Raw genomic sequence first — 56495 nt, 5'->3', positions numbered from 1 at the left:
GTAGTTAGCCCGAGCAATGCGCTGCCTCAAGCAGGCTTGATCAGCGCCCGGTTGAGGGCTATCACATCCACATGCGCCTGGTGCGAGAAGTGCTCGATCACGTCTTGCAGGTGCACATGTTCCAGGCCATCGACCGCCATGTCAGTTGCAGCCTTGATCAGGAACTCACCCAGCGCCCTGAGCGTGTCCGGCTCGGCGAGAACGGTCAGCAGCCTCCCTCAGCCCTCTTTCTGCAACCGCGCAATCAAGGTGTCGATAAAGAACGCCAGGCTTTCCGGCAACACCCGCTTGGGCATGGTCAGCACCTGAATGTCACGGTCCCCCAAGCGCGGGTTGGACAGCGGCACCGACACCAGGCCATCCATGCCCTGCCCCTCACCACTGATGGCGCTGGCAAAGGCCACCGTATCGGACTGGCGCACAAACTCATGCAGGGCCCCGGAGAAGTTGCAGGTCATCACCTGCTCAAAGCTCAGGCCGTCCATCTGGCACACCAGATCCAGCAGTTGCCGCTGAGTCGTGCCCTTGGGCGTCAAGGCCACGGGAAACGCCTGCACCTGCTCCAGTGACAGCACCCGGGCACTGGCCAGGGGATGCCCCACGCGCATCAGGGCGCGAATCGGCGAGCGAATCGAGTAGCACACATTCACCCCCTCCACCGGCTCGGTGCTGAAGGTCAGCCCCACGTCCGCCTCGCCCCGGCGAATGCGCTGCACGCACTCATGGGGCGAGATCACGTCCAGGCGGTACTCGGCTCCGGGCCGCAGGCGGTAATGCTCCAGCAACACCCGGGGCAGGAAGTACCGCGACAGACCCTCGGTGGACACCAGGCGGATGACCTTGGCCCCCGGGTAACCCTCGCCCCGCAGTTCGGCGAGGATGTTCTCCTGCTCCAGCCAGGTGCGCCGGGCGTGTTCGGCCAGGGCTTCGCCGGCGGCGGTGAGTTGCATGCCCCGTGGGCGCCGCTCGAACAGCGCCACGCCAACGCTCTCTTCCAGCAGGGCAATCTGCCGGCTCACCGCGCTGGGGGCGATATGTAAACGCTCCCCGGCCGCCGCCAGGGAGCCGGCATCGATCACCGCCAGAAAATACCGATAGTCCATGTGCATCCCCTTGCCAGGCATCCAATTATTAGAATCATGCCTTCAAAAAACAGCAATATACAGATGCCTTGCCCGACTCCACCATGGGCCAGTTCCCTTGCCCGACCGGAGTTGCAATGACCAAGCAAGCTGCCCTCGCCGGCGTTCGCCAGTACCTGGACGACGGACACTTTGAACAGGACCTGCGACGCCGGGTGGCGTTTCGCAGCGACAGCCAGGACCCGGCCCACGCCCATGAACTGCCGCGCTACCTGCAGGAAGAAATCCAGCCGCTGCTGCAGCGCCTGGGCTTCGACTGCCACATGCTGGCCAACCCCGAGGCCGGTGGGCCGTTCCTGATTGCCACGCGCCTGGAAGACCCGGCCCTGCACACGGTGCTCAGCTACGGCCACGGCGACGTGGTGCCCGGTTATGCCGAACAGTGGCGCACGGGCCTGAATCCCTGGCAGCTGACCCTAGAGGGCGAACGCTGGTACGGCCGTGGCACCGCCGATAACAAGGGCCAGCACAGCATCAACCTGACCGCCCTGGAGCAAGTGCTCAAGGCCCGCGACGGGCGCCTGGGTTTCAACCTCAAGCTGCTGTTCGAGATGGGCGAGGAAGCCGGTTCCCCGGGGCTGCGCCAGCTGTGCCAGGAGCAGCGCGAACTGTTGCGGGCCGATGTGTTTATCGCCTCCGACGGCCCCCGGTTGAATCCGGCCCGACCGACACTGTTCCTTGGCTCCCGGGGCTCGGCGCAGTTCCGCCTGGAGGTCAACACCCGGGACAAGGGCCTGCACTCGGGCAACTGGGGCGGGGTGATGAGCAACCCCGGCGTGGTACTGGCCAACGCCCTGGCCAGCCTGGTGGACCAGCACGGCCGCATCCGCTGCCGCGAACTGCTGCCGGCGAACATTCCCGACAACGTGCGCGCCGCCATCGCCGACCTGGAGATTGACCGCGACTCCCTGGGCCGCCCGCTGGACGAACACTGGGGCGAACCAGGGCTGACCCTGGGCGAGCGCCTGTTCGCCTGGAACACCCTGGAAATCCTCGCCTTCAGCACCGGCAACCCGCAAAAACCGGTGAACGCGATTCCACCCCGGGCCGTGGCCTTCTGCCAATTGCGCTTTGTCCTCGGCACGCCCTGGCAGCAGCTGGAAAGCCTGCTGCGGGCGCACCTGGACCGCGAAGGTTTCAGCCAGGTGGAGATCGTCATGGAGCGCTGCTCCCCGGCCACCCGCCTGGACCCGGACAACCCCTGGGTCAAGTTCGCCAAGACCTCGATTGCAGGTAGCAGCGCACAGCGCCTGGCGCTGTTGCCGAACCTGGCGGGCACCCTGCCCAACGACATCTTCGCCGACGTGCTGGGGCTGCCGACCCTGTGGATTCCCCACTCCTACCCCGGCTGCTCGCAGCACGCCCCGGACGAACACCTGCTGCTGCCGGTGATTCGCGAGGGCCTGGAGATCATGACGGCCCTGTTCTGGGACCTGGGGGACCTGCCCCGAGCCTGAGACCGTCGCTTACCCCGCCCGACGCCGCTCGGGCACCTGTCGCTCAAAATCCAACAATAAGCAGGAGCGTCCTTCATGACCGAGTTAACCGCCACCGCGACCGCGATCCGGGTCGAACCCAAAGCCCTGTGGAAACCCATAGGCGCCGCCTTGATCGGCAACACCCTGGAGTGGTTCGACCTGTCGATCTACGCCTACTTCGCCCTGACCATCAGCCAGGTGTTCTTTCCCACGGCCGACCCGACCATCTCCCTGCTGCTGGCCTTTGCCACCTTCGGCATCTCGTTCCTGATCCGCCCCCTGGGCGCGGCGGTCCTGGGCTCCTACGCCGACCGCCGGGGCCGCAAGAAAGCCCTGACCCTGTCGATCCTGATCATGCTGGCGGGCACCCTGCTGATCGCCATCATGCCCAGCTACGCCACCCTGGGCCTCGCCGCGCCTATCGGCATCCTCCTGGCCCGACTGCTGCAAGGCTTCTCCGCCGGCGGCGAATTCGGCACCTCCACCGCCTTCATGCTGGAACACGCACCAGCGCGCACCCGGCACTTTGTCGCCAGCCTGCAATTCGCCAGCCAGGGCTTTGGCGTGGTCATCGCCTCGACCTTCGGCTACTTCCTGACCAAGCACCTCGATGCCCAGCAGATGCTCGACTGGGGCTGGCGCGTACCGTTCTTCTTCGGCCTGCTGCTGGGCCCGGTGGGCCTGTACATCCGCCGCACCGTCGACGAATCGCCGGACTTCAAGGCCAGCGAACCAGGGGAACGCCCATTGCGCGAAGTGCTGATCAGCCAAAAGACCCTGCTGCTGATCGCCATGGGCACCCTGGTGGTGTCCACCGCCTCGAACTACATGATCCAGTACATGCCCTCCTACGCCGCCACCCGCCTGGACATTTCCCAGTCCTCGGGCTTTTTGGCGACCCTCACCGGCGGCCTGATCCTGACCTTCGTCACGCCCATCGTCGGCTACCTGTCCGGCCATATCGGGCGCCTGAAAATCATGCTGACAGCGGCGGTGCTCTACGCCGTGGCGATCCTGCCGGCGTTCTTCTGGCTCAACAGCCGCCCCAGCGCCAGCTCCCTGCTGCTGGTGGTAGCGCTAATGGCCCTGATCAAGGCCGTGTACTTCGCCCCCCTGCCATCGCTGATGGCGGACATCTTCCCCGTGCGCACCCGCGTCACCGGCATGTCCTTAAGCTACAACCTGGGCGTCACGATCTTCGGCGGTTTCGCCCCGGTGATCGCCACCGGACTGATTGCGCTTACCGGCTCGCCACTGGCACCGAGTTTCTACCTGATGCTGGCAGCGGCGCTAAGCGTCGTAGCCCTGCTGATGGCCCGCAAGAAACTCGGAATGACCTGAAATGCGGCCGTTTTTTGTCGCGCGGGGTTAAAACGCCGCGTAGGAGCCGGCTTGCCGGCGAAAAGGCCCATAAGCCATGCAGCGCCTGGACTGACGCCTTCGCTGGCAAGCCAGCTCCTACACAAACGCACCCACCTTTAGCTTCAGGCCGGCCGGCAGGCCGCCGTCGCGCTCTTGATTTTGATCTTGATCTGAACGCCCCTTCAACCACGATGGCCGAACGCAGGCATTGAGCCGTGGGTAACCCGGCAGGGATGCCGGGTTAGCCGCCCCAGGCCATGGATGGCCTGTGGCGGCGGCCCACGGATCAATGCCGGAGTTCGGGCATGCCGAGCCTAGGCGAGGCACCGAGTGGAGGGGCAGAGCGTTTTGCTTACTTTTGCGCTTTTCAAAAGTGAGCCGCTGTAAGAGCGGAACCATAAGCGGCCGCACCCGCAGCAACGGATATCCCCCCATAACACCGCCCCCTCAGGTTTTACGGCCGCTACGCACCCAAGCGGGAACAAGCTCCCTCACCACAAAAAATGAGGCCTGTGCTCTGGCTACTGCACCGGCAAAAAATTCATCAACAACAAACTCTGCGCATAATTGAACCCCACCCGCCGATAGCGCTCATCCAGAATCTGCGTCAGCAAATCCAACCGCGCCACGATCTTGCCAAACTCCACCGCAAAACTCAGATTGCTGCCCTCCTCGGAAATCTCATTGGAAAACAGCAACAGCACCCCATTGGCATCCTGACGCTGGCTCAACAGCCAGGTGGCCTTTTCAATATTGCGCGCCGCATTACTGATGAACTGCGGATCGATGCTATCGGTCATGTAGAACTCGGTCCGCCCGCCATGGGCCGTCACCAACATGCTGCCAATGGCATAGATGAACGCGCCGACCCGATCCCCCTCAAACTCCGGGCTCAAGGAATAACTCAAGGCCGCCAAATCACGACGATCCCCCAGGGCCGGCAATGGCTGGCGTTTTTCGATGGCGTTGCGGATCTCGCGCTGGGCCGTGGTGCCATCGGGGAACCCCGACTTGCGCCACTGGCTGGGGTTGCGCAGATAGAGCTTGCCCATCAGCAGGTACAGGCTCTGCAGGTTGTCGCGCATGCCGATGGTGGCCATGCGATCGACGCTGGTCTGGAAGAATTCGTCAGGCTTGCCTTCACGAAACTGTTTGGCGAGATCGCGCCCTTGCTGCTGGGTGCAGGCCGTGGCGCCAAGCATCAGCAGCGCCACCAGGAACAGGCGCGCAAAGCAGGTTTGCATCATGCAAGAAGAGGGAGCGTAGGCCATCGGCACCGGGTCGACATTCACGGGCTGCGGCGGGGATCGGCGCGGCCAGGCCTGGTGATAGAACGCAAAACTGTAAAAAAGTGCGATGGCCGCTGCCGACCATCGCCAAATCGCTCGCTTACGAGCGTCGCAACTGACCGGGGGACACGATGATCTTGACGTTGTGCTCCTTGTTGTTGACCAGCTCCTCAAAGCCCTGGCCAACAATCTCTTCCAGCTGGATGCGCCCGGTCACCAGGGGCGAAATATCCAGCCGACCATCGGCGATAAAGGCGATCACATCGGCGAATTCACCGTTGTAGGCCAGGGCCCCGAGTACCTGTTTCTCGGTGGCCACCAGTTCGAAGAAGTTGAACTCGCTGGGCTCTTCGAAGATTCCCACCAGCACACATTTGCCGGCCTTGCGGATCAGGTCGATGGCCAGCTTGGCGGTGTGCTTGTTGCCGATGCACTCAAAACTGACATCGGCGCCCAGCCCGCCGGTGAGGCGCTTGACCTCGGCCAGGGCGTCGCACTCCTTGGGGTCGAGCACGTGGGTAGCACCCACCTCCAGGGCCTTGGCCTTGCGCGCGCCGGACATTTCCAGGGCGATCACCTGGGCCGCGCCGGCGGCCTTGGCGCACATGATGGTGCACAGGCCAATGGTGCCGGCGCCGACCACCACCACGTTCTGCCCCAGCAGGCTGCCGGCCTTTTTCACCGCGTGCATGCCCACCGCCAACGGCTCGATCAAGGCCCCGGCCTCGGCGGGAAAGTTGGCCGGCAAGGCGTACAGCAGGTTGGCCGGCACGTTGACCAATTCAGCGAAGGCGCCGTTGTTCATCAGCCCGGTAAAGGCCAGGTTTTCGCAGATGTTGTACAGACCGTGGGTGCAGTAGTAGCAGGTGCCGCAGTGCTGGCAGGCGTCGGCGGCCACCGGCTGGCCAACGCTGAAACCCTGGACCCCTTCGCCCAGGGCGACGATTTCGCCGCAGAACTCGTGGCCGAGGATGCACTGGCCCTTGATCCCGGTCAGCGGGTGCGGTGCGTCCACCGGAATGAACACCGGCCCGGCCACATATTCGTGCAGGTCGGAACCGCAGATCCCGCACCAGTCGACACGGATCTGTACCCAGCCGGCAGGCGGCGCGTCGGGCAGCGGTACGTCTTCGACGCGGATATCGTGGCGACCGTGCCAGACCGCGGCGCGCATGCTCGGAACGGATTTGAGGGCAACACTCATCTTGGCTTCTCCTTGTTTTTGTAGAGCTGCGACAGCCCCCTGGGCGCCGCAGCACAGCTCAGTGCTGCTGGATAAAGTCGAGGATCAGGCGGTTGACCTGCTCCGCCGCTTCCATCTGCAGCATGTGCCCCTGCCCCGGCAGCACCTCGATCTGCGCCTTGAGATCGGCGCTGTGGCTCACCGGAATGATCCGGTCGTCACTGCCCCAGATCACCAGCACCGGCTGCGGGCCGTCCTGCACCACCGAGCGCAGGTCGGCCTGCTGGCGACCATCGGCGAACAGCTTGCCAGCCAGTTGCCCGAGGGCCGCCTGCACCCCTTCCAGGCGCTTGTACTTGAGCATGTCGTCGAGCATCTGCCGGTTCACCAGGTCGGCATTGGAGAACAGCTGCACCAGTTGCGGCTTCAGCGCATTGCGGTTGCTGGCCTCGACAAAACCTTGCAGGTAGTCGCCGTTGATCTCAGCGCCCAGCCCGGCACTGCCGATCAGGGTCAGCGAGCGCACGCGGTCCGGCGCCAGCCGCGCGCTGTTGAGGGACACCGCGCCGCCCATGGAGTGGCCCACCAGATGGGCCACGGGAATCTCCAGGTGATCCAGCAGCGCCAGCAGCACTTCGCTCAATTCGTCGAGGTCGCCCCGCTGCAGGGCCTTGGCCGACTCACCATGACCCGGCAGGTCGAGGGCGATCACCCGGCGCCCGGCGGCCAGGGCTTCGTGGTTGAACAGCCAGTTGTTGAGGTCACCGCCAAAGCCGTGCACCAGCACCAACGGCGTACCGCCTTCACCGCGCTCGAAATAACGGATCAGGCGGCCGCCCAGCTCGACCTTCTGCGGCGCCGGGCCGCTGTCTTCGTCGGCGCTGTCGCCGGGCACGAAGCTGGCCTGGAACTGCTCGATCACCGCGTCGATCTCGGCGTCGCTGGCTTCGCCATCGACCACGATGCCCAGCAGCGCGCCCACCGCCAGGGTCTCGTCCTGGCGGGCGATCTGCCGGCGCAGGATGCCGGAGAACGGCGCCTCGACGCTGCTGGAGATCTTGTCGGTCTCCACGTCCAGCACTTCATCGCCCTTGCTGATGCTCTGGCCTTCTTCCTTGAGCCAGGCATCGACCCGGCCTTCGGTCATCGACAGGCCCCACTTGGGCATGGTCAGGGTATGGATCTGGCTCATCGGCGGCTCCACTCGATCACAGTGAGCACGGCTTTTTCGATCTTCGCCGCGTCGGGGATGTACAGGTCTTCCAGGGCGTCGGAGAACGGCACTGGGGTGTGGGGCGCGGTGACCATTTCGATCGGTGCCTTGAGGGAGGCGAAGGCTTTTTGCGCCACCAGCGCCGAGATATCGGTGGCCATGGAGCAGCGCGGGTTGGCTTCATCGATCACCACCAGGCGCCCGGTCTTCTCCACGCTCTCCAGGATGCTGTCTTCGTCCAGCGGGCTGGTGGTGCGCAGGTCGATCACCTCGCAGTCGATGCCGCGCCCGGCCAGGGCACGGGCCGCGTCCAGGGCGGTGTTCACCGTGCGCCCGTAGGACACCAGGGTCACGTCCTTGCCGTCACGCAGGAAGTTGGCCTCGCCGAAGGGAATCGCGTAGGACTCTTCCGGCACTTCGCCCTGCAGGCTGTAGAGCATTTTGTGCTCGCAGAAGATCACCGGGTCGTTGTCGCGGATCGCCTGGATCAACAGGCCCTTGGCGTCGTAGGGCGACGACGGGCAGACCACTTTCAGCCCGGGGATGTGGGTCCACAGCGAGGTGAGCATTTGCGAGTGCTGGGCCGCGGCGCGCAGGCCGGCGCCGACCATGGTGCGGATCACCAGCGGGGTCTGGGCCTTGCCGCCGAACATGTAGCGAAACTTCGCCGCCTGGTTGAGGATCTGGTCCAGGCAGCAGCCGGCGAAGTCGACGAACATCAGCTCGCACACCGGGCGCACGCCACGGGTGGCAGCCCCCACTGCGGCGCCGACGTAGCCGATCTCCGACAGCGGGGTGTCCAGCACCCGCCCGGGGAATTGATGGTAGAGGCCTTTGGTCACCCCGAGCACACCGCCCCAGGCGTCGTTGTCGCCGGGGGCGCCAGCGCCGCCCGCCACGTCTTCACCCATGATGAACACGCTGGGGTCGCGGCGCATTTCCTGGGCCAGGGCTTCGTTGATGGCCTGCTGGTAACTGATTTTTCTCGCCATGATGGTGATCTCTTGTTGTTCTATGGGGCGTTATGGGTAGGCGACGTAAACGTCGCTGAGCAGGTCGGCGGGGCTCGGCTTGGGATCGGACTTGGCCTTGCGCACCGCGTCTTCGATCAGCGCTTCCACGTCCGCATCGATCTGCTCCAGCTGGCTGGCCTGCACCAGGCCCGAACGGGTGGTGCGCTCGCGGAACTGCATCAGGCAGTCGTTGTGCTCGCGGTAATGCTTGACCTCGTCGGGGGCGCGGTAGGTCTGAGCGTCGCCCTCGAAGTGGCCGTAGTAGCGGGTCAGCTTGACCTCGATCAGCGACGGCCCCTCCCCGGCCCGGGCGCGCTCCACGGCGGCGCCGGCGGCTTCGTGCACGGCGAAGAAATCAAAGCCGTCCACCGTCACCCCGGGCATGCCGAAACCGGCGGCGCGGTCGGCGATGTGGTCGCAGGCCACCGACCAGTTGGAGGCCGTGGCTTCGGCGTAGCCGTTGTTCTCGGCGATGAACAGGCACGGCAGGTTCCACACCGAGGCCATGTTCATGGCCTCGAACACCGCGCCTTCGTTGGAGCCGCCGTCGCCGAAGAACACCACCGACACAGCGTCGGTGCCTTGCAGCCTGGCGGCCAGGGCCGCGCCCACCACCAGCGGCGCGCCGGCACCGACGATGCCGTTGGCGCCGAGCATGCCCTTCTCGAAATCGGCGATGTGCATGGAGCCGCCCTTGCCCTGGCAGACCCCGGTCTTCTTGCCGTAGATCTCCGCCATCATCCCGTAGACGTCCACGCCCTTGGCGATGCAATGGCCGTGGCCACGGTGGTTGGAGGCGATGCAGTCGTCGTCCCGCAGGTGGGCCATGACCCCGGCGGCCGAGGCTTCTTCCCCGGCGTAGAGGTGGACGAAACCGGGGATCTCGCCGGTGGCGAATTCCACGTGCAGGCGTTCTTCGAATGCGCGGATGGTGCGCATCACCCGGTAGGCGTGGAGCAACTGGTCAGTGGTCAGGGGTGTCGACATTTTTATTCTCCAGGGTGTCTTCGGACTGAAGGTTCACGGGGTGTTGCCGGTGATCGCGGTCGATGGCCAGCAGGCGCTGGCGCGCCGCGTGTGCCAGGACCGCGTTGACGTCGATGCTCAGCGGGCCGCCGGCATCCAGGGTGACCGTGGGCCGGTCGTGGGGGTTGAACTCGATCTCGCGCTCGCCATCCAGGGCCAGGGTGCCGGCGTTCAGGCACAGCGGCTGGGGCACGTCGGGTTGCAGGTAACCGGCCTCCAGCACCCCGCAGCCCTGCAACAGGCCGGGGGCCAGGGGCACCAGCAGCGCCTCGGGGGATTGCGGGTCCAGGCGCATCCAGGCGCCGTGGGGCTCCTGGCGGGTGACCGGCAGCCACAGCCCGCAGAGCGCGGAAATGCCGATGGACTGGGGCTCGGCGAAAGTCACGAAGACCTGGGCCAGATCGCTGGCGCGGCTGATGGCCCGGGCGCCGACAAAGGCCAGGGGCGACACCGCCACATCCACCAGGGCCACCTCCCGCAGGCCCCGGGACGGCTCGCGCACCAGCAGGCGCTTGTTGCGCCGCAGGGCGATCTCCGCGGGCACCCGGCCGCTGGCGTAGAGCCCGCCGGCCAGCCCGGCGCTGGTGGCTTCGCGCAGCTCCGGAAAGGCGTTGTTGGTGCCGGTGGACAGGGTCAGCAGCGGAATGTCGCCGACCTCGGCGGCCACCGCCTTGTGGGTGCCGTCGCCCCCGAGCACGGCGATCAGCGACACCTCGCGCTCGGCCATCCAGCGCGCCGCCTGGCGGGTGTCCTCGACGCTCTGGCGCAGGGTCAGGTCGAGAAATTCCAGCACCGGCCAGTGCTGCTCCCGGGCCTGGCGGCTACGGCTGTTCTTCTGCACCGCGGCGGCGATGCCGGTCATGTCGGTGGGCATCAGCACCTGCTCGATGCCGGTGGCGCCGAAGGCCGCCAGCAGGCGCTGGATCACCGAGACCTTGTCGGTGCTGGAGAACAGCCCGGCGTTGGCGGTGAGGCGGCGCACATCACGGCCCGAAGCCGGGTTGGCGATGATGCCGACGGTCAGGGGGCGGCGGTTCATGGGCTCACCGCGGGCGGAGCACAGGCAGGAGAAAACATCGGGCACCTCGTTCTTATTCTTCGATGGGCCAGTCGGCGCGGGTTACCGGAAACTGGTTGCCAAGGGCCAGAGCAAGGCCGGTGCCAGTTATCGGAAAACCTCTGCAGAAGGCCGTTCCAGAGCGGCTGACAGGCTTGCTGCGGCGCCTTGAAGCCAGCCTTCCGTGAGACGTCGCATGTCAGCCTGCACGGGGCCTGGGCGAGATCCTGAGACGTTGCGTCTCAGCGCCCCCACGGCGCCGCCCGGTGCTTGTCGAGGGCCACGGATCGGCGCTTAATGCGCCGACAACGATAAGAAGCTGCAACCGGAGGCCTTCATGCTTTCCGCACATTCCAAAGCCCATGTGGACTGCGTCAGCCGGGTCCTGAAAAACGCCGCGCACCTGCCCCAGGCGCCGGTGCCGAGCCTGATCCTCGATTCCTGGCGGCGCTCCATGGAGCAGCACCAGCTGGACCCCGGCTCGCTGCAAGGGCCGCGCATCCTTTCCGAGAACGTACTCAAGGAATGCCGCGAGCGCTCCGAGCTGTTCCTGCGTATCGCCAGCGAAGAAGTGGCGCGCCTGCATGGCCGGGTGCGCGACGCCGACTACTGCGTGCTGCTCACCGACGCCCAGGGCCAGACCATCGACTACCGGGTGGAATCCACCCTGCGCAACGACTGCCGCAAGGCCGGGCTGTACCTGGGCACCTGCTGGTCGGAGGGTGAAGAAGGCACCTGCGGCGTGGCAGCGGTGCTCACCGCGCGCACGCCGATCACCGTGCACAAGCGCGACCACTTTCGTGCCGCCTTCATCGGCCTGACCTGCTCCGCCGCCCCGGTGTTCGATCCCCAGGGCGAGCTGCTGGGGGTGCTGGACGTGTCGGCGGTGCGCTCCCCGGATGACCGCCGTTCGCAGCACCTGATCCGGCAGATGGTGGTGCAAAGCGCGCGGGAGATCGAACAGGCGTTCTTCATGAACAGCGCCCAGGGTTACTGGGTGCTGCGGGCCCATGCCAGCCCGGGCTATGTCGACAGCCAGCCGGATTACCTGCTGGCCTGGGACGACGACGGCTGCCTGCGCGCGCTCAACCCGGCGGCGCGCCATTACCTGCTGCGCCGCTATGGCCGCTTGCCGCAGCACATCACCCAGGTGTTCGACCCGCAGCTGTTGCAGCGCGCCCGCGACGAAGCCCTGTGCCCCCTTTCCGACAACCTCCACGGCCGCCTGCAAGCGCCAAGGCGCCCGGCACAGCGCCCGCGCCTGAGCCTGGCCGGCGAACCGCTGGACCCGCGAGTGGAACAGAGCCTGCGCCTGGCGGTGCGGGTCAAGGACCGCCACCTGCCGGTGCTGATCCAGGGCGAAACCGGCTCCGGCAAGGAAGTCTTCGCCCGCCAGCTGCACCAGGCCAGCCAACGTCGGGACCGGCCCTTTGTCGCGGTGAACTGCGCGGCGATTCCCGAGAACCTGATCGAGAGCGAGCTGTTCGGCTACGTCGCCGGGGCCTTTACCGGGGCCTCGAACAAGGGCATGCAAGGGCTGCTGCAACAGGCCGATGGCGGCACCCTGTTCCTCGATGAAATCGGCGACATGCCCCTGGCCTTGCAGACCCGCCTGCTGCGGGTGCTGGCCGAGGGTGAAGTGGCGCCGCTGGGGGCCGCGCAGCGCAAGGCGGTGGATATCCAGGTGATCTGCGCCACCCACCGCGACCTGGAAGCGCTGGTGGCCGAAGGCAGCTTTCGCGAGGACCTGTATTTCCGCCTCGGCGGCGCGCGTTTTCAGTTGCCGCCGCTGCGCGAACGCAGCGACCGACTGGCGCTGATCACCCGGATTGTCGAAGAGGAATCCAAGCGCTGCGGCGCGCCGGTGCAACTGGGCAATGCGGCGTTGGAATGCCTGCTGGGCTACCGCTGGCCGGGCAATGTGCGGCAATTGCGCCATGTGCTGCGCTACGCCTGCGCGGTGTGCGAAGGGCCGCTGATCCAACTGCATGACTTGCCCGAACAACTGCGCGGCACAGCAGCCGAAGGCGCCCTGCCCGCCCTGGAAACCGCCACCAGCCCCGAGCGCCAGGCCCTGCTGGATGCCCTGGTGCGCCACCGCTGGAAACCCGTGGCGGCGGCCAAGGCCCTGGGCATTTCCCGCGCCACCCTGTACCGCCGCGTGCAGCAGCACGGCATCCAGATGCCCGGCCGCAGCCCGGCCTAATCCACACCGACCGTAGACGCCGGCTTGCCGGCGAACAGGCCCTTGGATGGGGCGGTGATCTTGCGGGCGCCTTCGCTGGCAAGCCAGCTCCTACAAGGGACTGCGTGATGGGACGAAATCCGTAGGAGCCGGCTTGCCGGCGAACAGGCCCTTGGATCGGGCGGTGATCTTGCGGGCGCCTTCGCTGGCAAGCCAGCTCCTACAACGGACTGCGTGATGGGACGAAATCCGTAGGAGCCGGCTTCCCGGCGAACAGGCCCTCGGATCAGGCGGTGATCTTGCGGGCGCCTTCGCTGGCAAGCCAGCTCCTACAACGGACTGCGTGACGGGACGAAATCCGTAGGAGCCGGGATGTCGTGGAATCAGGCGGGGGCTGGCTGGAAACGGGCGCGGTAGCGCCCGGGGCTTTCGCCGGTCCATTTCTTGAACGCGCGGTGGAAGGCGCTGGGCTCCTGGAAGCCGGTGAGTTCGGCAATCTCGCTGATGCTGGCCGCCGAGCGGCGTAGCAGCTCGACGGCGACACCGCGGCGTACTTCGTCCTTGATCTCCTGGTACGAGCCGCCCTCGCGCTCCAGGCGCCGGCGCAGGGTGCTGGCGCTCATCTGCACTTCGCGGGCGAAGGCTTCCAGGGTCGGCCACTGGCTGTAGTGGCTGCCCCGCAGGCGCTGGTGCACCTGGGTGGTCAGGCCGTGCTGGTTGCGAAAGCGGATCACCAGCCATTGCGGCGCGCTGCGCAGGAACACCTTGAGCGAGGCCAGGTCCTGGACCACCGGCAAGCGCAAGAAACGGCTGGCGAATTCGATCTCGGTGCGCCCGGCGTTCCAGCTCAGGTTGCTGCCCCACAGCAGCGGATCGTCGCTGAGGCTCAGGCGCGAGTGGCGAAAGTCGGCGCGGTCGATGGGGATTCGCCGCCCGCCCAGCCAGCACAGCAGGCTGATGATCAGCACCAGCAGGGTTTCCTCGGCGTAGTGGCCGCGCAGCGGGTCGGCGCAGCGGCTTTCAAGGCTGATCACCGCGCGCTTGCCGCGCACGCTGAGGTGGGCGCCGACGTCCCGTAAAAACAGGCCAAAGTTGTTCAGGCACTGGCGCAGGGCTTTTTCCAGGTTGGGCTCCTGGATCAGTCCGCGGCAGATCAGGGCGAAAGCCCCCGGCGGCATGCCGCGGGAGTCGAGCTGGAAGAATTCGTCCTGCAACTCGCGGATCTGGATCAGCCACAGGGCGGCAAAGGCGCTGCCGGGCACCCGCGCCCGGGGCTGGTCGAGCAACGCCGGGTCGATGCCGGCCTCGCTCAGTACCGCCGCCAGCCGCGCCGGCTGCTGGCGCAGGGCGTGGGTCATCACCCGGACAAAGTAGACCGCGACCGAATCCGTTTCACGCATGTAGAGGCTGTGCTCCCGTAGCTGGACCTATGGCAAAAAACGCCAGCACCCTTGACCGCTTTCGGCATAGGCCGGGCACCGTGTGCGGCTCTAGACTCGCGCTGGATAACCCGCAGGGCAAGGCAACCGCGCCATGCTCCGCGAAGGCCATGAACAAAGGAAGAGCTGAAGATGAATCTTGCGACTATCGGGGTGATCGGTGCCGGCACCATGGGCAACGGCATCGCCCAGGTCTGCGCCCAGGCGGGCTTTGACGTGACCCTGCTGGACATCGCCCAGGGCGCCCTGGACAAGGCCCTGGCCACCATCGGCAAGAACCTCGACCGCCAGGTGAGCAAGGGCACCTTGAGTGAAGACGACAAGCTCGCCGCTCTGGACAAGATCCGCATCAGCACCGATTACAGCGTGCTCAAGGACGCCCAGCTGGTGATCGAAGCCGCCACCGAGAACCTCGACCTCAAGCTCAAGGTGCTGCAGCAGATCGCCGCCCAGGTCAGCGCCGAGTGCGTGATTGCCTCCAACACCTCGTCGCTGTCGATCACCCAACTGGCCGCCAGCGTCAGCGCCCCCGAGCGCTTTATCGGCCTGCATTTTTTCAACCCGGTGCCGGTGATGGGCCTGATCGAGGTGATCCGCGGCCTGCAGACCAGCGACGCGACCCACGCCCTGGCCATGCATATGGCCGAGCGCCTGGGCAAGACCGCGATCACCGCCGGCAACCGCCCGGGTTTTGTGGTCAACCGCATCCTGGTGCCGATGATCAACGAGGCGATCCTGGTGTTCCAGGAAGGCCTGGCCAGCGCCGAGGACATCGACGCCGGCATGCGCCTGGGCTGCAACCAGCCCATCGGCCCGCTGGCCCTGGCCGACCTGATTGGCCTGGACACCCTGCTGGCGATCCTTGCAGCCTTCTACGACGGCTTCAACGACAGCAAGTACCGCCCCGCGCCGCTGCTCAAGGAAATGGTTGCCGCCGGCTACCTGGGGCGCAAGACCGGTCGGGGTTTCCATACCTATGGCTGAGCGCTGCTCACGTTTTGCCGAAAGCCGCGACAAGGCCCTGGAGCTGTTCGCCAGCAAGGGCTTCGGCCAGGTCGGCATGCGTGAGCTGGCGAGCCATCTGGGGCTGACCCCGGGCTCGCTGTACCACCATTACCCGAGCAAGCAGCACCTGTTGCTGGACCTGATCGAAGAGTTCTTCGATGAGCTGCACAGCACCCTCAAGCGCCTGCAGCGACGCAAGCTACAGGGCGACTGCCTGCCGGCGCTGATCCGCGCCCACTTGAAGCTGCACCGGGAATTGCCGCGGCATTTCCGCCTGGTGGAGCGCGACAGCGGCTGCCTCAATCCCGACCAGCAGGTGCGGGTCGGGCAATTGCGCGAGCGTTACGAGCAACAGTTGCTGCAACTGCTGGGCACCCCGCCCGGCCTTGGCCCAGAGGCCCAGCGCGCCGCCGCCCATGCCCTGGCCAACCTGCTGAACAGCGCCCCCAGCTGGTTCAGCGAGCAAGCGCTGGCCGAGCGTGAACGCGAAGCCCTGCTGGAAAACCTGCTCAGCGGCGCCATCGAGCGCCTGCTGGGTGGCGCGCCGCTGCACAGCGCGGTGGCCTGAGCCTCAGCGCAGGTGCAGCGGGTCCACCAGCCCGGCAGCGATGGCCATGCCCACCAGCTGCGGCAGGTGCTCGGCCTGCATGCGCTTCATCACCCGTGAGCGGTACAGGTCGATGGTCTTGATGCTGACCCCCAACTGCTCGGCAATCTCGCGGTTGGTGTAGCCCTGCACCAGCGGCAGCAGCACGTCTTTCTCCCGTGGCGTCAGGCTCTCCAGCAAACCTTGCACCCGGGCCTGCCCGGCACTCTGGTGCTGATGGCGGTCGGCGCGGCTCAGGGCCTGCTGCACGCTGTCCAGCAGCAGCTGTTCGTTGTAGGGCTTTTCGATGAAGTCCACCGCACCGGCCTTGAACGCGCGGACCACAATCGGCACGTCGGCGTGGCCGCTGACAAAGATCAGCGGCAGGTGGATATCGCGCAGGCGCAGCTCTTCCTGGACATTCAGCCCGCCCATGCCGGGCATGCGCACATCCAGCAGCACGCAGGCGTTCAGGCTTGGGTCGCAGTGTTCGAGAAACTCGCGGCCACTGGTGAAGGGCACGGCCTTGAGCCCCACCGATTCCAGAAGCCAGACGGTGGAGTCGAGCATGCCCGGGTCGTCGTCGACCACGTACACCAACTGCTGCGCCTCGCTTGTCATTGCCTTGCTCCTGTTATCGGGTGGGAAGCTGAATCGGGATCGGCCGGGGCCGTGGCCGGCAACCGGCAGCACATCGTCAAGCCACGCTCCTGAAGCAGAGCCTGCAAGTCGCCACCAAAGCCTTCGACGATGCTGCGGCTCATGGACAATCCAAGCCCCAGGCCGTTGGCCTTGCTGGTGTAGAACGGGGTGAACAGCTGGGGCAACTGTTCGGCGGACACGCCGGGGCCCTGGTCGCTGACGCTGATCCGCACCCCGCCTTCGGCCGCCGCTTCGGCGCCCAGCACAATGTGCGAGCCTTGCTGTGGATGCACTTCGCGATTGGCTTCGATGGCGTTGCGCAGCAGGTTCAGCAGCACCTGTTCCAGCAGCACCCGGTCGGCGTACACCGGCGGCAGATTATCCGCCAGCTGCAAGTCGATCGTCACCTGGCTGACCTGGGCTTCCCAGGCACACAGGCGCACGGTTTCCCGGGCCACTTCGGCGAGGTCCAGGGCCTGCACCCGGCGCCCGCCCTTGCGCAAGAAGGCCCGCAGGCGCTTGATCACTTCGGCGGCGTGGGTCGCCTGTTCGGCGATCCGCTCCAGGCCCTGGGCGACCTTGCGGGCGGCCTCGGGCTGAGTGTCCAGGGCCTGCAAGTAGCGCTGGCTGGCATTGGCGTAATTGACCACTGCGGCCAGCGGCTGGTTGATCTCGTGGGCGATGCCCGAGGCCAGTTCGCCCAGGGTCACCAACCGCGCGCTGTGGGCCAGTTCGTCCTGGTGATGGCGCTGCTGGGCCTCGCGCAGTTCGCGCTCGCTCTGGTCGTGGGCCACCAGGGAATAGAAGCGCTCGCCGCTCGCTGCGCGATGGGCCAGGAGCATCAGCGACACCGGCACCGAGGCGCCGCCGGCCGGGGGTTGCAGGCGCGTCTCGATGCTCCAGCGGCCGCTGCGCTCGGCACAGCTCCAGCCTTCCTGTTGCAGGCTCTGCAGCACTTCCTGGCTGAGGATCGCCGCCAGCGCCGGCATCGCCTGCCCGGCGGCAAGATCCAGGGTGCGCCGGGCGGCCGGGTTGAGGTAGGTCACCGCGCCGCCGGGCTGGATGAACAGCACCGGGTCGGGGTTGGCCTCCACCACTTCCGCCAGGCGCCGCTTGTTCTCTTCGGCCTGGACCCGGGCGGTGATGTCCCGGGACACCGCCACCACTTCGACCACGGTGCCGGTGTAGGTGTCGCGGATGCCGCGGCAGGCGGTTTCGAACCACAGGTAATGGCCGTCGCGATGGCGGATGCGGTAGGTCATGGTGTGGTAGCCGTCCTGCTCCAGGGCGTCCTGGGTGCGCTGCATCAGCCCGGCCAGGTCCTGGCTGTGGAACAGGCTGCGGGCCAGCAGCCCGCGCAGTTGTTCCGGCCAGTAGCCGAGCAGGGTCCAGGAAGCTGGCGAGGCGTCGAGGAAGGTGCCGTCCGGGGTGTGCCGGGAAATCAGGTCGGTGGTGTTTTCGGTGATCAGCCGGTACAGGCGCCGGGCCCGGGCCGACTCGCGCTCGGCCTGGACCTGGGCAGTGGCCTCCTGGCAGCGGGCCAGCACCCGCTGGCGATGCGGATCGGGGATAAAGCTCCAGAGCAGGATGCGTTCGCCCCACTGGGCCTCCACCTGTTCGATGGCGCGCTGCTGCTCCAGGCAGGCCCGCACCAGGGCCGGGTGGTTGATCGGCAGCATGGCCGCGAGATCGTCAGTGGCCGCATCGTCCAGCCACTGGCGCAGCGCCGGGTTGAGGTCCAGCGGCTGCGCCCGGGCGTCCAGCAGCAGGCTCGGCTGCGGGTCGTGGCCCAGCCAGGGCGAGTCCGGCAAGCGGCCTGCGCGCTGGAGCTGCAGCCAGCGGCTCAGGTGGGTGGAGGTGGGCATGGTCGATCAACCTGTGGGTGGCAACAGCGGATATTTAATATAGTACAACTACTATACAACTCAGGTAGTACTTCCATATCAATCGACAAACAGTATATAAAAGACCCCGGATAAGTCACCGAGCGCCTGTAAAAAGCCTCGGCCAATAGAGCTAATAATCAGCCACCGGGTACCCGAACCATGTCCATCTACGAGCAAGGCCTCGCGCCGTCTGCCGTCAACCATATCGCCCTCTCCCCCTTGAGCTTCATCGAACGCACCGCTGCGGTTTACCCCGAGTATCCGGCGGTGATCCACGGTTCGATCCGCCGCACCTGGGCCCAGACCTACAGCCGCTGCCGGCGCCTGGCTTCGGCCCTGGCCGGCCGTGGCATCGGCCAGAACGACACGGTGGCGGTGATGCTGCCGAACATCCCGGCGATGCTCGAAGCGCATTTTGGCGTGCCGATGATCGGCGCCGTGCTCAATGCCCTCAACGTGCGCCTGGACGCCGAGGCCATCGCCTTCATGCTGGCCCACGGCGAAGCCAAGGTGCTGATCGCCGACCGCGAGTTCCACGAGGTGATCCACGCCGCCGTGGCCATGCTCGACCACCCGCCGCTGGTGATCGATGTCGACGATCCGGAATACGGCGAAGGCCAGGCGGTCAGCGACCTGGACTACGAGGCGTTTCTCGCCGAGGGCGACCCGGAGTATCCCTGGCAGTGGCCAGAAGACGAATGGCAGGCCATCGCCCTGAACTACACCTCGGGCACCACCGGCAACCCCAAGGGCGTGGTCTATCACCACCGCGGCGCCTACCTCAATTCCCTGGGCAACCAGATGATCTGGGCCATGGGCAACCACCCGGTGTACCTCTGGACCCTGCCGATGTTCCATTGCAACGGCTGGTGCTACCCGTGGATCGTCACCGCCCTGGGCGGGGTGCATGTGTTCCTGCGCCGGGTCGACCCGCAGAAGATCCTCAACCTGATCCGCGAGCATCAGGTCACCCACCTGTGCGGCGCGCCCATCGTGCTCAATGCCCTGGTGAACATGCCGGAATCGGCCAAGGCGGCCATCGACCACCCGGTCAACGCCATGGTCGCCGGGGCCGCACCACCGGCCAAGGTGATCGGCGCCGTGGAGCAGATGGGCATCAAGGTCACCCACGTCTACGGCCTGACCGAGGTCTACGGCCCGGTAACCCTGTGTGCCTGGCACGCGGCCTGGGACGAGTTGCCCCTGGAGCAGCGAGCGCAGATCAAGTCGCGCCAGGGGGTGCGCTACCCGACCCTGGAAGGGCTGATGGTGGCCGACCCGAAAACCCTCGAACCCACGCCCCGGGACGGCCAGACCATCGGCGAGATCTTCATGCGCGGCAACACCGTGATGAAGGGCTACCTGAAGAACCCCAGCGCCACCGCCGAAGCCTTCGAGGGCGGCTGGTTCCACACCGGCGACCTGGGGGTGACCCACCCGGACGGCTATATCGAAATCCGCGACCGGCTCAAGGACATCATCATTTCCGGCGGCGAGAACATCTCCACCATCGAACTGGAAGGCGTGCTCTATCGCCACCCGGGGGTGCTGGAAGCGGCGGTGGTGGCCCGGCCCGACGAAAAATGGGGCGAAACACCCTGCGCCTTCATCACCCTCAAGGCCGATCACCAGGACGTGGGCGAAGCCGAGATCATCGCCTTCTGCCGCGAACACCTGGCGGGCTTCAAGGTGCCGCGCACCGTGGTCTTCAGCACGCTGCCCAAGACCTCCACCGGCAAGATCCAGAAGTTCGTCCTGCGCGACCTGGCGAAAAACCTCTAGCCTGAATACACGTGCCCAGCCCCTGTAGGAGCTGGCTTGCCAGCGAAGGCGCTCTCACCGGCCCATCCCTCGTAGGAGCTGTCCGGGCGGCGCTCCGCTTGCCAGCGAAGGCCTCGGCGAGGGCGATGCATGGCTCGCGGGCCTCTTCGCCGGCAAGCCGGCTCCTACAAGATGGTGGGATTTTCGTTAGTGATTCATGCGGCCACGGCCGTTCAACCTCCCCTTTTGCCCGAGGTTCCTGTAATGCCCGAATTCAACGCTCCGCTGCGCGATATGCGCTTTGTCCTGCATGAAGTGTTCAACGCACCCAAGCTCTGGGCCCGTCTGCCGGCCCTGGCCGATACCGTGGACGCCGACACCGCCGACGCGATTCTCGAAGAAGCGGCCAAGGTCACCGGCCAGCTGATCGCCCCGCTCAACCGCAGCGGCGACGAGGAAGGCGCCAGCTGGCACGCCGGGCAGGTGCGCACCCCGGCCGGTTTCAAGGAGGCCTACAGCACCTATATCCAGGGTGGCTGGGTCGGCCTGAGCGGCAACCCGGCCTACGGCGGCATGGGCATGCCGAAGATGCTCGCGGTGCAGTTCGAAGAGATGCTCTACGCCGCCAACTCCAGTTTCGCCCTGTATTCGGCCCTGAGTTCCGGGGCCTGCCTGGCCATCGATGCCCACGCCAGCGAAGCGCTGAAACAGCTGTACCTGCCGCCGATGTACGAAGGCCGCTGGGCAGGTTCCATGTGCCTGACCGAGGCCCACGCCGGCACCGACCTGGGGATCATCCGCACCCGCGCCGAACCCCAGGCCGACGGCAGCTACAGGATCAGCGGCAGCAAGATCTTCATCACCGGCGGCGAGCAGGACCTGACCGAGAACATCATCCACCTGGTGCTGGCCAAGCTGCCGGACGCCCCGGCCGGCCCCAAGGGCATCTCGCTGTTCCTGGTGCCGAAGATCCATGTGGACGCCAACGGCAACCTCGGCGCGGCCAACGCGGTGAGATGTGGTTCCATCGAGCACAAGATGGGCATCAAGGCCTCGGCCACCTGCGTGCTGAACTTCGACGGCGCCAGCGGCTGGCTGATCGGCGAGGCCAACAAGGGCCTGGCGGCAATGTTCACCATGATGAACTACGAGCGCCTGTCGATCGGCATCCAGGGTATCGGCTGCGCCGAGAACTCCTACCAGAACGCCCGCACCTATGCCCGCGAACGGATCCAGAGCCGCTCCCCGGCCGGTCCGGTGGCCAAGGACAAGATCGCCGACCCGATCATTGTCCACCCCGATGTGCGGCGCATGCTGCTGAGCATGAAGGCCATGACCGAAGGCGGCCGGGCGTTTGCCAGCTACGTCGGCCAGCAGCTGGACCTGGCCAAGTTCGCCGACCAGCCCCATGAGCGGCACAACGCCGAAGCCCTGGTGGCGCTGCTGACCCCGGTGGCCAAGGCGTTCTTCACCGACACCGGCCTGGACAGCTGCGTGCTGGGCCAGCAGGTCTTCGGCGGCCACGGCTACATTCGCGAATGGGGCCAGGAGCAGCTGGTGCGCGATGTGCGCATCGCCCAGATCTACGAAGGCACCAACGGCATCCAGGCCCTGGACCTGCTGGGGCGCAAGGTGGTGGGCAACGGCGGCGTGGCCCTGCGCCTGTTCACCGGCGAGATCCGCGACTACGCCTACCTGCCCGGCGCCGCCTACGCCGCCGAGCTGCTGGACGCGGTGCAGCGCCTGGAAGACCTCAGCGACTGGCTGCGCGAACAGGCGGCGCAGAACCCCAACGCGGTGGGCAGCGCCTGCGTCGAATACCTGCAGCTGTTCGGCTACGTGGCCTATGCCTACCTGTGGGCGCGCATGGCCCAGGTGGCCGAGCACCGGCGTTCCGAGGACGACGGCTTCTATGGCGCCAAGCTGGCCACCGCGCGCTTCTACTTCAGCCGCCTGCTGCCGCGCATCCTCAGCCTGGAGCAGAGCATCCGCGCCGGCAGCTCCTCCTTGTTCGGCCTCGACGCCGAGCAGTTCTGAGTGCCCGGGCAGGGCGCCGGCCGCCCTGCCCCGACTCCAAGCTCCAAGCTCCAAGCTCCAAGCTCCAAGCTCCAAGCTCCAAGCTCCAAGCTCCAAGCTCAGGCAACACCCCACGGATGCAAAACCCCAGGCGGCCCGGCATACTTCGCACCCGGACACCGCCCAAGGAAGAAACGTGTTGGCCCCCGCCCTGATCATCGCCAGCTCAGCCATCGTGCTGCTGCTCGGCACCTTGCACCTGATCTACACCTTCGCCAGCGACAAGTTCCAGCCCCGTGACCCGGCCCTGGCCGAACGCATGCGCCAGGTGTCGCCGATGATCACCCGCCAGACCAGCCTGTGGCGCGCCTGGGTCGGCTTCAACGCCAGCCATAGCCTGGGGGCGATGCTGTTCGGCCTGATCTATGGCTACCTGGCCTGGCTGCACCCGGCCCTGCTGCTGGAGGCCCCAGGCCTGCTGCTGATCGGCCTGGGGTTTCTCGCCAGCCTGTGGCTGCTGGCGATCCGTTACTGGTTTCGTATTCCCCTGGTGGGCATCAGCCTCGCCCTGGCGCTGTTCGCCGCAGGCACTACGCTGCTTTGCAGCTGACGGGTACCCGTTGCCCCAGCGCCCCAGCCCTGTCCGACCTGAATAAATTCCGGAGTTCACATGGAACGTCAAACCCCCAACGACGGTGCCGCCGCCCTGCGTCAACCCGGCAAACGCCCCTGGTACATCTATCTGATGGCGATCTGGGCCCTGATCGGCATCGGCGGCCCTCTGAGCCAGCTAACGCGAAGGGTGTTCGCCGATGAGCCGCTGCTGTTGCAAGTCAGTTCGATGCTGATCCTCGGCGGCGTACTGCTGCTGATCATCAACCTGATCAAGCTGAAACCGCAGTACATCGTGGCCTTTGGCGTGCTCTGCTGCCTGGAAGTGGGCCTGCAGCTGTTCGGCATCATCGACCGCCTGTACAGCGGCGACACCCTGGCCCATGCCGCGCTGCTGCTGATCCATCTGGTTCCGGCACTGGCCTTTGCCCTGCTGGCCCTGCGCCCGAAACTGCTGAGCCGGGCCAGTGAGTACCGCCACTCGGTCGACCTGCAGAACCGGATCGCCTTTGCGATGAAACGCAACCAACGCTGAACCTGCCGGACCGGATACCCGCTGCCCAATCGAGTCCCTTCATGTCCCGTCTGTACACCCTCTGTTCCTGGCTCTACCTGCCGCTGTGCTGGATCGCCGTCGCCGCGCCCACGGCCAGCATGATCCGTTGCAACCTGCACCTGATCGTGCCCCGGGAGGTCGGCGGCACTCTGTTCGGCGGTTCCATGGGCTTTGTGATGTACCTGGGCGGCTGGGCCCTCAGCGTCCTGGGGCTGCTGCTGGCGCTGCTGACCCGGGTACCCGGCGCGCGCCTGGCCCTGATCGTCGCCGGGCTGGTGCAAGGGCTGCTGGGCCTGTGGTGGCGGATCAACTACCCGGATGATTTCGACGGCAACCTGATCTTCAGCATCCAGCCGCGGGAGCTGGACTATGTGATGGTCTTCGGCTTTGCCCTGGTCTGCGGCGGCGTCCACCTGTTGCGCCAGCAGCGGCTCCAGCCGCGTCCACCCGCCACGCGCAATGGGCTGTTGCTGCGCACCCTGTGGGCCCTGGTGCTGGCGACGACCTTCATCCTCCCGCCGCTGCTGGCCATCACCCGCAAGCCCCTGCCCTATTGCGCCTTCGACCGGGCCGGCAATCAGTTGAGCGTATGCCTGGGTCCTGGCACCCGGGTGATTGTCGACTGATCGCCCCCTGGCCTCTTTGTTTTCTCGACCTTGATGAGTGTGCCCATGTCTCGCCTGTTTACCCTGTGGTTGTGGCTGTACCGCCCCCTGTGCTGGATCGTCGTCGCTATCCCGCTGTCGGTGATGCTGCTGTGCGACGTGCAAATGATGCAACCGCGGGATGTCAGCGGCACGCTGTTCGGCGGCGCCATGGGTTTTCAGCTGTACCTGTTTGCCTGGGTGCTGTGCCTGATCGGCCTGGTCCTGGCCCTGCTGACCCGGATGCCCGGCGCGCGCATGGCGTGGCTGCTGGCCGGGCTGGTGCCGTTGCTGCTGGGGGTGTGGTGGCGGCTCACCTACCCGGATGATGAAGATGGCAGCCGTGCGTTCAGCCCCCAGGCCTGGGAGCTGGACTACATGATGGGTATCGCCGGCCTGTTCGTCGTCAGCGGCCTGTACCTGTACTGGCGTCGACGCCTGGCCCCACGGCCTGCCGCGCAAAGCGCCGATGTGCTGTTTCTGCGGACCTTCTGGGCGCTGATCCTGGCGGCCATCTTCATCCTTCCGCCGCTGAGCTTCATCAAGCAGCAATCCCTGCCCCGCTGCGCGTTCAACAAGGCCGGGGAGCAATTGACCGTGTGCCTGGGGGATGATCCGAACGAGCCGGTGATTGTCGACTGACCCGGCGCTTGCCCGACACTAAAAAGCCCCGAACCGATCGGGGCTTTTTAGTGTCGGGGGGGCTATCGCTGCTTGGTGGCCGGTGACGCCTTGCGCACCGGCAAGGCGGCGGCGAAAGCCATGGCTTCCTCCCGGGTGCCGAAAGTGGCGAGCCGGTCACCGGCCGTACAGACCTTCCAGGGGCCGTGGTTGACGCTCAATACCTGATAGCCGTTGAGCTGCAGCTTGTTCAGCAGCGGCGTACTCATGGACACCTCCCTTGTTCTCCGCGTGCCTGGGGCTTGGGGGATTTACCTTACACCCGCCAACCCGCGCGGCGAGTGCCGCGTGTCGGCGCGCCGGGGTCACTGTTTCAGCTTGACCAGGGGGTCGTAGGCCCGCGAACGCTGGCGCCAGTGGCCAGGGGCAAATTGCAATGCGCTGCTTCGCGTCGCAGGATGGCGCCTGGCCCACAACCGCAGAAAAGGAAGTGTTCATGACGATTCGTGCCGTGGTTTTCGATTTTGGTGGCGTGCTGTTCGACTGGAGCCCGCACCACCTGTACCGCCAGCTGATCCCCGACGATGAACGTCGCCAGTGGTTCCTCGACAGCGTCTGCACCCAGGCCTGGAACACCCTGCAAGACGCCGGCCGGCCCCTGGCCGAAGCCACCCGCAGCCTGGTGGCCGAGCACCCGGAACATGCGCCGCTGATCGAGGCCTATTACGGGCGCTGGCCGGAAATGCTCAAGGGGCCACTGGAGGACGGCGTGGCCCTGCTGGAGGACCTGCACCGGGCGCAGGTGCCGTTGTTCGGGTTGACCAACTGGTCCCAGGAAACCTTTCCCTATGCCTGGGAGCACTACCCGTTTTTGCAGAAGTTTCGCGACATCGTGGTGTCGGGGCAGGAGCGGCAGATCAAGCCGGATGCCGAGATCTATCACACAGCCCTGGGGCGGATTCGTGTGCATGTGCCGGGGGTGGCGCCTGAGGAATTGGTGTTCATTGATGACCATGCACCGAATATCGTCGCGGCCAGGGCGTTGGGGTGGCGGGCGATTCATCATGTGGCCGGTGGGGAAACGCGGCGGCAGTTGAGGGAGTTGGGGGTGGTTTGAGGTTTTTTTTGGGGGGTGGAGTGTGCGTATCCGTTGTTGCGGTGGGATGTGTACATATCCGTTGCTGCGGTCACGGCCGCTGGCGGTTTCGCTCTTACAGCGACTCACTTTTGAAAAGCGCAAAAGTGAGCAAAACGCTTCTGCCCCTCCACTCGGTGCCTCGCCTAGGCTCGGCATGCCCGAACTCCGGCATTGATCCGTGGGCCGCCGCAATGGGCCATCCCTGGCCCAGTGCGGCTAACCCGGCGTCCTGCCGGGTTACCCACGGCTCAATGCCTGCGTTCGGCCATCGTGTCTAAAGGGGCAGGAAGATCAAAAGCCAGATCAAAAGCAAAAGCAAAATCTGACGGCGGCCTTGCGGCCGGCCTGAAGATGGCGCGGTGTGTACCGCCCCCATGTAGGAGCTGGCTTGCCAGCGAAGGCGTCAGCTCAGGCGCTGCATGTCTCGCGGGCCCCTTCGCCGGCAAGCCGGCTCCTACAGATAGCGCGTAAAACGCGCTTGGCTTTGGCTTTTGATCTTCAGGCCCCTTCCCAGCAGGCCGAGCGTAGGCGTTGCGTAGGGGGCAGCTCGGCATGGATGCCGAGCTAGCCGCCACCCGGCCATGGATGGCCGGTTGGCGGCGGGCCCCCGGAGCAATGCCGGAGCTCGGGCACCCCGAGCCCCAGCGAGGGGCCGTATGGAGGGGCATGAACGGGACAACCACATAGGTAACAGAAAAGTTCAGGCACATCGGTAACACCAAATCAGGCCTGCACCGCCGTATTGAGCCTGATGTAACCATCCTTGGCGTCTTTCAGATCAAAGCGGCCCAGCTTGATTGGGCCAAATATGACCTCCCAAACTCCCTCGCTAATGCGTTCCAAGCCAACCGTTTCGCGCTTGAGAACATTGCCGACATAGATCCTGAGACGACCTCTGTTGACCACACCACAAGAGTCAACAACATAGACTTCTATATGACTCGGGTACCTCATAACGGGTAACCGAGCCGGATAAGTACGCTGCGAACTGTAATAACAAGAGGCTGGTGTTTTCTGTCCAAGTGCTTCATGCAGTCGTTCATGATTGTAGTGCTGCATGAACAGATCAAAGTGTTTTTGCTGAGCACCCCATTCGATTTCCGGAGGGCTGGCCAGAGTACTTTTCAGTGTGCGATGCATCCGTTCATGGCGACCATTTTGCTCGGGACGACCCGGCTGGATTCGTTCGGGAATAATACCCAAACGTAGCCACCAGATAGACAGCAACGACAATCCAGCACGCCCTGCACTGGCAAAAGGAACTCCATTGTCAGTACGTATCCGCTCAGGCATCCCATAGGTTCTAAACAATCGCTCGAAGGCAGTCTTGGCGTCTTTGAAGTTGGTGCTGGGCATGCTCTCGCAGGCCAATAAGAAACGGCTCGCATGGTCCATAACCGTCAACGGGTAACACCAAACACCTTCTCCCGTCAGGTACTGCCCCTTGTAGTCAGCACTCCATAACTGATTGGGAACATCTGCTTTTTTCAAAGGACTTGGATAAATCGCAACACGCTGACGCAGCCGCCTAGGCGTCACCAGGCCTGCTTGTTTGAGGATGTTGTAGATACTGGTTTTAGAGGGCGGTTCCTGTCCCGGAAAACGTTCGGCCAAAGAAGCCTGGATCTTCTTGGGCCCCGGCGTTGTAGGACCTTTTGAGCGCAACTCGATAATCGCGGCCTTGATTTCAAAGGGAATGAGATGCGCCTGACAATGTCGACTTCGACTCCTCTCATCAAGGCCGCGCACACCGTCTGCGTTGTAACGGGCTACCCATTTGTAACCCGTTTTTCGGCTGATGCTGTGTGCCGCACACAGTTCGCTGAAGTTAAAGCGTCCTAATAAATAGTCCGCAATGAACATCACTTTAAGGTCCATAGGGTTCAGCTCTCGCCACGGCATGGTCAGATCCTCGGAATCGACCCTGCCAGTTAAAAACTGTTACCTATGTGCTTGAACTGGTTTGTTACCTATGTGGGTGAGTCATACCGGCAAGCCCTTTTGGTTCCTTTTGTGGCGTTTGACAAAAGGGACTCGCCGTAAGGGCGAAACCCTAAGTGGCCGTGACCGCAGCAACGGATATGTACTCCATCCCACTCGCCGCAAGATCGAACCCCTAAGCCACCGCACCCGCAGCAACGGATATGTACCCCATCCCACTCGCCGCAAGATCGAGCCCCTAAGCCACCACACCCGCAGCAACGGATATGTACCCCATCCCACTCGCCGCAAGATCGCCCCCCAAAGCAACCGCACCCGCCGCAACGGACATGTACCCCGCCCCACTCACCGCAAGAGCGAACCCCCAAGCCACCGTGACCGCAGCAACGGACATGTCCCCCACCCACCGCTGCAAAAGCGAAACCACCAGCCCCCCTCTATCGCCATCCGCAATCACCTCCCCCCTTGCATATCGCCCTTTGGAATTTCCACAAAATCAACCCCTTACCCCCGTGAATCCACCTGTCGGAAACCCACAAAATCAATGTGCCATTACCCCGCCAATTCCCCCCGCGCTGCTTAACTGCAAAAGCTGCCAAGTACCGCAGCCCCCCTAAACCCCACGGAAGGCACACACCATGAGCCCCACCTCGCAACACACGGTTGTCCCCTACGGCGTCGCGATCCAGTCGGCCATCGCCGAAGGCCAGCTCCCCCAGATGAAAGCCCTGCTGGCCAAGCGCGATCCGAAGGGCGGCGAGCCCAAGGATCTGAAAAACGCCTACGAACAGCTGGCCAAGGAAGTCGCCCGGCTGGAGCAGCACTGATCGCTGTTTCCCCGTCATTGAATGGAGGCAAAGCATATGTCCGGTTCCAATTCCCACGCCGAAGGTCTGTTCCCCCTGAGCTATCGCATCGGCACCGATAAGCCCGGGGCGCCCAGTCTGATTCTCAACCTGCTGGTCTACACCCCCGACCACAGTGTCCGCGGCGGTTCGACCATCACCCAGGCGCTCAACCCGCCCCTGGACCTGCACAGCGATGTCTGGGGTCAGTACACCTACCTCACGGTCATGCACCCCAGCACCAGCAAGATCCTCATCACCGCCCAGGGCAATCAGGGCGGCCCCGGCTCCAACGCCATCATCACCTTCAAGCTGCACCTGGTGGTCGGCGACAACTGGAAGGAAGGCATCGCCAACTACCAGTACTTCAACGGCCACGACTGGGTTTCGGTCAATCAGGTGCCGGCCCATCTGCAGGAGACGGTGCAGTCCAGCACCCTGTCGACACCAGAGCACCAGGGCCATTACAGCGCCGTGAACAGCACCAGCGCCGCGCTGTACGGCGGGCCGATCCACGGCGCCATCGCCAGTGGCGATCTGGCCCAGATGAAGAGCCTGCATCGGGTGGCCACCCAGCAATTGGAGCAGCTGCCGCTGATCCGCACCGCGCTGGACGCAGCCAAGGCCGAGATCAAGAAGCAGGAACGCCGCTGATCAAGGCCCTCCATCGAACCTGATGCCTTCTATCCAGATAAGGAGTTGCAGCATGACAATCGGACTGTTCCATACCCGCATCATCGTCGCCAATCCTGTGATCGGAGCGCCGGTGCTGACCCTCGACCTGCTGGTCAACACCCCGCAGAAAAGGGTCAGCGGCGTGGCCCGGATCACCCAGAGCACCTCGCCGCCGTTGCAGTTCCGCGCGGACGTGTGGGGCGACTACTCCCAGGTCAAGCTCGATCCGTCCAGCGAGGGCCACATCATCCTCAGCCTGGCCGGCAACCCCAGCGGCCCGACCAGCCAGATCGCCGAGACGTTTCATCTGCAGGGCATTCTCGGCCTCGACTGGGCCAGCGGCTTCGCCAGCTACAAGTACCAGTACCAGGGTCATTGGCACGTGGTGCAACACGCCGCCGTGAGCCAGGCACCGGTGGAGCAGAAGCCCGGCGAACGCGCAGTCCAGGCCGGCCAGCCGTCTATGCATCCCCACCCGCTGTACGCGGTGGCGCTGCAGGAGGCCCAGACCAGCGGCGACCTGGCGCGGCTCAAGACGCTGGTGGCCCAGGGCGAGCAGCAACTGGCCAACAGTGAAAACCTGAGCCAGGCGGTGCAGCAGTTGCAGGCGGAAATCAGCCGCCTGGAGCGCCGCTGAGTCCAGGCCAGCGGGGCCGGCCGTCAGCGGGCGGCCCCGACTTGGGCCAAACCGATCGCGCCATCACCGCCCACGGAAGGCGCGCCTGTTTCGATGGGTTGCTGCCGCGCACCGCTGGGTGCGCAAGGATCTTTCATGTCAGACCGTCTCCCCGCCCGCTACCTCAGCGAAAACGACCTCAAGCGCTATGTGCCGGTGCACGTGGTCTGGGAAATCACCCTCGCCTGCGACCTCAAGTGCCTGCACTGCGGCTCCCGCGCCGGGCACCGGCGTCCCGGTGAGCTGAGCACCGAGGAGTGCCTGGCGGTGATCGATTCACTGGCCGCGCTGGGCACCCGGGAAATCACCCTGATCGGTGGCGAAGCCTATTTGCGCAAGGACTGGACGCGACTGATCCAGGCCATTCACGACCACGGCATGTACGTGGCGATCCAGACCGGCGGACGCAACCTGACCCCGGCCAAGATGCAGGCCGCGGTGGACGCCGGGCTCGATGGCGTCGGCGTGTCCCTGGACGGCCTGGCGCCGCTGCACGACGCGGTGCGCAATGTGCCGGGCTCGTTCGACAAGGCCCTGGACACCCTGCGCCGGGCCAGGCAGGCCGGGCTGAAGATCAGCGTCAACACGCAGATCGGCGCCGCCACCCTGCCCGACCTGCCGGCCCTGATGGACTTGATCATCGACGCCGGCGCCAAGCACTGGCAGATCCAGCTGACGGTGGCCATGGGCAACGCCGTGGATCACCCGGAACTGCTGATGCAGCCCTATCAATTGCTGGAGGTCATGCCGCTGCTGGCGCGTCTGTACCGCGAAGGCAACGAGCGCGGCCTGCTGATGAACATCGGCAACAACATCGGCTACTACGGCCCCTACGAACACATGTGGCGCGGCTTCGGCGACGACCGGGTGCACTGGACCGGCTGCGCCGCCGGGCAGACGGTGCTGGCCCTGGAGGCCGACGGCACGGTCAAGGGCTGCCCGTCCCTGGCCACCGTCGGGTTCTCCGGCGGCAACGTGCGCAACATGAGCCTGCACGACATCTGGCACTACAGCGAAGGCATGCATTTCGGCCGCCTGCGCTCGGTGGACGACCTGTGGGGCTATTGCCGCAGCTGCTACTACAACGACGTCTGCCGCGGCGGCTGCACCTGGACCTCGCACTCGCTGCTGGGCAAACCGGGCAACAACCCCTATTGCCACTACCGGGCCCTGGACCTGCAGAAAAAAGGCCTGCGCGAGCGCATCGTCAAGCTTGAGGATGCGGGCCCGGCGTCCTTCTCCGTGGGCCGCTTCGACCTGATCACCGAGCGCATCGACACCGGCGAAGCCGTGGCCAGCGTCAGCGACAGCGGCCAGGTGATCAAGCTGGCCTGGGTCAACCAGGGCCAGGCCTCCCCCGCCGAAGGCCGCATCCCGCCGCGCCTGGCCCTGTGTCGCAATTGCCTGGAGTACATCCACGCCGTTGAGAGCACCTGCCCGCACTGCCACGCCGATGTCGCCGCCGCCGAAGCCCGGCATCAGGAGGACCGGCTGCGCCAGCAGGCCCTGATCAACACCCTGCACCAGTTGCTGGGCCTGCCGCCGGAGCAGCCGCGCCTGTAATCGCCGCCAGTCCCGCCGCCGCGCCCGCTCCAGGCGCGGCGACGGTTATAGCGGCCCGGGCAAGCATGGAAAAACCATCTATAAAAAACCTCCGGACCAGGCGGATAAGGGCTTTGCTAAGGAAGTTCGTCCACAGGCCCGCGCGCCCCCTGCGACTGGAGCACAACATGAGAATAAATCCCTACCTGGTGTTCAACGGCGACTGCAAGGCCGCCTTCACCTTCTATGCGAAATGCCTGAACGGCACCCTGGAAATGATGATGACCTTCGGCGAAAGCCCGGCTCGCGAGCACATCAGTGCCGACTGTCACGAACGCATCATGCACACCCGCCTGAGCGTCGGCGATCAGGTGCTGATGGGCTCGGACAGCACCCCGGAACGGCCCTACCTGGGCATCCACGGCTGTTCGATCTCGTTGAACATCGACAATCCTGCCGAAGCCGAACGGGTGTTCGCCGCCTTGGCCGAGGAAGGCAAGGTGCAGATGCCGCTGGAAGCCACCTTCTGGGCCGAGCGCTTCGGCATGCTGGTAGACCGTTTTGGCGTGCCATGGATGGTCAACTGCGAGAAGCGCCAATAGCCCGGCCCACTGCGTCCCACTCCTCGGGTGCCGTGCCCTGCGGCACCCACCGCCGCGCCAGCTGTGAAAGATTTTGCGCACTTCATCAAACAGCCATCAGCACCCTGTACTAGGATACGAGGCGACCCTTCGTCGCTCAGCGTAAACAGGAGCTAAATCAACCGCCATCCAAACTCGTTGCTATAAGGCAGCCCTTCCACACCTCCTCATTCATGGATGAAATGATGAACTCACAAATACTGTTTCCACACATTGGCAAGGTCATCGCCAGCACCGGAAGCCGCAGTTTTCCGCGCATGCTGCACGACCTGATACTCACCCAACTGGCTGTAGACGCCACCCATATCACCCAACTGCGGGCCGACCCGCAGGCGGGCGCCGGCAGACCCGGCAAGCCCCTGATGCAGACCCGCCATCCGCTGTGCGGCGACGTTCATGCCAGTAACGATCCGCTGCTGTGCGCCGCTTTTCCCGAGCAGCCCGAGCAGCCGGTCCAGGGCCAGCTGCTGCATCGCCAACGCGGCAACCTGAATCCGGCGCAACTGCACCTGACCGGCCGCAAGGACTCGTACCACTACGTGCTCTCGGTGTACCGCAGCAGCCAGGCCCAGAGCTTCTCCCCCCAGGAGCGGCTGTTGCTGGAGGACATCTCGCCGCTGCTGCTGCCCATGGTGGAAAAGCACATCAGCGCCCTGCAGCCGCACGGCGACAGCGCCGAGCAGAACGGTGCCGCCATCGAGGGCCTGACGACCCTGCGCCTGCGTTTTGCCGAGCGCCTGGAGCAGTCCGGGCTGCACCTGTCCAACCGCGAGCTGGAGGTCTGTGTCGGGCTGCTGGCCGGGCGTACCGCGCCGCAGTTGGCCGAGCAGCTCAAGCTCAAGGTCAATACCGTGGAGAGCTACCTCAAGCGCGCCGCCATCAAGCTCGGGATCAGTGGCCGCCACTCGCTGCTGCGCTGGATGTACTCGCCCCAGGAAGACGCGCCGGGCAGCAACGATGGTGCACCGGCCTGATCCGACACCGGTCCTGACCCGCTGACCCGACCCCGCCGGCCCCAGCGCCGGCGGGGTTGTCCGGGCGCGGATCAGTCCCGGGCCAACGCTTCGATCGGCTCCAGGCGCGCTGCATCAGCCCGGGCCGGAACGGCCGCTTGAGCACCGCATAGCCACCGATGGTATACAGCGGCGAGTCGCCCTGGCACAGCCTTGCGGATCGGCTGATTCAGCTGTAGGAAATTGGCTATCCGTCGACGACGCTCATGGCCTGGCGCGGGTCTTCGCACCCTTGCCCCGGACGAGCCACCCGGGCCCGCGCGAACCTGCCGAAAACCCCACCGGCTGGCGCCAAAGGGTTGTTACAGAGGCTTGGCGCAATGCCTGGACAAGGCTCTGGCATGGCTTGCCTGTCCCCGTTTCCCCTTACAGACGCCGGGCAAAGCCATAGGCTTAAATTCAGTTCCGAAGAGCGGTTCAGGCTCATCGGGAATCTGCCACGCACAGCGTGGCAAGCGCGCTTAGATCAGCGATTTGTCTCAATCAAGGATGATTAAGGATATGAGTCTGACCAGCAGTATTGCGAACATGGAAATGCCGCACTTCTACTTCGAACTGGGACAATTGATTTCCCACACCGGCCACCCACAGTTCGCCAGCGAGATGCTGCAACTGGTGGACAAGCGGGTGCCGGCGGGCCAGTTGGTGCTCAGTGAATGGACCCTGGACGAGCACCAGGCCAGTTCCCTGTCCATTACCCTCTTGGGGCGTGCCGGGCTGCAGAAGGATCTGCCGCTGCCGGAGCCGCCGCGACGTCATGACCCGCTGCTGCACAAGATGCTGGAAATGGACGACTCGCTGCTGATTCAAATGAATGCCCAGGCCCGCAGTGGCCACTCCCGTACCACCGCGCATCAATGCCATCTGGTCTCGCGCAAAGCCAATCGCCGCTGTGTCATCGGCCTCTACCGCGACGCCGAGCAGGGCGGCTTTTCCCTCTCCGAGCTGTCGTTCCTCAAGAGCCTGTCGCAAACCCTGCTGCCGCTGCTGGAGCGCCACGCTCAACTGCACCGGCAACAGGCCCTGAAGAACCTGTCCAGCTGGAGTCCCAGGCCCGTCACTGCGGCGCAGCAGAACCCGTTGCAACGGGAGTTCGACGAGCGTCTGTCGCTGGGCGACATCAGCCTCTCGGCCCGGGAAAAAGAGGTGTGCCTGGGGCTGCTCACTGGCGGCACCGTGCCGGAAATGGCTCAGCGCCTGAGCGTCAAGAACAGCTCCGTGGAAACCTATCTCAAGCGCGCCGCCGCCAAGCTCGGGGTTAGCGGTCGTCACGGATTGGCCAAGTGGATGGTCGGCGCCTGAAGTCGCCCCGTCCGCATCAGGATCTGCTGTCACGAAGCTGATCAATGCGTAGCTCCCCACGGACCCTGGCGGCGGACCAACAGAGCATGCGCAATGGCAGCGCCGGCAAGGTGTCGGCGCTGGACGTGGCCCAGGTCCGCACCAGCGTCGACAGCGCCCGTGCCAGCCTGGCCCACTACCAGCGCCAGGTGCCCAGGCCCCGAACAACCTGACCTGCTGGTGGGCGCGTCGCTGCCCACCGGGTTGCCGTCGGGCCGATTGCCGCAGAGCGCGCCTCATGGCTTGTGTGGCTGCGCTTGCGCGCGGTCCTGCGCGGTGACCGAGGTCAGGCGCGCCAGGCGCGGCGCCAGCCATTGCCTGAGGTCGTCCATGCAGCTGAAGACCACCGGCACCAGCACCAGGCTCAGCAGGGTCGAGGTGATCAGCCCGCCGATCACCGCCACCGCCATCGGCGCGCGGAACCCGGCGTCGGCGCCACTGCTGAGCAACGCCGGGACCATGCCCGCGACCATGGCGATGGTGGTCATGATGATCGGCCGGGCCCGCTCGGCCCCCGACTGGATCAGGGCCTGGTGCCGGGGCATGCCGAGGCGACGCTTCTCAAGGGTGAACTCCACCATCAGGATCGAGTTCTTGGTGACGATGCCCATCAGCATCAACAGGCCGATGACCACCGGCATGTCAATGGCCGCGCCATACAGCAACAGGCCGCCAATCGCCCCGCCGACGGACAACGGCAGCGCGGTGAGGATGGTCAAGGGTTGCAGGAAGTCGCGGAACAGCAGCACCAGCACGGCGAACACCATCATGATGCCCAGCCCCATGGCCACGCCGAACTTGTCGAACATCTCGTTCATGTATTCGGCATCGCCGTACTCGACGCTGCGCACGCCGTCCGGCAGCTGCTGCAGCGCCGGCAACTGGCCGATGGCTTCCAGGGCCGCGCCCAGGGTGATCCCGGCCAGATCGGCATCCACCGACACCCGACGCAAGCGTGAGAAGCGCTCGATCCGCGCCGGCCCGCTGCCATAGCCGATATCGGCCACGGCGCTGAGGGGCAGCACCGTGCCCCGGTCGGTGCTGACGCCGAGGTTGCCCAGGGCATTCAGGTCGCCCTGCTCGATGGCCGGCAACAGTACGCGGATCGGCACCTGGCGATCAGGGAAATTGAAGCGCGCCGAACTGGCGTTGATTTCGCCCACGGTGGCGATCCGCGCCACGCTGCCGATGGCCTGGGCACTGACCCCGGCCCGGGCCGCTTCGTCCAGCCGCGGCTGGATCAGCAGTTCCGGACGCGGCAGCGGTTCGTTGACCTGGACGTTGGCGATGCCCGGCAGCGCCCGCATGTCGCGTTGCACGGCATGGGCGGCGCGGCTCAATGCCGGCCCGTCGGGCCCCACCAGGATGATCGAGATGTCCCGCGCCGCGGTTTCGCCACGAAAGGCGTAGCGCAGGTCGGCAAAGCCGTTGAGCAGCGGCCGCAAGGACTGCTCGAAGGCCTTCTGGCTGAGCTCGCGCTGGTCCGCCGGGAGCAAGCGCACCAGCAGTTGACCGGTGGCCACGTCCGTGGCCCCGGAGGCATCCTCGCCGCCGGCGGTGACGAACACCGAGCGCACCTCGGGCCGCTGGCGAATCTGCCGGGCCATGTCGGCCAGCACCTTGTCGGTCCGCGCCAAGGGCGTGCCGGGCGGCAGGGCGACGTCGATGCGCGACAGGCTGAGGTCATTCACCGGCATGAACCCCGACGGCAAGAGCGGCACCAGGGCGAACGAGCCGACCAGGAACAGCCCGGCCAGGCCCAGGCTCTGGCGCCGGTGCCGCAGCGCCCACTCCAGCAGCTTCAGGTAGCCTCCCAGCAGGCCACCGGGGGCCACCGGCGATTGCCCGTGGCCAGCGCCCGGGGCCTTGGGCTTGAGCAGGTAGGCGGCCATCAGCGGCGTGACCAGGCGCGCCACCAGCAGCGACGCCAACACCGCCGCCGAAACGGTGATGCCGAACGGGGTGAAGTACTGGCCGACGAAACCGCCGATGAAACTCACCGGCAGGAACACCGCGACCAGGGTCGCGGTGATCGCCACCACGGCAAAGCCGATGGCGTCGCTGGCATCGATGGCCGCCTGATAGGGGCGCTTGCCCTGGTCCAGATGCCGTTCGATGTTCTCGATCTCGACGATGGCATCGTCCACCAGGATGCCGATCACCAGGGTCAGGGCCAGCAGGGTGATGCTGTTCAGCGAATAGCCGAACCCGGCCATGACGGCGAAAGTCGGCAGGATCGACAGCGGCAGGGCGATGGCCGCCACCAGGGTGGCGCGCCAGCTTCTGAGGAACACCAGGACCACCAGGACGGTCAGCAGCGCGCCTTCGACCAGGGTCATGATCGCCGCGTCGTAACTGGCCAGGGTGTAGTCCACCGAGGACCAGACCTGACGGATCTCCAGGTCCGGGTGCTGTTGCTGCAGGCGCTGGATAACCGCTTCGACGCCGGCCGCCACCCGGGTGTCGCTGGAGCCCTTGGCGCGAAACACCGCGAACCCCACCACTTCCTCGCCGTCCAGGCGCGCCTGGGAACGGGCCTGGCTGGCGCCGTCATGCACCCGGGCCAGCTCTCCCAGACGCGCCCAGCGCCCCTCGCCCAGGGCAATCGGGGTCTGGCTCAGGGCCTGCACCGTCAGCGCGCTGCCCAGGGTGCGGATCGACTGTTCGCTGTGGCCCAGCCGGGTGCGCCCGCCGGGCACGTTGATATTGCTCTGCACCAGTTGGCCGTTGACCTGCTCGGCGGTGATGCCCAGGGCTTGCAGGCGCTCGGCCATGAGTTCGACCTTGACCTCGCGCTCGACCCCGCCCAGGCGCTGCACCTTCTGTACCCCGGGCACCGCCAGCAGTTCGCGGCTGAGCTGGTCGTCGACGAACCAGGAGAGCTCCACCAGGCTTCGCGCGCCGCCCTTCACCGCGTAGTTGAGGATCGCCCCGCCCTCGACGTCGATGCGGGTGATCATCGGTTCCTCGATGGTCTGCGGCAGGTCGGCGCGGATCAGCGCGATGGCGTCACGGATGTCGTTGGCGGCGCGCCCGGGATCGACACCGAGCTGGAACTCCACGGTGGTCACCGAGATCCCGTCGGCCACCGTGGAGGTGATATGGCGGATGCCGGCCAGGCCGGACACCGCGCGTTCGACCCGCAGGGTCACCGAGTGTTCAAGCTCGGTGGGCGCCGCACCGACCTGGGACACCAGCACGGTGATCACCGGGAACTCGACCCGCGGGTTGGCGTTGATCGGCAGTTGCAGGAAGGACAGCCAGCCGCCCACGCTGAGCACCAGGAACAGCACCAGGGTCGGAATCGGCCGGCGGATCGCCCAGGAGGAAAGGCGCAGGCTCATGGTTCCAGCTCCTCGTCGTCGGCCGGCCGGACCTGATCGCCGTCACGCACGAAGGCCGAGGCCCGGGCCACCACCCGCTCGCCCTCCACCAGCCCGGACAGCACCTGCACCTGGATGCCGTCACGCCGGCCAACGCGGATCTGCCGCAGACTGGCCCTGCCCTCCTGGTCCAGCACCACCACCGAGGCCTGTTCGTCACTGGTAAAGGTCAGGGCGCGCTGCGGCAGCACCAGGCTCTGGGCCGGCCGTTCAGGGCCCTGGGCCGGCAGCTCCAGGCTGCTGGTGGCAAAGCTGCCGGCGCGCAGCTCGGGCTCGGCGGCCAGGGTGATGCGCACCCGACCGCGACGGCTTGTCGGGTCGACTTTCGCCGCCAGCAGGCGCACCTGGCCTTCCACCGGGGTGGACAGCCCCGTCACCTGGACCGCCACCCGGGTGCCGACCTGCAAGGCGCGCAAGGCGCTTTCAGTGACCTCGCCATCCAGCTCCAGGCGGTTGTCGCGGATCAGCCGGAACAAGGGCTCGGAGCCGCTGAGGGCGCCGACCCGGGCATGCCGTTCGGACACCACGCCGGCCACCGGGGCGCGCAGCGTGGCTTTCTGGCGTTGCGCCCGGGCGTCCGCCAGTTGCGCCCGGGCCTGGGCCTGCTCGGCCCGGGCCGCCGCCAGGGCGGCCTGGGTGGCGCGGGCCTGGGCCCGTTGCTGATCGACTTGCTGAGCGCTGGCGGCACCGAAGCCGCCCAGTTGTTCCAGGCGCTGATGGCTGCTCCGGGCCTCGACGCTCAACGCCTGCTGCTGGCGAATCAACGCCGTCGCCCGCTCCAGCGCGGCCTCGGCCTGGTGCACCTGGGCATCCAGGGTGGTGGTTTCCAGCTCGGCGAGGACCTGCCCGGCGCTGACCCGGTCGCCCTCCTCCACCAGGATCGAAGCCAGGCGCTGATCCTGCAGAGCGGTGCCGACGGCAATCTCTTCCTGGGGCACCAGGGTGCCGCTGATGAAGATGCGCTGCCCGACGCTGCCGGTACGGACCTGCACGCTGCTGACTTTCAGTGCCGAGGGCTGTTCCTGGCTGCGGCTGGCCGGCAACTGGGTCTGCGGCAACCACAGGGCCAGCAGCGTGCCCACCAGGGTCAGCAGCGCCACCAGCAACAGCCTGGGGGTGTGTTTGGCCAGGCGCCGCAAGCGCCGGTTGCGACATGGTTCGGGAGACGGATCGATCGGCTGCATGTATCGGGTACTCAAGGATTCATTTGCGCCCGGAACACGGGCACGCTGCCCCGTGACCTGAAACCGGCCCGAGACGCCATTAAGCAAGCTGGGCAACGGCCGACAGGGCCGCTGCAAGGTGGCAGTCAGCCGGGTTCGGGCTGCTGGGGACGCAGGAAGCGGCGAATGATCAAACGCAGCAGCGGCTGGTGGGCCCGGGCCTGGAAATCCGCGTCCATCACCACCCGGGCGATGGCGCCTTCGGTCAGCGCCAGCAGCCACACCGCGGCCATGTCCGGGTCCAGCTGCGGGTCGATCTGGCCGGCGGCCATGCCGCGCCGGAGCAAGGCTGCCAGGTCGGCCTTGACCCGCGCTTCGTTGGCGGCGAACAACGCCCCCATCTGCCGATTGCGGCTGGCCTCGGCCGCCACCTCGATACTGATCCGCGCGTGCAACGGATCGCTGCAGGCCTGCATCATCGCCAGGGCGATGTGCTCGACCGCGTCCAGGGCGTCCTCGGCGGCGCCCCACTGGGCAAACAGGCGCGCCATGGCCTGGCAGTCTTCCTCGGCGATCGCCGCGATGATCGCCGCCTTGCTCGGAAAGTAATGGAACAGGTTGCCCGGGCTCATGCCGGCGGCCGCGCAGATCTGCGCGGTCCGGGTGCCGTGGAAGCCGTACTGGGCGAAGCAGGTCAGCGCCGCGCCGAGGATCTGCTGGCGCCGCGCGTGCATCTTGCTGGGGTCTACCGTTCTCATTGCCCACCCTGGCGCCACAGGCCTTGCCGGCGCGATTCATCGACTGACTGATCGATCTAGTATTGAGCCGCAGTCCGGTCACTGTGCGAAGCCGTCAAAGCGCCCCGGTGCCGGTACATGCCGCGATCACAGGCTAGCGCGAGGGTTTTCCGAGCGCTGTAAATCTGTGTGAAAAATAGTGCAGGAATGCATAAGGGAAGGTACGGGGGGGGAAGCGTGGCGGATGCCGGAGGGGATAGGAGCCAACCCGGCCAGCCAGGGGCAGTAGGCAGTACAACGAGGCCGGGCGGGCGGGTGCCGCGATGTTGCAGCCCGCCCTGACCAGGCACCGCCATGTTGCGGTTCACTGTGATACCTGGCCGGGCGAACGGAGGCCATTCTAGGCATCGGTCCGCGCAGCGTATGTAAGAAAATTCTTATTCCTTAACGGCCTGAATCCTCTGCCCCACCAAGACGAAACAGGCCATTTCCAAGAACGCCGTGGTCAACGGGTGCCCGGCACCAGGTCGAGAATCTCGTCGATGCCCAGGCAACGGGGTTCCACCTCCAGGGTGCGGCCGTGTTCGAGGATGCCCACCGCCACGTCGCGCATGGCCATGTAGGCACTGCGCAACATGTGGTTGGCGTAGATCACCGCGTTGAAGCCTGCGCCCTCCAGCTCGTCGAAACTCAGGTGGGCATAGCTGGTGGGCACGCAGATCAGCGGCACCCGCGGGCAGTGACGGCGGAACAGCTTGGCGAACTCGAGGATCTCCAGGCCGTCCTTTTTCCGGCTGTGGATCATGATCCCGTCGGCGCCGGCCGCCACATAGGCCAGGCAGCGCTCGATGGCGTCGTCCATGCCCTTGTCGAGGATCAGGCTTTCACAGCGGGCGATGATCAGCAGGTCCTCGTGGCTGCGACTGCTGCAGCCGACGCGGATCTTGTCGCAGAACTCCTCGATGGAGTCCTGAAGCTGGTTCACGGCGTTGCCGAACAGCGAGTTCTTCTTCAGCCCGCACTTGTCTTCGATGACCACCGCCGACACCCCGGCCCGATCGAGCATCTTCACGTGGATCGCGAAATGCTCGGCCTTGCCGCCGGTGTCGCCGTCGAAAATCATCGGCAGCGAACAGACATCGAAGATCTCGCGGATGCCGTGCAAGCGGTTGCTCGGCGAGAGGATCTCGATGTCCGGCAGGCCCTTGTGGGTCGAGTCGGTCAGGGAGCTGGACCAGATGGCGTCGTAGCTCAGGCTGGGCCCGGCCCCGCGCTCCAGTCGGGACTGTTGGGCCAGCAGCGCCGAGATCGGGCTGTGGGCTTCAAGCACCCGCAGACAGCGCTTGCGGCGCAGCAACTGGCTGAGGTTGGTTCGGCGAATATCAGCGTCCTGCATGGGATTCACACGCCTCTTGTGGTTGGAGAACTGCGGGGTCGCGGCGGCCGGGCCGCCTCAGGGGTGGGTCATGTCGAGTGCCACCACGTAACGGTCGAAATCCGCGGCCGAGACGTAGCCCAGCTGTTGCGCCACTTCCCGCAGGGACTTGCCCTGATGGTGGGCGGTCTTGGCGATGATCGCCGCCTTGTCGTAGCCGATGTGGCGGTTGAGGGCGGTCACCAGCATCAGGTTCTTCTCGATGTTGGCCTCGATCCGCGCCCGGTTCGGCTCGATGCCCAGCGCGCAGTGGTCGTTGAAGGCGCGGCAGGATTCGGCCAGCAAGGTGATGCTTTCCAGCACGTTGTGCACCATCACCGGCTTGTAGACGTTGAGCTGGAAGTTGCCCTGGCTGCCGGCGAAGGCCACGCAGGCGTCGTTGCCGAAGACCTGGGTGCAGACCATGGTCAGGGCCTCGCACTGGGTCGGGTTGACCTTGCCCGGCATGATCGAGGAGCCCGGCTCGTTCTCGGGAATGTCGATCTCGCCGATGCCGCAGCGCGGGCCGCTGGCCAGCCAGCGCACATCGTTGGCGATCTTCATCAGGGCCATGGCCAGGGTGCGGATCGCCGCCGAGGTGTTGACCAGCGCGTCATGGGCCGAGAGCGCGAAGAACTTGTTGCTGCAGGACTTGAACGGGTAGCCGGTGAGCTCGGCGATGACCTTGGCGCACTCGTCGCCGAACTGCGGATGGGAGTTGAGCCCGGTGCCCACCGCGGTGCCGCCGATGGCCAGGTCGTAGAGGCCGCTCATGTTCTGTTGGATGGCCATCAGCGCGTAGTCGATCTGCTCGACCCAGCCGCCGATCTCCTGGCCAAGGGTGATCGGCGTGGCGTCCTGCAGGTGGGTGCGGCCGACCTTGACCACGTCGCGAAACTGCTCGGCCTTGTCGGCCAGGGTGTCGCGCAGCAGCGACACGCCCGGCAGCAGGGTTTCGTGGATCTCGCTGACCACCACCATGTACATGGCCGTGGGAAAGGTGTCGTTGGACGACTGGCCACGGTTGACGTGGTCGTTGGGGTGGATGGGTTTCTTGCTGCCCAGCTCGCCGCCGAGCATCTCGATCGCTCGGTTGGCGATCACTTCGTTGGCGTTCATGTTGGACTGGGTGCCGGAGCCGGTCTGGAACACCACCAGCGGGAAGTGCTCGTCCAGTTGCCCGCTGATGACTTCGTCCGCGGCCTTGACGATCGGCAAGGCGATGGCTTCCGGCAGTTCGCCGAGCTTGAGGTTGGCCAGGGCCGCGGCCTTCTTCAGCAGGCCCAGGGAGCGGATCATCGGCGCGCCCCACTGGAAGCGCGAACGGCCGATGGGGAAGTTGTGGATGGAACGCTCGGTCTGAGCGCCCCAGTAGCGGTTGGACGGTACGGCGATGGTCCCCATCGAGTCGGATTCATGACGCATGTTCAAGGTGCTCCAGTGGTAGGCGCAAAGCGCAATCAGGTCGGGGTTGCCGGGCAGGCGCTCGGCCCGGCGAGATGCACGGGCGCCCTACTCCTTGAGGACGGAGGCCATTTTTTCCAGGTGCGCGCAGGCCCGCACCACGTATTCGTCGGACAGCGCGGCAATGCGCCGGTAGTTGATCTGCTGGCCGGTGGCCTGGGTGTAGAGCCGCAGGGCCTCGGTGGCGTGGCGGAAATGCCGGGCCTCGACGGCGCCGCAGTGCACGCTGAGGAAGCCGGCGATGCGGTTGGCCTCCCCCGCCGGATACCCGCAAGACTCGCGCAGCCAGTGCTTCCACAGTGGGGTCATGAGGTTGTACTCGCCGGTATTGAACAGCTCGGTCAGGGCCATCATTTCCAGGGCTTCCACCAGGTTCGGCGCCAGCGGGCGCTTCTCTCCGACCCAGGTGGAGAACTCCTTGGTGATGGGGTTCAGGTACTTGTCCTGCAGGCGCCAGTTGTCCGAGCCGCAGATGGCCGAGGCCATGCGGTGATAGAGCTTGGAATGATGGGGATGGCCGTGCATTTCACCCAGGCCGACGTCTTCGACGATGATCTCGCCGCAATGCCGGGCGGCCGCCAGCAGCTTGAGCTGGTTGTCCTCGCCGGGCAGGTCCGCGGACTCCTGCAGCAGCCGCACGATGATGCTGGACACCGCATGGGCCGCGCCGTCGGGGCTGCGCCAGCCGCAGAAAAAGGTGCACAGCGAATCTTCGGACCAGCGACGGGAGGTCATGCGCTGGTAGGTCAGGCAGTAACCGTCCAGCAGGCCGGGGTGGTTTTCAAAACCGCTGAGCAGGGCCTCCTGCAGATTCCGATCCTCGACATCCACCAGTGCCTGATGCACATAGCCGATGAACGCCTCGCGGGAACTCTCCATGTTTCTCTCCTGTATTGACTCTTGGGTTCACGGACAACAAGCCAGGCGTCGCCGCCCCGGGCCTCTGGACGGGCTCGGAAACCAGGACAACGCAGCGGCAGATACGGGTGACGGCAGCGCTCAATCCATGACGATCGCCGACATGAACTGGGCGAAGCGGCTCAGGCCTTCGATCAGCTCCTGGTACTCGACGGCGTAGGAAATGCGAATGCAGTGGGGGTCGCCACAACCGGACCCGGGGACCACGGCAATGTGCGCCTCGGTCAGCAGCAGGTCGGCGAGGTGGTCGACGTCGCGGATCGGCTGGCCACGGTAGTAGCCGCCCAGGCGCGAAGCGATGTCGATGTACAGGTAGAACGCCCCTTCCGGCGGCGCATAGCGGATACCTTCCAGGCGATCCAGGTAGGTGCGCGCGGCGTGCAGTTGCCGCTGCAGGAACGGATTGACCTGGGCGGCGAACTGCGCCGAGTCGGCATTCAGGGTATTGAGCGCGGCGTACTGCGACAGGCTGCTGGGGTTGGAGGTGGTGTGGCCCTGCAGGTTGTGCATGGCCGCGATCACCGGCGCCGGGGCACAAGCGTAGCCGATCCGCCAGCCGGTCACCGCCTGGCTCTTGGAGAAGGAATCGATCAGCACGGTCTGGGCCTTGAGCGCCGGGAACAGCGCCAGGATGTTGTGGTGCTGGTGGGGTTCGCGCACCAGGCCGCGATAGCACTCGTCGAACATCACCCACAGCCCGCGCTCGAAGGCCAGCTGGGCGATCGCCAGCAGTTGCTGCCGTTGATAGACGGTGCCGGTGGGGTTGTTCGGGGTGTTGATGACGATCATCCGCGTGCGTTCGCTCAGCGCACCCTGCACCGCTTCCAGGGTCAGCCGGTAGTCGTCGTCGCGGGTCGGCACCAGTACCGGGGTGGCGCCCGCCAGACGGATCTGGGTGGGAAAGGTTTCCCAGTAGGGGCTCGGCACTATTACCTCGTCGCCGGGGTTGAGCAGCACCATGCAGGCGTTGTACAGGGCCTGCTTGGCCCCGGCGGTCACCGCCACTTCATTGGCGGCGAAGGTCACGCCGGTGCGCTGGCTGACCCGCTGGGCGAGCTTCTCCCGCAGGGCCGGCAGGCCAATCGGCGGGGTGTAGCGGTTGCGCGCGCTTTCAATGGCTTCGATGGCCCCGGCGCGCATGTCCTGGCAGGCATCGAAGGACAGTTCACCGGCGGCGAAATTGATCACCTTGACCCCGCTTTCCTTCAGGGCGTTGGCTTTGCTGCGCATGCTGGACGTGCCCGGCGCGCTGAGGCCCAGGGCACGGTTGGACAAAGACAATCGGCTTGCAGTGGCTTCGCTGTTATTCATGTTGTTACCTGCGAAAACGATCTGGAAGCAAGGCGCCCCGGACTCGGGAAAACACCCTGCGCAGCCCACCTGGCCAAGGCCCCCAGCCAGGTCTTCTTACATTCTGATGACAGTCGCAAACACCGGCCAATACCGTTTGCGTCGTGATTGATACTGGAAAAGTAAGAACTATCTGAAGGTGCCGCTGGCCGCGCGCAGAATGCATCAGGCCCGGGCAGAACAGCCCCGGGCCTGATGGTTTGTGGCTTGACAGCGGTCTTCAGGCGCGGCCGGAGACGGACCTCGCGTCGGCGTCCATGCCCCGCTGCACGTACCAGGATAGAGGCAGGGTCAGCAGCAGCGTGGCGGACAGGGCCATCACCGCCAGGGGAATCCCGGTGACGTCACCCAGGCTGCCGAACAGCACCGGAGCCAGGGCCCCGCCGCCGATGGTGCCGGTGTAGAACAGCGAGAACGCCTGCTCGCGCTTGCCGGCACCGGCCAGGTCCGGCACCGCGCCGTAGAGCACCGACGAGGTGCCGTTCAACGCCAGCCCCAGCAGCGGCAGCATCACCATCAAGCCGCCATAGGGCAGGAACACCGCCAGCACGATCAGGCTGGCGGTGGTGAACTCGGTGATCCACACGGTTTTCATCATGCCGATGCGCGCGCCGAGGTAGCCGCACAGCAGCTTGCCAAAGGCGCCACCGACGAACAGCAGGGTCAGGGCCAGGCCGATACCGGCGGTGCCGGCACCCTTGGCCTTGAGCAGGAACGGCAGGAAGGTCAGAAAACCCATGCGCACCGCGCTGTCCAGGGTGCCGGTGAGGATCAGCGCGCGCATCCCGCTGGCCGAGCCCTGGCCCTTGGCCGTCTTCGGCGCTTTCTCGCTGATGGCCGTGGTGATCGCCCGGGAGGGAATCAGCCACCACAGCAGCAGCGCGGCGGCCAGTCCCAGAAGGCCGATCAGGGTGACGCTGGCGCGCCAGCTGATCAGCGTCAGCAACAGGCCCACCAGGCCCGGGACCAGGGTCTTGCCGATATCCCCGGCGAAGTTGTACTGGGACAGGGCCTCCTTGACCCCGCCGCCGGCTTCATGGGTATCGGTGATCAGGGAGGACGCCAGCGGGTGCTGGGTACTGGCCCCCAGGCCGCCGAGCAGCAGGGCCAGGAGCAAAACGCCCAAGCCGCCGGCCTGCCCCGCCAGCAGGTAGGCCAACCCGGCCAGGGCGGTGCCGCCCACCAGCAGGCGCTCGCGCCCCCAGCGCTTGGCCGCGCGACTGGCCAGTAACTGGAAGCCGGCCATCATTCCGGAATAGACCCCGCGCAGCAGGCCGATCTGGGCGTAGCTCATGGCGAACTGCGCCTGCCAGATCGGCAGCAGCACGTAGATCACGTCCGTCAGGCCGTCATGCACCGCATGGGCGCTGCAACCGGCGAACAGGGAGCGACGACGCACGCTGGCATCGCTCATCGGCGCGGCCTCCAGGGAGCCGCTGTGTTTCAGATCATTCATCGTCGGCCAGGCTGCGAGGGGGGAAAGGAAGCGGATCAGTCACAGAATAGGCAAGCCGGTGCCGGCCACAAGCCCCGCTTGCGGGGCCGGGCCGGCGACCCTCAGCGCAGTGCTTGGGCGCAGTCGCGCATCACCCGCGCCTTGCGCTGCAGGTATTCGGCGAAAATGTCCCGCGCGGCCTGCGGGTCGACCTGCACCTGCATGGCCTCGACGAACTCGTTGACCGCCGCCACGGCATGGGCGAAGTGGTTGCTCTCGGTGCCGCCGGTGTGCACGGTGACCCAGGCCACGGTGGTCCGGGCCTTTTCCGCCGGCACGCCCATGTCGCGGACGAACCACTGCTTGTACAGCGGGTGGATGTACTCCACTTCACCGTGGGTGTAGACCTCGTGGACCAGGGTGGTCAGCAGGCCTTGCAGCAGGTCACGGTCGCGCAGGCGGCGAAAGTCGGTCCAGTCCTTGAACGCCTGCGCCGAAGGCAGGCAGTTTTCCTTGAGCAGCCACTGATCGTCACCGCAGATCGGCGTGGCCATGTTGTAGAACAGGTCCGAGTGCAAGGTGTTGCCCAGGGCGCCCAGGTCTTCGTCGGTGATCCGCTGCAGGCTGCCGCAGGCCCGATAGAGGCCCTCGGCGGCGGCCGAGCCCTGCTCGGAACGGGCCAGCAAGGTGATGCGGTTGGCCAGGCCGGAGACGCTGGTGGCGGAGTTGTTGGTCTTCGACCAGCTGGCGAAGAACTTGCGCAACACCGCAGGCGCGTGGCGGCGCGAGGTGAGCTTCTCGAAGGCATTCTCGATGTCCACCAGAGCGTTTTCCTCGCTCCAGAAGGCTTCGAACAGCGCATGCTTCAAGACACTGGCCGGCATGTCGTTCAACACAGGTTCGACGATCTTCAGCAACTGGCTCTGCCGGGTCAGTACGTTATTCATGGTCACCTCACGTATTCCTTGTTGGATGATGAATCAAGCGGGTTGCGGCCGACTGGCGGCCGGCGTTTCGGGTTTGAGGGGCTTCCAGCCGCCCCAGGCGATCAACAGCGACAGCAGCTGGAAGACCACGATCAACGCCACGCAGCCCTGCCAGCCCCAGTGACTCCAGAGCAAGGCCGGGATCACGGCGCCGAAACTGCCTCCCAGGTAATAGAACGTCAGGTACAGCCCCACCGCGCCGGCCTTGTTGTGGCGAGCGGTGGCGGTGGTAAAGGAGTTGGCCGCGGCCTGGGCCAGGAACACCCCGGTGGAGCTCAGGGCAAGGCCCAGCACGATCAGCCCTAGCGAGGGCAACAGGGTCAGGGCCGAACCGCTGACCCCGAGCAGGGCCGCGGCGATCAGCAGCTCGGCCTGGGGCCGGGACTTGCTCAGGCGGCCGGCGATGGGGATCACCACCAGCGCCAGGAGGAATACGCTGTAGATCGCCCCCAGGGCGGCGGCGCCCAGGTCGAACGGCGGCAGGCTGAGGTACAGCCCGGCGTAGGTGAAGGTGGCCACTTGCGAGAACAGTACGCAAAAGCCCACGCCGTAAGCCGCCAGCAGCGGCCGGCTGCACAGTTCGCGCAGGGCGCCCAGGCGGCTCGGCCGGCTTCTGGCCACCGGCGGCGGATTGGCCGGCAGCAGCAAGTGAATGGCCAAGCCGATCAGCAGGCTCAGGCCCGCCAACAGGGCGAAGGCCTCGCGCCAGCCGACGTATTCGGTCATGAAGCCGGTGACAAAACGTCCGGCGAACCCGCCCAGCACGGTGCCGGCCACATACAGGCTGGTGACTTCGGTGACCGTGCCGCCACTCCAGCGATCACCGATGTAGGCCACGCTGGTGGCGAACACCACCGGAATCAGCATGCCTTCGATGAAGCGCCAGACCAGCAACTGGGCAAAGCTGCCGGCACAGGCCGCGAGCAACGCCGGCAGCGCCAGCAACAGCGACGCCAGGACAATCACCGAGCGCTGCTGGAAGCGACCGGTGAAACGACTGACGAAGGGCGCGGTGATGGCCACCGCCAGGGTGGTCACGGTGATGCTCCAGCCAGCGTCCCTGATGCTCACGGCAAAACTCTGGGAGAACTCCTGGAGAATGCCCTGGGTTGCATACAGGTTGAGAAAAGCCGCACAGCCACACAAAAACAGGGCAATGCGAGCACAATGCTGGCGCGCGTTCATGAAACCTCTCGTTTTCTGACGAAAGGCCTTTATAAAATACGCCGCCGATCCAAGACCAATACCGATTTACGACCGATCAATACCCAGGGAACCGGATGCTCGATCTACGCAGATTGCGTTACTTTTTGACCGTCGCCGAAGAGCTGCACTTTGGCCGCGCCGCCCTGCGCCTGCACCTTGCGCAGCCCCCGCTGACGCGGCAGATTTCGGCACTGGAAGCCGAGCTCGGGTTTCGCCTGTTCGATCGCACCAGCCGCACCGTCAGCCTTACCCCTCAGGGTCGGCACTTCCTGCCTTATGCCCGGGCGGTGCTGGAGCAGGTGGACCTGACCCAGGTCATGGCCGGCAAGCTGGCCAAGGGTTGCGCCGGACAGCTGGCCCTGGGCTACGCCAGCTCCATCGCCCTGTCGGACCTGTTCAGCCAGGCGATCCAGGCCTTCGCCCAGCGTTTCCCGGACGTGCAACTGACCCTAGTCGAAGGCGCGTCGGTCAGCCAGTGGTCGCAGATTGTCGACGGGCGGATCGATATCGGCATGGGCCGGATGCGGCCGCCCTGCGAGCAGAGCGAAATCCAGGCCCTGTCCCTGGGAGACGAACCCCTGGTGGCGGCCATCTCCAGCGACAGCCCCCTGGCCGCCCAGGATCAGGTGACCCTGGCCGAGCTCAGCGAGCATCCGTTGATTCTGTTTCCCGCCGACTACGGCTCGGGGCTCAACGAAGCGATCGAACAACTCTACCGGCGCAACAGCCTGCCCCTGCGCCCCGGCCCCAGTGGTCGGCAGATCACCTCGATCATCGCCCTGGTGGCGGCCGGCCAGGGCATTGCCCTGGTGCCGCGCTGCACCCAGACCCTGGCGAAAAAGGGCGTGACCTACCGCCCGCTGACGGACCCCGGCGCCACCGCGCAACTGCTGGTACTGACCCGCAGGCAGGGGCGCAGCCAACTGGTGGAAGCCTTTATGGGGGTGCTCGATGAACTGCTGCAGGCGCAGCCGGAGACGGCCGGACGCTAGTCCGGACGCGCCGAGCCCCGGGCGCCTCTTCAGCCTCTCGGCCGAATGACTGGTGCTGGGCGCCGGCCAATACGCCACAGGCCAGCGGGCCGCTAGCGGCTGCTGCGGGCAAGTCAGCCGGGCCGCGAGGCTTCACCGTCGAGTGTGCGAGCCAGGTCCAGGTGCATGGCCCAGAGTTCTCCGACCTCGATCATCGCGCGGTGGCTGTGCTGGACCGAGCCCTCCCGGGTCCAGAGAAACGGGTAGAAGGAAAAACACTGATCGGCACTCAGTGCCTGTACATCAAGGTGCCAGTCCTCCCAGCGAAGGTCCTGGTAGAAAACGGCCAACTGGTCGCTCAAGGCCCAGGCGAGAAAGTCGCTGTAGTCGATCTCCAACGGCTCCCACAGCAGCGTATCGGGCGCCCAGTAGTACATCACCCCCACATCAGAGCCCAGACCGCCACCGTTGATGGCAAAGAACCCTCCTGCGGCGTCATCAGCCACCAGCAAGGCCCCCTGGACGCGGCCGTCATTCCAATCGACAAGATTGCGCGACAAGTGCCGATGCCCCGACCCCAGCACCCGCAACCAGCCGTGGTCGATGAGCAACCCACCGGTTTCGTAAGCCATCGCTCCCAAGGTTGAGTGAGTCGTGACTTGCAGCGCGGACAGCAACCTGGCGTTGTCGCTGGATGGGGGCAGTAGCTGATAGTTGCGACGGGTTTCTTCCAGCAGGGTCATGATCAAAGGCAACGCCGAATCGCCGCTGTTTATCAGATCTTGCAAGCTTCTCATCGACCGTTCCCTGGAAAAAGGAACGGATTATATCCACCTGGTCGTCAGTGCGGAGCGGGTCATATCGATGGGGTCTCAGCGCATCACCAGCGTCCTGTGCCGCGCTGCCAGTTGTCTTGAGCCGGCAGCCATGGGGGGACTTTCTAGAGTGCCTTTCATCACTGCCGTAAAGTGCCTGAAACATTTTCAGGCGCTTTTGCAGCAGCCGCCGCGGGTTCTACGCCGACAGCCTCTGGAGATGTTGGTGATTGCACAGGCGCTTGCTCCTGCAACTGCCTGGCGCTCTTACGCTGCTCCTGGGCTTCAATCCAGTTAGGCACCGTCGCCATCATGATCTTGATGGCCTCAAACACAGCCATCCCGCCCACCCAGCGGACGAGTTGCTTGTCGACATCGTTAAACGCGAGTTTTTGCTGCTGGCGCTCTTGTTCCCTCACCTGCCGCAGATTCTCCCGATAGTCCTTGTAGTCATGCGCATAAGGCAACGTTGCCCATAGAACGTTTGCAGAAGGCCAACCCGCAATCACAAGCATCGAGGCGTAGGCGACAAACAATGGAATACGCCCACGAAAACGCAGGATCAACATTGAGATCGACATGAAGCACAAGCTATAGAGCTGGAACGGAACAAGGAGAATGGCTAGGGACTCCCAATTTTCCCAATGGCGCAAGACCCACAACGTCGTTAACACTGATCACTCTCCATCATTTACAGACCACGGAAATCCAGGGACTGCGGGGCTGGCTGTTCCACCCAGCAGCAAACGTCAGCACGCGTTTCACAGGGCACGTACTGGATTCTGAACTTTGCGCATAAACGGCCGATCATTCCTTTTGATCTCTTGCCAATGGGGCGCGGATCGTAGCGCATCTTCAAAGCAGGCATCAGCTGCTTCCTCACATCCATCACATCGACCTGGATGCGGGTCGGGATCAGCGGCTCGTCGTCCGGCTCTTCCTTGCGGGCCCGGTTGACGTACCTATCCCCGCACTCCTTGGTGGCCTGCTCATAAAGCTGGGCAGTCAGGGCCAGGTTGCGCATGCTCTCGGCCTTTTCGGCCATCCTGGCCGGGCCGCGGAGGCGAAATGCGCGGTTGGCGCCGTGTCCTCTCGAAAGCGCTTGCGGGCCTCCTCGAACAGCTGCTTCCACTTAGCCGAGAGCCCTTTCCCGGACATCTTCGTCGGGTCATGCGATTCAATCTGCTGGCGGGTGATGATGAAGGCCGGCACATCACCGAACCAATCACACATCTGTTGCCCCATCCGGGCCTTTTGCCATCCACCGACCCGAAACGCTACCTGCTCGGCCTGCCCCAGGACTATGCGGTCCTCGATGCCCACATGACACGGATGTCTGCATCCAGTAGGTGGGCGTGGTCTTCGTTGTGGATGCTGCCAGTGTCGGTAAGGATCTCGGCCTGAAGCCGTTCCCATACCTCTGGTGCTAGAGCCAGGCGGATAAGCGCTTACCAGTCCAGTCAGGTCCTGGGCGCAGACAGCACCCGAGAAGATGAAGACGGCCCAGGCCTTACGGCCGCCCAAGCCGTAGCGGTGCCGCCAGCTCGCGGCGAACGCGCCAACCAATCCCACGGTCAACCACGTATCAAGCCTGTCGAACAGGCGGTACAGAAACTCCGTTCTCCCGACTCCGTGGGCTTAATCAAAAAGGCTTTTTCCGGTTTGGGCGAAGCCCAAAGATTAAAATCACTAGATAGAAGACCCGGCACATGGCCGGGTCAGTGGCTACAGATAGCCTTTATGCAACCAGGTCCCAGGTAATGGCCAGAGATCCAGTCGCGGTAGTACCTGGGAGCCAGGAACCAGCGGTCACCCATAGCCCCATACCAGCAGGTACGAACAGTGGAGCCGGGAGGAGGACCTGGGAATGGCTGTTCGCGACAGCCGGACCATTGCCATTGAAAATGCAACGAGTACTAGCATCACCGGTAATGGTAGGCGCTGTCTCCGAGGCATACAGATTGACGTACCCACTGGTTGGATCGATGGAAGCTGTCTGAATGGTCAGACCGTTCACGTTCTCGGCTGGCGAGACGATCTGTACAACCCCCTTCGGGAACAAATTGCCGAAGTGTTTACCAATTTTTACTGCGCTCATTTTTAACACCTTTGAGTCGAATGATTGTTCACGGAGGATTCCGCTTTCATGTCGCTCAGAGGCGATGTGTTCGAAGCTCTTGGCTTTCAACAAGCAGGCCACTAAAGCCCGATACAGCTGAGCACCATCCTTTACTTGGTAATGAGCATGTCGATGGTGCTGGTGTCGCAGACGTAGTTGGCCTTCTTGTCGAGGACCACGTAGAGAGCAGAACCTTTGGTGACAGGCACTTTGCTGGCCGAAAAGACAGCACCGTTACCTCTGCCCAAGCTACCAGACTGAAGAACCGTGTCCCCCTGATTCAAAGACCAGGCAACGCCATCACCGCAACTACTGTGAATACTGCTTACTCGCCCGAGAATGTTGACCTCGCCCACCACAGGACTGGTCCAACGGATGACGGTCTGGCTGTTCTGGCCTGGGTGAAATGCCACGTCACCAGCTGCAATGGTAAAGCTGCCGTTTGCCGTGTAGGTGTAAGGTTTCAGGTGAACCGACACGTGTGCCCCAGATACTTGATCCATCCAGCATGTGGCCGGGAGGTTGTTACATGAGTCGGCTTTGAAGTACGGCAGTGGGACGTAGTTTTCGGCCTTGTTCACACCAGACGAGTTCTGCATAAACGACCAAGGAGAACCTTGTGGGGTACTCTCCTTTGCCAGAATTACATCCCTTGCCAAGTTCCAAGACATTGCTGTGTCAGCAAAGGCACTCATGCTGGCACCAAAAAGCGCCAACAAACCAAGCATGGAAACACTAATAGTCTTTTTCATTTGGATTGCCTATTGAGTCGAATGATTTGTCGCGGATGATTCCGCTTTCATGTCGCTCAAGGGCGATAGCTCGAGGCTCAAAGCCTTCACTCGGTCACATGCAGATCAGCACCTTCATCAAGCTGATACTCGCATCCTATGTGCTCGAGGAGTGGAATGACTATCTCAGCAAAATACTGTCTATTCAACCAGTATTTTGCGAGATACGTTTCATCCCTATAAATCTCATTCTTTCGATAAAATTCCCGGCGTCGACACCTCAGCGCATCGATCTCGCAACTCCAGTCTCGCGCCGCCCTGTAGCATTGATGGAGCAGAATGCGTGGGCTGCTGGTGTTGATTCGGTACGTCGTACTATCCGGCTATCAACGTCCAGGCATTCCCGGGGACTGTCCTGGCTACAGGTGAAATCGAAGCAATAAAAAACCGGCGCAGTGGCCGGGTTCAGGATTTTGTGTGCGTTTCGCGTTACTTGTGCACCGCGAGAAAAGTACGCGTAAAAGCCTGTCATATCAATATTATTATGCTGCCTTTTTGTCACTTCCCGCGCAGATCATCTGCCATACCGGTTTCTGATCCTGAATATCCACTTCCTTGATCAGTTCTGTCAGGACTCCCACAATCCCAGCCAATCACGCGTCCAGCTCTTCGGATCGATCGTGACCCCGAAGAACTCTTTCATCTCCGCGGCGACCCGGGCCGGCCCGCACTCCGCAGCGCCGTGAGCCTCCTCCTTGTAGAACTGAAGGGCCAGGGTTACCAAGTATTGGCCTTCACACGCTTGACCGATGTCAGGTCTGGCAACGCGACCTCGGCGGTGATCAGCAGCACTGCGCTCAGCAGGTCGCGCATGTTCATCGCTGGGTGGTACAGGTAATGCCCGAACTGCTGCACATGGAACGGCAGCGTGTCGATAGCGCGCAGAACCTTGCCGGTCGTGGCCAGTTGCGCAGCGCGCGCAGTGGACCAACCTATCAGCGTGCGCCGCGTCTCGCTGATGCTGATGCACTGCCCAGGTACAGCAAAACGCGCCGCCCCTCCCCTTTCTCACAACCCAGCGCCGGGAACTGCACCTCGCGCTTGCCTATACGGCCGCCAATCTTCACCGGTGCCGACTCCGCCTGCTCAATTGCCACAGTGCTGATCGAGGCGTTCGATTCGTGCTGAGCCTCTGTCCATATTCGCCTCGCACCTTGAACAGCTTGACCCGCACATCGGTGATCTGCCGATCACGCATATCGATGACGGAGCTCTGGCGCCGTTTGTGCGTGACCGCCAGAAGCCGACCAAGACGGCGCAGGGCAAGGTTAAGCCGGGGGTATCGAACAGGACGGTGAACATTGCCCTGCAACGAGTCGTCAGAATCTTGAACCTTTGCCATCGCAAGTGGCGGGATGCAGAAAAGCGGCCGTGGCTTGATAGCGTGCCGATGATATCGATGATGGAGGAAAAGAAGTCCAGCCGGAAACCTTACCCGCTGTCCTGGGAAGAGCAATCCATGCTGTTTGCCGAACTGCCGGATCACCTGTTGAGGATGGCCCTCTACAAGGTCAATACCGGATGCCGGGAACAGGTGGTTTGCAAGTTGCGCTGGGATTGGGAGATACGTGTGCCTGAGCTCAGTACCAGCGTGTTTCTGATACCAGCCGGGTTTGGTGGACGAAGCGCCAAGGCTGGAGTGAAGAACGGCGATGAACGCCTGGTGATTCTGAACAAAGTAGCGATGTCCATCATTGATGGTCAGCGCGGCCTACATAGGGAGCTGGTGTTCCCCTATGGACAGCCAGATCAATTCGGGCCCACAGCCATGCATCGGATGAATGATTCAGCATGGAAGAAAGCCAGAGTGCGCACAGCAGACAAGCGGGAGAAGGACCACCGGACACCCGCGCACCCCGGGTTCAGATCGATCAGGATTCACGACTTAAAGCACACCTTTGGCAGAAGGCTACGTGCAGCAAGCGTGACAGAAGAAGATCGGAAGGCATTGTTGGGACATAAGAACGGCAGCATTACGAGCCACTATTCTACCCCGGAGCTGCAGCAGCTGATTGAGGCAGCGAACAAAGTATCAGCGACCGATTCGCGAGGGCCGGCACTGACCATCTTGAGGAGGAAAACGGGTTGCCACCCCGCAAAAGTCCCTGTGCATGAAAAAGCCCAACCTGTGAAGATTGGGCTAAGTCATTGAAAAATATGGTCGGGACGGAGTGATTCGAACACTCGACCCCTAGCACCCCATGCTAGTGCGCTACCGGACTGCGCTACGCCCCGACTAGGCGTGAAACCTGTTTCACTTCTCAGGAAACGTTGATGAATATACCGCAAGCTTTTGAAAAGTGGAAGTATTTAAAACAGAGAATTACTTCTTGAGCACCACAAGCACATCTTCCAGCTCAGAAATCATCTGACGGATCAGTTGCTTGTACTGGGTGGTGTCGTCTTTGGCCTCATCACCGGAAAGGCGCAGACGTGCGCCACCGATGGTGAACCCCTGATCATAGAGCAACGCGCGGATCTGCCGGATCATCAGCACATCCTGGCGCTGATAATACCGGCGATTTCCGCGGCGCTTGACAGGGTTGAGCTGAGGAAACTCTTGCTCCCAATAACGCAGCACATGCGGCTTGACCGCACAGAGCTCACTGACCTCACCAATGGTGAAGTAGCGTTTACCCGGAATCACCGGGAGCTCGTCGTTATGACTTGGTTCCAGCATATGCCTCAACTCGGGCCTTCAACTTCTGCCCTGGACGAAAGGTGACCACACGGCGAGCCGTGATCGGGATTTCTTCACCCGTTTTCGGGTTGCGGCCAGGACGCTGGCGTTTATCCCGAAGGTCGAAGTTACCGAAACCAGACAATTTGACCTGTTCGTTATCTTCGAGAGCATGCCTGATTTCTTCAAAGAACAGCTCGACCAATTCCTTGGCCTCGCGTTTATTCAGGCCTAGCTCTTCGTAGAGACGTTCGGCCATTTCAGCTTTCGTCAGAGCCCCCATACGTCACTTCCTTAACGTGGCGTTCAACCTTTGTTCGAGCGAGGTGAGGATATTTTGCGTCGTGGAGTTCACCTCATCGTCATTAAGAGTGCGCGATGGATGCTGCCAGGTCAAGCCGACGGCAAGGCTTTTTCTATGCGGATCAATGCCTTTACCCTGGTACACGTCAAATAGCCTGAGGTCTGTCAGCCACTCACCTGCATTTTCACGGATTACGTCCAGAACAGCGCTTGCCGCAACATCACGATCGGC

The 56495-nt window shown here is 64.6% G+C and carries 50 protein-coding genes, 1 tRNA gene and 3 pseudogenes (2 of these 54 only partly in view); 23 read left to right on the top strand and 31 right to left on the bottom strand.

The genetic code is table 11. The features are described from left to right. A protein-coding gene (locus tag GWQ44_RS29540) for a DUF6572 domain-containing protein (protein ID WP_047303259.1) crosses the window boundary here: on the top strand, positions 1–4 show its final stretch. Its footprint begins 353 nt before the window's first position; 4 of the gene's 357 nt are visible here — the last part of the coding sequence; its start codon lies beyond the left edge, outside the window; the stop codon is at positions 2–4. Positions 5–218: 214 nt separating this feature from the next. Here the strand turns inward: GWQ44_RS29540 and GWQ44_RS29535 are convergent, their stop codons facing one another. Next, positions 219–1103: a LysR family transcriptional regulator gene (locus GWQ44_RS29535; RefSeq protein ID WP_275928953.1), complete on the bottom strand. Its 885-nt coding sequence runs from the start codon at positions 1101–1103 to the stop codon at positions 219–221. Between the two features lie 116 nt (positions 1104–1219). Between GWQ44_RS29535 and GWQ44_RS29530 the strand changes: the two genes are divergently transcribed. After that, positions 1220–2599 carry a M20 family metallopeptidase gene (locus GWQ44_RS29530; RefSeq protein WP_275928952.1) on the top strand — a complete coding sequence of 460 codons (1380 nt, stop codon included), beginning with the start codon at positions 1220–1222 and terminating at the stop codon, positions 2597–2599. 75 nt (positions 2600–2674) lie between these two features. Continuing rightward, positions 2675–3961 (top strand): MFS transporter, encoded by a 1287-nt coding sequence (locus tag GWQ44_RS29525; RefSeq protein ID WP_275928951.1) that lies wholly within the window; start codon positions 2675–2677, stop codon positions 3959–3961. A 542-nt stretch (positions 3962–4503) separates the two neighbouring features. Here GWQ44_RS29525 and GWQ44_RS29520 read toward each other — a convergent pair. The 6 genes from GWQ44_RS29520 to GWQ44_RS29495 all read right to left on the bottom strand — a co-directional run bounded on the left by GWQ44_RS29520 (position 4504) and on the right by GWQ44_RS29495 (position 10745). Next, a complete protein-coding gene (locus tag GWQ44_RS29520; protein WP_275928959.1) occupies positions 4504–5226 on the bottom strand; it encodes a hypothetical protein in 723 nt (240 codons plus the stop codon). Between the two features lie 145 nt (positions 5227–5371). Further along, the gene (locus GWQ44_RS29515; protein ID WP_256244682.1) at positions 5372–6445 is read right to left on the bottom strand and encodes a 2,3-butanediol dehydrogenase; all 1074 of its coding nucleotides are present in this window, start codon (positions 6443–6445) and stop codon (positions 5372–5374) included. 88 nt (positions 6446–6533) lie between these two features. Next, entirely contained in the window at positions 6534–7646 is a 1113-nt protein-coding gene (locus tag GWQ44_RS29510) for an acetoin dehydrogenase dihydrolipoyllysine-residue acetyltransferase subunit (RefSeq protein ID WP_275928950.1), read from the bottom strand. Beyond that, the gene (locus tag GWQ44_RS29505; protein WP_047303226.1) at positions 7643–8659 is read right to left on the bottom strand and encodes an alpha-ketoacid dehydrogenase subunit beta; all 1017 of its coding nucleotides are present in this window, start codon (positions 8657–8659) and stop codon (positions 7643–7645) included. Before GWQ44_RS29505 ends, GWQ44_RS29510 begins: the two co-directional genes overlap by 4 nt. 30 nt (positions 8660–8689) lie before the next feature. Then, positions 8690–9667, bottom strand: a complete 978-nt coding sequence (locus GWQ44_RS29500) for a thiamine pyrophosphate-dependent dehydrogenase E1 component subunit alpha (RefSeq protein ID WP_275928949.1) — start codon at positions 9665–9667, stop codon at positions 8690–8692. After that, positions 9645–10745 carry an NAD(+)/NADH kinase gene (locus GWQ44_RS29495; RefSeq protein WP_275928948.1) on the bottom strand — a complete coding sequence of 367 codons (1101 nt, stop codon included), beginning with the start codon at positions 10743–10745 and terminating at the stop codon, positions 9645–9647. Before GWQ44_RS29495 ends, GWQ44_RS29500 begins: the two co-directional genes overlap by 23 nt. A 355-nt stretch (positions 10746–11100) precedes the next feature. Here GWQ44_RS29495 and GWQ44_RS29490 point away from each other — a divergent pair, with 355 nt between their 5' ends. After that, positions 11101–12969 (top strand): sigma-54-dependent Fis family transcriptional regulator, encoded by a 1869-nt coding sequence (locus GWQ44_RS29490; RefSeq protein WP_275928947.1) that lies wholly within the window; start codon positions 11101–11103, stop codon positions 12967–12969. A gap of 362 nt (positions 12970–13331) precedes the next feature. On the opposite strand, the gene GWQ44_RS29485 is transcribed toward GWQ44_RS29490, so the two are convergent. Beyond that, positions 13332–14348, bottom strand: a complete 1017-nt coding sequence (locus GWQ44_RS29485; RefSeq protein WP_275928946.1) for an AraC family transcriptional regulator — start codon at positions 14346–14348, stop codon at positions 13332–13334. 171 nt (positions 14349–14519) lie between these two features. Here GWQ44_RS29485 and GWQ44_RS29480 point away from each other — a divergent pair, with 171 nt between their 5' ends. Both GWQ44_RS29480 and GWQ44_RS29475 read left to right on the top strand, forming a co-directional pair. Continuing rightward, entirely contained in the window at positions 14520–15371 is an 852-nt protein-coding gene (locus GWQ44_RS29480; protein ID WP_275928945.1) for a 3-hydroxybutyryl-CoA dehydrogenase, read from the top strand. Beyond that, the gene (locus GWQ44_RS29475) at positions 15364–15960 is read left to right on the top strand and encodes a TetR/AcrR family transcriptional regulator (RefSeq protein WP_275928944.1); all 597 of its coding nucleotides are present in this window, start codon (positions 15364–15366) and stop codon (positions 15958–15960) included. The genes GWQ44_RS29480 and GWQ44_RS29475 overlap by 8 nt, the downstream gene beginning before the upstream one ends. 3 nt (positions 15961–15963) lie before the next feature. On the opposite strand, the gene GWQ44_RS29470 is transcribed toward GWQ44_RS29475, so the two are convergent. Together GWQ44_RS29470 and GWQ44_RS29465 are read right to left on the bottom strand one after the other, a co-directional pair. Beyond that, positions 15964–16599 carry a response regulator gene (locus tag GWQ44_RS29470; protein WP_275928943.1) on the bottom strand — a complete coding sequence of 212 codons (636 nt, stop codon included), beginning with the start codon at positions 16597–16599 and terminating at the stop codon, positions 15964–15966. Continuing rightward, complete coding sequence (locus GWQ44_RS29465) at positions 16596–18485, bottom strand: PAS domain S-box protein (protein WP_275928942.1); 1890 nt, start codon at positions 18483–18485, stop codon at positions 16596–16598. Before GWQ44_RS29465 ends, GWQ44_RS29470 begins: the two co-directional genes overlap by 4 nt. Positions 18486–18665: 180 nt before the next feature. Between GWQ44_RS29465 and GWQ44_RS29460 the strand changes: the two genes are divergently transcribed. From GWQ44_RS29460 to GWQ44_RS29435, 6 genes are all read left to right on the top strand, one after another. Then, positions 18666–20288, top strand: coding sequence for an acyl-CoA synthetase (locus tag GWQ44_RS29460; protein WP_275928941.1), 1623 nt, complete (start codon positions 18666–18668; stop codon positions 20286–20288). Between the two features lie 243 nt (positions 20289–20531). Beyond that, positions 20532–22304, top strand: coding sequence for an acyl-CoA dehydrogenase C-terminal domain-containing protein (locus GWQ44_RS29455; RefSeq protein ID WP_275928940.1), 1773 nt, complete (start codon positions 20532–20534; stop codon positions 22302–22304). A 175-nt stretch (positions 22305–22479) separates the two neighbouring features. Continuing rightward, complete coding sequence (locus GWQ44_RS29450) at positions 22480–22893, top strand: hypothetical protein (protein WP_103740166.1); 414 nt, start codon at positions 22480–22482, stop codon at positions 22891–22893. A gap of 60 nt (positions 22894–22953) precedes the next feature. Next, positions 22954–23430, top strand: coding sequence for a hypothetical protein (locus GWQ44_RS29445; RefSeq protein ID WP_275928939.1), 477 nt, complete (start codon positions 22954–22956; stop codon positions 23428–23430). Positions 23431–23471: 41 nt separating this feature from the next. Further along, positions 23472–24077, top strand: a complete 606-nt coding sequence (locus tag GWQ44_RS29440; protein WP_179597200.1) for a hypothetical protein — start codon at positions 23472–23474, stop codon at positions 24075–24077. A gap of 45 nt (positions 24078–24122) precedes the next feature. Beyond that, positions 24123–24737 carry a hypothetical protein gene (locus GWQ44_RS29435; RefSeq protein ID WP_275928938.1) on the top strand — a complete coding sequence of 205 codons (615 nt, stop codon included), beginning with the start codon at positions 24123–24125 and terminating at the stop codon, positions 24735–24737. Between the two features lie 62 nt (positions 24738–24799). On the opposite strand, the gene GWQ44_RS29430 is transcribed toward GWQ44_RS29435, so the two are convergent. Then, complete coding sequence (locus GWQ44_RS29430) at positions 24800–24985, bottom strand: DUF2188 domain-containing protein (RefSeq protein WP_275928937.1); 186 nt, start codon at positions 24983–24985, stop codon at positions 24800–24802. Positions 24986–25212: 227 nt separating this feature from the next. Between GWQ44_RS29430 and GWQ44_RS29425 the strand changes: the two genes are divergently transcribed. Beyond that, positions 25213–25833 carry an HAD family phosphatase gene (locus tag GWQ44_RS29425; protein WP_016967250.1) on the top strand — a complete coding sequence of 207 codons (621 nt, stop codon included), beginning with the start codon at positions 25213–25215 and terminating at the stop codon, positions 25831–25833. Positions 25834–26577: 744 nt separating this feature from the next. Here GWQ44_RS29425 and GWQ44_RS29420 read toward each other — a convergent pair. Next, positions 26578–27756 carry an IS481 family transposase gene (locus tag GWQ44_RS29420; protein ID WP_275928936.1) on the bottom strand — a complete coding sequence of 393 codons (1179 nt, stop codon included), beginning with the start codon at positions 27754–27756 and terminating at the stop codon, positions 26578–26580. A 677-nt stretch (positions 27757–28433) separates the two neighbouring features. Here GWQ44_RS29420 and GWQ44_RS29415 point away from each other — a divergent pair. The 8 genes from GWQ44_RS29415 to GWQ44_RS29380 all read left to right on the top strand — a co-directional run bounded on the left by GWQ44_RS29415 (position 28434) and on the right by GWQ44_RS29380 (position 34701). After that, positions 28434–28622 carry a DUF1843 domain-containing protein gene (locus tag GWQ44_RS29415; protein ID WP_047305105.1) on the top strand — a complete coding sequence of 63 codons (189 nt, stop codon included), beginning with the start codon at positions 28434–28436 and terminating at the stop codon, positions 28620–28622. Positions 28623–28658: 36 nt separating this feature from the next. Then, complete coding sequence (locus tag GWQ44_RS29410; protein WP_275928935.1) at positions 28659–29294, top strand: DUF1842 domain-containing protein; 636 nt, start codon at positions 28659–28661, stop codon at positions 29292–29294. Between the two features lie 52 nt (positions 29295–29346). Then, a complete protein-coding gene (locus tag GWQ44_RS29405; protein ID WP_275928934.1) occupies positions 29347–29952 on the top strand; it encodes a DUF1842 domain-containing protein in 606 nt (201 codons plus the stop codon). Between the two features lie 135 nt (positions 29953–30087). Further along, positions 30088–31554, top strand: a complete 1467-nt coding sequence (locus GWQ44_RS29400) for a GDL motif peptide-associated radical SAM/SPASM maturase (RefSeq protein ID WP_042942021.1) — start codon at positions 30088–30090, stop codon at positions 31552–31554. 167 nt (positions 31555–31721) lie between these two features. Continuing rightward, positions 31722–32135 carry a VOC family protein gene (locus GWQ44_RS29395; protein ID WP_275928933.1) on the top strand — a complete coding sequence of 138 codons (414 nt, stop codon included), beginning with the start codon at positions 31722–31724 and terminating at the stop codon, positions 32133–32135. Positions 32136–32359: 224 nt separating this feature from the next. Beyond that, positions 32360–33148, top strand: coding sequence for a helix-turn-helix transcriptional regulator (locus GWQ44_RS29390; protein WP_047305110.1), 789 nt, complete (start codon positions 32360–32362; stop codon positions 33146–33148). A gap of 540 nt (positions 33149–33688) precedes the next feature. Then, complete coding sequence (locus GWQ44_RS29385) at positions 33689–34489, top strand: helix-turn-helix transcriptional regulator (protein WP_047305111.1); 801 nt, start codon at positions 33689–33691, stop codon at positions 34487–34489. A 44-nt stretch (positions 34490–34533) separates the two neighbouring features. Beyond that, positions 34534–34701: a hypothetical protein gene (locus GWQ44_RS29380; RefSeq protein ID WP_275928932.1), complete on the top strand. Its 168-nt coding sequence runs from the start codon at positions 34534–34536 to the stop codon at positions 34699–34701. 63 nt (positions 34702–34764) lie between these two features. Here the strand turns inward: GWQ44_RS29380 and GWQ44_RS29375 are convergent, their stop codons facing one another. The 10 genes from GWQ44_RS29375 to GWQ44_RS29330 form a co-directional block, all read right to left on the bottom strand. Continuing rightward, a complete protein-coding gene (locus tag GWQ44_RS29375) occupies positions 34765–37872 on the bottom strand; it encodes an efflux RND transporter permease subunit (RefSeq protein ID WP_275928931.1) in 3108 nt (1035 codons plus the stop codon). Further along, the gene (locus GWQ44_RS29370) at positions 37869–39095 is read right to left on the bottom strand and encodes an efflux RND transporter periplasmic adaptor subunit (RefSeq protein ID WP_275928930.1); all 1227 of its coding nucleotides are present in this window, start codon (positions 39093–39095) and stop codon (positions 37869–37871) included. Before GWQ44_RS29370 ends, GWQ44_RS29375 begins: the two co-directional genes overlap by 4 nt. A 125-nt stretch (positions 39096–39220) precedes the next feature. Beyond that, a complete protein-coding gene (locus tag GWQ44_RS29365) occupies positions 39221–39832 on the bottom strand; it encodes a TetR/AcrR family transcriptional regulator (RefSeq protein WP_275928929.1) in 612 nt (203 codons plus the stop codon). A gap of 484 nt (positions 39833–40316) precedes the next feature. Beyond that, positions 40317–41207, bottom strand: a complete 891-nt coding sequence (gene aepX, locus GWQ44_RS29360; protein WP_016963777.1) for a phosphoenolpyruvate mutase — start codon at positions 41205–41207, stop codon at positions 40317–40319. 57 nt (positions 41208–41264) lie between these two features. Then, complete coding sequence (gene fumC, locus GWQ44_RS29355; protein WP_103740600.1) at positions 41265–42650, bottom strand: class II fumarate hydratase; 1386 nt, start codon at positions 42648–42650, stop codon at positions 41265–41267. A gap of 87 nt (positions 42651–42737) precedes the next feature. Further along, positions 42738–43568 carry a hypothetical protein gene (locus tag GWQ44_RS29350; protein WP_199011422.1) on the bottom strand — a complete coding sequence of 277 codons (831 nt, stop codon included), beginning with the start codon at positions 43566–43568 and terminating at the stop codon, positions 42738–42740. 120 nt (positions 43569–43688) lie between these two features. Further along, on the bottom strand, positions 43689–44918 hold the full coding sequence (locus GWQ44_RS29345) for a pyridoxal phosphate-dependent aminotransferase (RefSeq protein WP_199011423.1): 1230 nt from the start codon (positions 44916–44918) through the stop codon (positions 43689–43691). A 259-nt stretch (positions 44919–45177) separates the two neighbouring features. Then, positions 45178–46413 (bottom strand): MFS transporter, encoded by a 1236-nt coding sequence (locus tag GWQ44_RS29340; RefSeq protein ID WP_275928928.1) that lies wholly within the window; start codon positions 46411–46413, stop codon positions 45178–45180. A 101-nt stretch (positions 46414–46514) separates the two neighbouring features. Next, a complete protein-coding gene (locus GWQ44_RS29335; protein WP_042942058.1) occupies positions 46515–47339 on the bottom strand; it encodes a hypothetical protein in 825 nt (274 codons plus the stop codon). A gap of 33 nt (positions 47340–47372) precedes the next feature. Then, positions 47373–48563 carry an MFS transporter gene (locus GWQ44_RS29330; protein ID WP_016967699.1) on the bottom strand — a complete coding sequence of 397 codons (1191 nt, stop codon included), beginning with the start codon at positions 48561–48563 and terminating at the stop codon, positions 47373–47375. Positions 48564–48658: 95 nt separating this feature from the next. On the opposite strand from GWQ44_RS29330, the gene GWQ44_RS29325 reads away from it, so the two are divergent. Beyond that, positions 48659–49576, top strand: a complete 918-nt coding sequence (locus GWQ44_RS29325) for a LysR family transcriptional regulator (protein WP_103740597.1) — start codon at positions 48659–48661, stop codon at positions 49574–49576. A gap of 113 nt (positions 49577–49689) precedes the next feature. On the opposite strand, the gene GWQ44_RS29320 is transcribed toward GWQ44_RS29325, so the two are convergent. The 5 genes and pseudogenes from GWQ44_RS29320 to GWQ44_RS29300 form a co-directional block, all read right to left on the bottom strand. After that, entirely contained in the window at positions 49690–50352 is a 663-nt protein-coding gene (locus GWQ44_RS29320) for a DUF2625 family protein (protein ID WP_275928927.1), read from the bottom strand. Between the two features lie 158 nt (positions 50353–50510). Then, positions 50511–51044 (bottom strand): hypothetical protein, encoded by a 534-nt coding sequence (locus tag GWQ44_RS29315; RefSeq protein ID WP_275928926.1) that lies wholly within the window; start codon positions 51042–51044, stop codon positions 50511–50513. Between the two features lie 200 nt (positions 51045–51244). Beyond that, positions 51245–51567: pseudogene (locus tag GWQ44_RS29310) on the bottom strand (DUF2280 domain-containing protein); the annotation flags it as partial. Between the two features lie 1032 nt (positions 51568–52599). Next, positions 52600–53241: a hypothetical protein gene (locus GWQ44_RS29305; protein WP_275928925.1), complete on the bottom strand. Its 642-nt coding sequence runs from the start codon at positions 53239–53241 to the stop codon at positions 52600–52602. A gap of 521 nt (positions 53242–53762) precedes the next feature. After that, positions 53763–54422, bottom strand: a pseudogene (locus tag GWQ44_RS29300) (hypothetical protein). Here GWQ44_RS29300 and GWQ44_RS29295 point away from each other — a divergent pair. Further along, positions 54401–55366: pseudogene (locus GWQ44_RS29295) on the top strand (tyrosine-type recombinase/integrase); the annotation flags it as partial. The pseudogenes GWQ44_RS29300 and GWQ44_RS29295 sit on opposite strands and share 22 nt — an antisense overlap. A 72-nt stretch (positions 55367–55438) precedes the next feature. On the opposite strand, the gene GWQ44_RS29290 reads toward GWQ44_RS29295, so the two are convergent. From GWQ44_RS29290 to pheT, 4 genes are all read right to left on the bottom strand, one after another. Then, a tRNA-Pro gene (locus GWQ44_RS29290) sits at positions 55439–55515 on the bottom strand. An 88-nt stretch (positions 55516–55603) separates the two neighbouring features. Further along, positions 55604–55960 carry a MerR family transcriptional regulator gene (locus tag GWQ44_RS29285; protein ID WP_007920509.1) on the bottom strand — a complete coding sequence of 119 codons (357 nt, stop codon included), beginning with the start codon at positions 55958–55960 and terminating at the stop codon, positions 55604–55606. Continuing rightward, complete coding sequence (ihfA, locus tag GWQ44_RS29280; protein ID WP_002553164.1) at positions 55941–56243, bottom strand: integration host factor subunit alpha; 303 nt, start codon at positions 56241–56243, stop codon at positions 55941–55943. Before ihfA ends, GWQ44_RS29285 begins: the two co-directional genes overlap by 20 nt. A 3-nt stretch (positions 56244–56246) precedes the next feature. After that, positions 56247–56495, bottom strand: the end of a protein-coding gene (gene pheT / locus GWQ44_RS29275; protein ID WP_275928924.1) for a phenylalanine--tRNA ligase subunit beta. Its footprint extends 2130 nt past the window's final position; 249 of the gene's 2379 nt are visible here — the last part of the coding sequence; its start codon lies beyond the right edge, outside the window — the gene reads right to left on this strand; it ends in the stop codon at positions 56247–56249.

The sequence above is a fragment of the Pseudomonas sp. 3MA1 genome (assembly GCF_029237275.1).
Taxonomy (GTDB): domain Bacteria; phylum Pseudomonadota; class Gammaproteobacteria; order Pseudomonadales; family Pseudomonadaceae; genus Aquipseudomonas; species Aquipseudomonas fluorescens_AP.
The sequence above is the reverse complement of the archived record's forward strand: the minus strand, read 5'-3'. Positions and strand labels throughout refer to the sequence as shown.

Bases quoted from the DNA above. Each gene is read 5' to 3' on its own strand.
- GWQ44_RS29420 (WP_275928936.1), bottom strand. From the start codon at position 27,756: ATGCCGTGGCGAGAGCTGAACCCTATGGACCTTAAAGTGATGTTCATT.
- GWQ44_RS29460 (WP_275928941.1), top strand. From the start codon at position 18,666: ATGTCCATCTACGAGCAAGGCCTCGCGCCGTCTGCCGTCAACCATATC.
- GWQ44_RS29375 (WP_275928931.1), bottom strand. From the start codon at position 37,872: ATGAGCCTGCGCCTTTCCTCCTGGGCGATCCGCCGGCCGATTCCGACC.
- GWQ44_RS29335 (WP_042942058.1), bottom strand. From the start codon at position 47,339: ATGAATAACGTACTGACCCGGCAGAGCCAGTTGCTGAAGATCGTCGAA.
- GWQ44_RS29365 (WP_275928929.1), bottom strand. From the start codon at position 39,832: ATGAGAACGGTAGACCCCAGCAAGATGCACGCGCGGCGCCAGCAGATC.
- GWQ44_RS29475 (WP_275928944.1), top strand. From the start codon at position 15,364: ATGGCTGAGCGCTGCTCACGTTTTGCCGAAAGCCGCGACAAGGCCCTG.
- GWQ44_RS29445 (WP_275928939.1), top strand. From the start codon at position 22,954: ATGGAACGTCAAACCCCCAACGACGGTGCCGCCGCCCTGCGTCAACCC.
- GWQ44_RS29430 (WP_275928937.1), bottom strand. From the start codon at position 24,985: ATGAGTACGCCGCTGCTGAACAAGCTGCAGCTCAACGGCTATCAGGTA.
- GWQ44_RS29520 (WP_275928959.1), bottom strand. From the start codon at position 5,226: ATGCAAACCTGCTTTGCGCGCCTGTTCCTGGTGGCGCTGCTGATGCTT.
- GWQ44_RS29285 (WP_007920509.1), bottom strand. From the start codon at position 55,960: ATGCTGGAACCAAGTCATAACGACGAGCTCCCGGTGATTCCGGGTAAA.
- GWQ44_RS29370 (WP_275928930.1), bottom strand. From the start codon at position 39,095: ATGCAGCCGATCGATCCGTCTCCCGAACCATGTCGCAACCGGCGCTTG.
- GWQ44_RS29320 (WP_275928927.1), bottom strand. From the start codon at position 50,352: ATGAGAAGCTTGCAAGATCTGATAAACAGCGGCGATTCGGCGTTGCCT.
- GWQ44_RS29495 (WP_275928948.1), bottom strand. From the start codon at position 10,745: ATGAACCGCCGCCCCCTGACCGTCGGCATCATCGCCAACCCGGCTTCG.
- GWQ44_RS29440 (WP_179597200.1), top strand. From the start codon at position 23,472: ATGTCCCGTCTGTACACCCTCTGTTCCTGGCTCTACCTGCCGCTGTGC.
- ihfA (WP_002553164.1), bottom strand. From the start codon at position 56,243: ATGGGGGCTCTGACGAAAGCTGAAATGGCCGAACGTCTCTACGAAGAG.
- GWQ44_RS29380 (WP_275928932.1), top strand. From the start codon at position 34,534: ATGCGTAGCTCCCCACGGACCCTGGCGGCGGACCAACAGAGCATGCGC.
- GWQ44_RS29350 (WP_199011422.1), bottom strand. From the start codon at position 43,568: ATGGAGAGTTCCCGCGAGGCGTTCATCGGCTATGTGCATCAGGCACTG.
- GWQ44_RS29305 (WP_275928925.1), bottom strand. From the start codon at position 53,241: ATGAAAAAGACTATTAGTGTTTCCATGCTTGGTTTGTTGGCGCTTTTT.
- GWQ44_RS29485 (WP_275928946.1), bottom strand. From the start codon at position 14,348: ATGCGTGAAACGGATTCGGTCGCGGTCTACTTTGTCCGGGTGATGACC.
- GWQ44_RS29425 (WP_016967250.1), top strand. From the start codon at position 25,213: ATGACGATTCGTGCCGTGGTTTTCGATTTTGGTGGCGTGCTGTTCGAC.
- GWQ44_RS29415 (WP_047305105.1), top strand. From the start codon at position 28,434: ATGAGCCCCACCTCGCAACACACGGTTGTCCCCTACGGCGTCGCGATC.
- GWQ44_RS29530 (WP_275928952.1), top strand. From the start codon at position 1,220: ATGACCAAGCAAGCTGCCCTCGCCGGCGTTCGCCAGTACCTGGACGAC.
- GWQ44_RS29525 (WP_275928951.1), top strand. From the start codon at position 2,675: ATGACCGAGTTAACCGCCACCGCGACCGCGATCCGGGTCGAACCCAAA.
- GWQ44_RS29325 (WP_103740597.1), top strand. From the start codon at position 48,659: ATGCTCGATCTACGCAGATTGCGTTACTTTTTGACCGTCGCCGAAGAG.
- GWQ44_RS29535 (WP_275928953.1), bottom strand. From the start codon at position 1,103: ATGGACTATCGGTATTTTCTGGCGGTGATCGATGCCGGCTCCCTGGCG.
- GWQ44_RS29455 (WP_275928940.1), top strand. From the start codon at position 20,532: ATGCCCGAATTCAACGCTCCGCTGCGCGATATGCGCTTTGTCCTGCAT.
- GWQ44_RS29510 (WP_275928950.1), bottom strand. From the start codon at position 7,646: ATGAGCCAGATCCATACCCTGACCATGCCCAAGTGGGGCCTGTCGATG.
- GWQ44_RS29395 (WP_275928933.1), top strand. From the start codon at position 31,722: ATGAGAATAAATCCCTACCTGGTGTTCAACGGCGACTGCAAGGCCGCC.
- fumC (WP_103740600.1), bottom strand. From the start codon at position 42,650: ATGCGTCATGAATCCGACTCGATGGGGACCATCGCCGTACCGTCCAAC.
- GWQ44_RS29465 (WP_275928942.1), bottom strand. From the start codon at position 18,485: ATGCCCACCTCCACCCACCTGAGCCGCTGGCTGCAGCTCCAGCGCGCA.
- GWQ44_RS29340 (WP_275928928.1), bottom strand. From the start codon at position 46,413: ATGAATGATCTGAAACACAGCGGCTCCCTGGAGGCCGCGCCGATGAGC.
- GWQ44_RS29435 (WP_275928938.1), top strand. From the start codon at position 24,123: ATGTCTCGCCTGTTTACCCTGTGGTTGTGGCTGTACCGCCCCCTGTGC.
- aepX (WP_016963777.1), bottom strand. From the start codon at position 41,207: ATGCAGGACGCTGATATTCGCCGAACCAACCTCAGCCAGTTGCTGCGC.
- GWQ44_RS29385 (WP_047305111.1), top strand. From the start codon at position 33,689: ATGAGTCTGACCAGCAGTATTGCGAACATGGAAATGCCGCACTTCTAC.
- GWQ44_RS29345 (WP_199011423.1), bottom strand. From the start codon at position 44,918: ATGAATAACAGCGAAGCCACTGCAAGCCGATTGTCTTTGTCCAACCGT.
- GWQ44_RS29330 (WP_016967699.1), bottom strand. From the start codon at position 48,563: ATGAACGCGCGCCAGCATTGTGCTCGCATTGCCCTGTTTTTGTGTGGC.
- GWQ44_RS29490 (WP_275928947.1), top strand. From the start codon at position 11,101: ATGCTTTCCGCACATTCCAAAGCCCATGTGGACTGCGTCAGCCGGGTC.
- GWQ44_RS29505 (WP_047303226.1), bottom strand. From the start codon at position 8,659: ATGGCGAGAAAAATCAGTTACCAGCAGGCCATCAACGAAGCCCTGGCC.
- GWQ44_RS29470 (WP_275928943.1), bottom strand. From the start codon at position 16,599: ATGACAAGCGAGGCGCAGCAGTTGGTGTACGTGGTCGACGACGACCCG.
- GWQ44_RS29405 (WP_275928934.1), top strand. From the start codon at position 29,347: ATGACAATCGGACTGTTCCATACCCGCATCATCGTCGCCAATCCTGTG.
- GWQ44_RS29480 (WP_275928945.1), top strand. From the start codon at position 14,520: ATGAATCTTGCGACTATCGGGGTGATCGGTGCCGGCACCATGGGCAAC.
- GWQ44_RS29410 (WP_275928935.1), top strand. From the start codon at position 28,659: ATGTCCGGTTCCAATTCCCACGCCGAAGGTCTGTTCCCCCTGAGCTAT.
- GWQ44_RS29390 (WP_047305110.1), top strand. From the start codon at position 32,360: ATGAACTCACAAATACTGTTTCCACACATTGGCAAGGTCATCGCCAGC.
- GWQ44_RS29500 (WP_275928949.1), bottom strand. From the start codon at position 9,667: ATGTCGACACCCCTGACCACTGACCAGTTGCTCCACGCCTACCGGGTG.
- GWQ44_RS29400 (WP_042942021.1), top strand. From the start codon at position 30,088: ATGTCAGACCGTCTCCCCGCCCGCTACCTCAGCGAAAACGACCTCAAG.
- GWQ44_RS29515 (WP_256244682.1), bottom strand. From the start codon at position 6,445: ATGCGCGCCGCGGTCTGGCACGGTCGCCACGATATCCGCGTCGAAGAC.